Consider the following 57,671-nt stretch of genomic DNA (forward strand, 5'->3'; position numbering starts at 1 on the left):
GCTCGGGGCGATGTTCGGCAAAATCCTGCATGAAACCGGCGCACTCGACCAGATAGCTGTCAAACTACTGAATTCCTTCGGTGAAAAACGGGCGCATTACGCGCTGGGGATCGCCGGGCTTATCTGCGCTCTGCCGCTGTTCTTTGATGTGGCGATTGTCCTGCTGATCGGTGTGGTCTTCGCTGTTGCCCGTCGTACCGGCGGTAACGTGGTGCGCCTGGCTATCCCGCTGTTTGCCGGTGTGGCGGCGGCTGCCTGCTTCCTGCTGCCGGGACCGACCCCGATGCTGCTGGCAGACCAGATGAATGCAGATTTCGGCTGGATGATCCTGATCGGCCTGTGTGCGGCGATCCCGGGTATGATCCTGGCAGGACCCCTGTTCGGTAACTTTATCAGTAAGTTTGTCACCCTGGAGCTGCCGGAAGACCTGACTGAACCGGCTCTCGGACAACACAAGATGCCATCGTTTGGCCTGAGCCTGGCGCTGGTACTGTTCCCGCTGGTGCTGGTCGGTCTGAAAACCATTGCTGCGCCGATGGTGGATCCGGATTCAAAACTGCACGCCTGGCTGGTGTTTATCGGACACCCGTTCCTGGCGATCCTGATTGCCTGTCTGGTGGCGATTTACGGCCTGGCAATCCGCCGTGGCATGAGCCGCAATAAAGTCATGGAAATCTGTTCTGCTGCTATTCAGCCAGCCGGGATTATCCTGCTGGTGACCGGTGCCGGCGGTGTGTTCAAACAGGTGCTGGTGGATTCCGGCGTAGGTCCGGCACTGGGTGAATCACTGATTGGTGCGGGGCTGCCGATTGCTGCTGCCTGTTTTGTTCTCTCTGCCGCCGTCCGTGTGATCCAGGGCTCTGCAACCGTTGCCTGTCTGACCACCGTCGGTCTGGTACTGCCGGTTATCGGTGAACTGGGCTATTCCGGCGCACAGCTGGCGGCTCTGTCTGTTTGTATCGCGGGCGGCTCTATTGTGCTGAGCCACGTGAACGACTCCGGTTTCTGGCTGTTCGGTAAATTTACCGGTGCCACCGAAGCACAGACCCTGAAGACCTGGACACTGATGGAAACCATCCTGGGAACCACCGGGGCGCTTGTCGGTATGCTGTTCTTCGCCTTCCTGTAACACTTCTGTTTTCACTCTCCGGCAGCGGGTTATTAAAATCCGCTGCCGTTTTTATCACTCCCCGCCGTCTGCATAAAGCCTCCGTTTTCTCCGCCGATAGTTAATGTGTCCCCGGCGGCAATCTGCGCTATTTCCCTGAGTTGTGTTATCTGTCTTAACCGGAATTAACATGCTGAATATAATGAAAAAATGGTTTTTTCTGCAAAAGAAACAGTCCGCAATCCCCGGGGAAGTGCCGGCGGTTTTTCCGGACCCGGCAACGCGAGCGGTGATGGCAGACAGTGATGAACAGCAGTGCGTTCACGGTGAAATTTTGTGCCGGCATTTGCTGGAGGGTATGGCGGTGATAGAAATTATCCGCAATTCTCTGCTGGATTCCGGCACCCGGCTTGCCGGGGAGCAGGGCACTCTGGATGAAATCGCGCTGCATAACAGTGAAACACGCCGCTACATGCAGGAGTTGTGCAGTGTGCTGGATGATATCAGTGAGCACGCGGATAAAGGGCTTGATTACACACAAAAGCTGATCTCAGTGCTGGGGCAGATTAATCAGAACATTAATAATATCGAACGACTGGCCAACCAGACGAACCTGCTGGCGGTTAACTCAGCGATTGAAGCTTCCCATGTCGGCAGCCGGGGGGCCGGGTTTTCGGTCATCGCCCGGGAAATAAAACAATTATCCGGCGAAATTCAGAACGAAGCCATCAATATCACCGCTTTTACCGGCAAAATAAAGTCACATGCCAACTCGATTTATACGGATGCGGAAGATAACCAGAAGCTGGTGAGCTGTATCCGTAATATTGCGGTTCAGACGGACGAACGCTTACAGAGTATGATCACCATTTCTTCGCGGATGGAGGCGATCATCCGGTTTGTGGCGGTGCAGCAATTTCTCAATACCGTCAAACTGGATCATGTTATCTGGAAAGGGGATATCTACCGCCGCCTGTTGGACGGAAACGCTGATTTATCGGTTAATGACCACACACAGTGCCGTCTCGGCAAATGGTATTACGCGGACGAAGGACAGCGGTTTACCGGCCATGATGCCTACCGGAAACTGGAAAGGCCGCACCGGCTGGTACATCTTTCCGGGCGCCTGGCGCTGGAAGCCCGGGCGAAGGGCTCACTTCATGATGAAGAACTGCATTTGTCGGCAATGGAAGATGCCAGCCGCGAAGTGATTGAAAACATCGATGATCTGCTGGTATCGATCAGTTACTGAAAGAAAAACCCCCGGAATCCGGGGGCTGAGTGAACATCGCTGTCGGGTAAACGGGCGGTGTTTCAGAGGTGGTGATGTAAAAACTCACTCAGTTCAGAGCGGGTGGGTGCGCCGTCAGAGCCCGGGCGACTGACCACAATGGCCGCCACCGCATTACCGGTCCGTACGGCATCCGTGAGCGGTTGTCCGCAGGCCAGTCCGGCGAGAACACCGGCACAGTGGCTGTCTCCGGCGGCAATGGTATCGGCTACCGGCACTTTGTACGCCGGGATTCTGACCGGCTGTTGTCCCGGCTGGCACACCACAGCGCCTTCTTTATCAAAGCGGGCGATCAGCGGCAGGCCGTAGCTGTCGGCAAACGCCTGTGCATCGTCTGTCTGTATCTCAGACTGTTTTCCGCCCTGCGGATTGAGCTGTGCCAGCTCATCACGGTTGACGGTCAGCAGCGGTTTTTTCGCCAGCAGCTTTTCAATAAAGTCCGGATCAATGTCCCGCAGACGCGGACCGAAATCCGCAAACAGGGTTTTATCCGCACTCTGTGCCAGCAGCCAGTTGCGCAGCGGCGCGCTTTCCGGACTGACCAGTTCGTAACCGGAGACATAAATCAGGGCATTGTCCGGTACCGGAATTTGTGCGAGCAGCGCGTCACTCCAGTGCTGCTCACAGCCTTCGATGGTGATGAATGTGCGTTCTTTGCTTTCCTCCACCAGCGCCAGACACCAGCCGTTATCGTGCGTCGGATGGCGCAGCAGAACCGGCAGATTTTCCTTTTCCATCGCGGCAGTGACCTGCTTTCCCCAGCTGCCGTTTCCGGCGGGAATGCCGTTGACCGGCGCGATGCCGAGACGGCTCAGCGCACGGGCAACATTAAAGGCGCAGCCACCGATCTGCTGCCCGAGCGGCAGGGCGCTGATATCATCCCCGCTGCGCGGCAGTGCATTCACTTCCAGCATCACATCGCCGAAAGCCGCGCCGATAACCACGACCGGGCGCTGTGGTGTCAGTAATGTTACATCCATCAGTTCCGTTTAACTCCGTACCGGTTTTATCATCAGTGTCAGGCGGTACGCCGCCATGCTCACCAAGAAGGAGACAAACAGCCCCAGACTGGAATTCTCAAACACACCGGTGGCAAACGGTCCGTTAATAAAGCCGGTGTTGGTGACCAGCAGCCCGGCAACCGAGCCGCCGAGCCAGCACAGGAAGGTCGGCCAGATAACCCCGGTGTCGCCGTAGAGCGAAACTTCGTCGTAACCGGCGGTTTTGTGTTTGCAGTAGTAATCGGTGATAAAAATCGCCGCCCAGGATGCGAGGAACAATCCGCAGAACACCAGGAATGAAATAAACGGCCCGAGGAAATCACCGGAAACAAACAGAACATAAATCGCGATCGCCAGCACAATCACGCCATCAAGAGCAACGGCGGTGCGCTGTTTGAGTTTGATGCCCATGCTCAGCAGGTTGAGACTGGCGGAATAGAGGCTGAGGACGGCGATAGTGACAATCCCTGCCACCGCAGCGGCCAGATACGGCACCGCCATCCAGGACGGCAGCAGACCGCCGATTGCGGCAATCGGGTTCTCTTCCGCTGCCAGATCAGGCAGTTGCGCGGTCAGCAGAATACCGGTCAGGATCAGAAGTAACAGCGGCAGTGCGGCCCCGCCGACCACTGAGCCGAAAATACGGCTGTGGGATGAGGACGGGCTCTGGTCACGGCTGTAATCTGCCCCGGCAATCGCCCAGCTGATCCCGGTTCCGGCGGCGATAATGGACACCGCAGGCAGGAAACCGGTGATCCAGTTACCGGAAGGACGGCTGATCAGCGCCTGCCAGTCTGCGGTCGCAAGCAGCCAGAGGACGACAAACAGGGTCATCGCCCCGAAAATACGCGTGATCCATTTCTGCATCAGCAAAACGGTGTTCTGCCCGAGAATACTGACCAGCACCGTCAGTCCGCCGAACAGTATCAGCGCGATAGCGGTCATCAGGTGTCCGCTGCCCAGCCCGATGGCGGTGAACAGCGCCGCCAGGGTCAGGGTGCCGGTGATGATATTCACCGCTTCCCAGCCCATCAGGTTAAACCAGCAGAAAGCCGTCGGCGCGATATTACCGCTTTTGCCGAAGCTGGCGCGGGAAAGGGTGAGGGTGGTGGTCCGGCCGATTTTACCGGCGATACTGGTGATCCCCACTAAAATAAAGGAGGCGACACCAACCACTGCCGCTAAAACCGACTGAAAGAAGGACAGCCCGAACGACACAATAATCGCGCCGTAGACCACGCCGAGAATGCCGATATTAGCGGCACACCAGACAAAGAACAGTTCGGCGGGTTTTTTGGTCTGCCGGGAAGGCGGGATCAGGCCGATCCCCAGTTCTTCGATGGTCGGATCGGTTTTGTTCAACGCTGAAGGTACAGATTGCTGACTCATGACATCATCCTGTTCGTCGCGGCATACTCCTGTCTGAACTGTGCCAGACGGCGGGCATACGGCGTAAAATCGATATTATTTGTATGATTTATCAATGCGATACTGTCAGCATCAAAACTGTCAATGCCGTGAATTGCGCCGCAGATGGCCGTCGCCATGGCACCGATGGTGTCCGTGTCGCCGCCGAGATTTGCAGCCAGTACCGCACAGCGTACGGGATTGGTGTTGGCTAAATCCGCGAGTGCAATTGCACACGGGATAGACTCAATATTATCCATACCGGCGCCGACTATCTCATAGAGATCGGTCAGTGCCTGCTCTTCGTCCGTGCGCCCGCGGACCACATTGAGGGCGTACATAATCCTCCGTCCCAGCAATGGGCTGAAGGTGGACTCAAACCGGCGCTGAACAGTGTCAGCCAGCGGTATGACAGCCTGTTTTATCGCAGACCAGTCAGTGCCCTCAACAGCCAGACTAACGGCCCGCGCAATCACAACAGCACCGGCAATGGCGATATCGGATTTGTGGGTCGGCAGACAGGAGAGCCTGACCTGCTCAATAAAACGATCTGTATTATATGATGGCATCAGGCAACCGACGGGCGCGACACGCATCGCGGAACCGTTGGTCACACCATTTGCCTCTATTTTATCTAAAGGTATTCCCTGGTGTATGGCATTCAGCGCAGCTTTTGATGTCGGCCCCAGAATATTTTTTTCAAACGCGTTTATCCGGGTGGCCCACGCCATTATGTGACGGGCGATCGTCTGCGGGACGACAGCACCGTGCTCCTCAATAATGGCATCCATCAGGGCAACACACTGACTGGTGTCATCGGTAAATTCCCCGGCAACAAACTCGTTGGCGGCAATATTCTCCTCAGGCCCCGGCAGGAAAGTATCAATCCAGCCGAAGTGCTGACGGACCCGGCTCTTCGGCCAGAGTTCCGACGGCATGCCCATGGCGTCCCCGGTTGCCTGCCCGTAAAGACAACCGAGAATACGTTTTTCTGTCACATTTAACGGGACTGCTGCTGATTGTGTCATTTATTATTATCTGAACTGGTGTTGAATGAATTAAGAACAACAAATCATATTATTGGTATAAAACTGCTGTGGAGCCTTTGTCTTTATAGAGTATATAATAGACGACAAATAAGTCCAGTTGTAGTCCAGTTGGATTGATTTTAATCAGTATGTGATAGCGGACACAAAAGTTGCTACACTGTTTTCAGCCGTTATCCGCAGCATGACAGGAACCTATTTGTGGAACATGATTTTCTCACTTTTTTACAGCACAGGCTTGATCAGCAATCAACTGTTCCGTTATATCTTCAGCTAAAACAAGGGATTGAAGAAGCCATCACACAAAAGCAGCTGACGCACGGTTGTGTTCTGCCGTCTGAACGCCGTTTGTCGCAGTCGCTGGGGGTATCCCGCGTTACGGTGGTGAAGGCACTGGACTTACTGCTGAAACAGGGCCTGGTGGTGAAACATCACGGCAAAGGCACGCAGATTAATCTGCCGGTGCAGTACAACCTGTCCGGCGGCGGTTTTTCCGCGCAGGCCGCCGGCAGCGGCAAGGTGTCCAACCGCTGGCTTATTCGTCAGCTGGACTCTGTGCCGGACTCACTGGCCCCGGAACTGGAATTATCCGCAGGTGATACGATGGCGGTGATCAAACGTGTCCGGCTGGTGGATGATATTCCGGTCTCGCTGGAAACCATGTTTATCCCGGAGGCGTTTCTGCCGCGTCCTGATCTGCTGGACGGTTCTCTGTATGCGCACTGGCTGGCGCAGGGAATTGAGCCGGATGTGCAGGAATATGCTCTCTCTATCTGTCACCCGACCGCGGAGGAGGCAAAACTGCTTTCTATTCCGCCGACAGCCTCACTGATGAAAATTATCCTCAGAAGCCGCGACAAGCTGGGCAGGGTGCTGGAGTACGGTACGGCTATCTGCCGCAGTGATTTTTATCATTTCCACTTTACGGTAAAAGCCTGAAAGCAAAAAAGCACTGTAAAAACAGTGCTTTTGTTTATATTACGTTGCTGTTTATCAGGCCATCGCAGTGATGGTTTTATTCAGAAACGCATTGGCGAGGGTGTCTGCGGTGAGGGTTTCATTGGTGTTCGCCGCCAGATCCCACAGGCCGACCTGGCCGTCACGGTTGAGCGTCACGATGTAACGGCAGCCGGATTTCAGCGCATTGCTGTGCTGACGCTTCAGTTTGGCACTGGTGAAATCATTGAGGATTTTATATTGCGGCAACTGATGGCGCAGTGTGTTAGCCAGTAACAGCGCTTCCACATTCTGTGCCGGATCTTCATAAGTCACCACAATATCCGGCTGATTCACAATATCTTTATCCAGGCCGAGAGTCTGGATCAGCAGTAACAGCCGTTCGATCCCGATAGCAAACCCGGAAGCCGGTAACTGTTTGCCGCTGAACAATTCAACCAGACCATCGTAACGGCCACCGCCGCAGACTGTCCCCTGTGAACCCAGCTCTTCCGTGATCCACTCAAATACGGTACGGGTGTAGTAATCCAGTCCGCGGACCAGACGCGGGTTGACCACATAAGCAATATTTTCACTGTCCAGCAGACGGCGCAGATCATCAAAGTGCTGCTGTGATTCCTCACCGAGGAAGTCCAGCAGGCGCGGTGCTGCTTCAATCATCTCCTGCATATCCGGGTTTTTGCTGTCCAGGATACGCAGCGGGTTGGTTTCCAGACGGCGCAGGCTGTCCTCATCCAGCAGCGCTTTGTGCTGCATAAAGTAATTCACCAGCTGCTGACGGTGCTCTGAGCGCTCTTCCGGTGTCCCGAGGGAGTTAATCTCAAGGCGGACGTGTTTATCCACGCCGAGCGCCTTAAAGATATCTTTCACCATAAAGATAAGCTCTGCATCCACATCCGCCCCCGGCATGCCGAAGGTTTCCACCCCGAACTGAGTGAACTGACGCAGACGGCCTTTCTGCGGACGCTCATAACGGAACATCGGGCCCTGATACCACAGGCGCTGCGTGGTGTTGTAGCACATGTTGTTCTCAATCACGGTCCGGACGCAACCACTGGTACCTTCCGGGCGCAGGGTGATGTGCTCGCCACTTTTATCGAGGAAGTTATACATCTCTTTTGAGACGATATCGGTGGATTCACCGACCGCGCGCTCAAACAGGGCAACCGGTTCCAGAATCGGCAGCCTGACCTCCTGATAGCCGTAGCGGGAAGTGATATTCCGGATCCGGTTTTCCAGCCACTGCCAGACCGGTGTTTCTTCCGGAAGCACACTTCTCATCCCTCTGATTGACTGAATCTTTTCCATTTTTAGTCCTCTATATACAGTTTCTCTGTGAGAAATTCCGGCTGTCATCATTGTCAGCCGATAACGCCATCTCAGCGGTCTGCTCAGCGCAGATCCCCGGGATGTACGACAGGGCGAGCCCGGGACGGGGATCAGTAGTGTTTTTTTCGCGGCGCATAATAAAAAACAGATACAGCGGAATGGTAAACATCTGCAGCACCATGCCCCAGAACAGCGGTTTGGTGCCGGCGCCTGTCAGCGCGACCATAATGAATCCCAGACCAATCAGGCTCAGAGTGGCGTAAATAATAAAGGTGCGCCCGTACTGCATTTTTTTGGCGATCATGGCGATCGGCAGGGAAATCACAGCAAATGCATACGGGATCAGACTGGCGGAGACCGCAAGAATAATGATATTGCGGAACTGCTGTTCCAGGCTTGGTGAGATGGTGAGCAGCAGCACGGCGCTCATCATCCCGGCGGTACAAATCAGCCCTTTATACGGCACGCCGTGGCGGTTCACATCAGCAAAAAAACGCGGGAATGTGCCTTCTTCCGCCGCAGAGCGGGGAACTTCAGTCTGTAAAATCTGCCAGCCCGGTAATGCACCGAAGCAGGCAATAATCGCGAGCGCAGAGATAATCTGTCCCGCATGTTCGCCCCACAGATAACGGGCGGTATCAGCAAACGGTGCGGTGGAGTTAACAAGCTGTTCGTGGGGCAGGATCCCCATCATGACATTGGTGGAACTGAGATAGCAGGCGGCAGCAATAACCAGCCCGATAATGGTTGCCAGCGGAATATTGCGGTGCGGATTAGTCACCTGGGCGGATGAAACCGACGCGGATTCAATTCCCAGATAGCCCCACAGCGAAATCGCGGCGGCGGCAAAAATAGCATCTGTGTTACTGGTCTGAGTAACATTAAAACTGGTGATATAACGTGTGTAATCAAAACTGGTCCAGCCGAAAATACTGATGCTCAGAATAACGGTGAGCATACAAAGGCCGGTAAAAATCTGCGCATAGCCGACGACTTTTGCGCCCTGCAAACCCAGCAGAACGAAAGCCCAGAGAATAATAATTGCGGTAATAGCGGCGTAAAGCGGAGTGTGAAGCTGCGGAAAGAAATAAGAGAGATAACCGACACCGGAGATCAGTAAGGCACAGTTGCCTATCCAGGTCGAAAGCCAGTAAAAAAGTGATGTCTGTAACCCGATATACTGCCCGAATGTCCGTCCGATATTGGCAATCACACCGCCTTTACAGGGGGAGATTTCACCGGTCTTGGCGAACACCAGCGCCAGTGCCAGTACGCCGCAGAAGGTCAGCAGTCCGCCCCACAGCGCGATGGAACCGATATGCGCGAGGGAGGAGGGTAACATAAACACGCCGCTTCCCATCATATTGGAAGCCGTCATAATGATCAGGGCTGTCAGGCCCATGCGGTGGGTGGATTTACCATTGGGAACCATACCATTTTGTCCTCACAGAAATACTCCAGCTGCGGATGAGGGAGCAAAAAATCTCACGATCAGAGAACTGAGCCGTGTTTTTTGGTCTTTTTTCTTGCATCATCCTGTGTCGCTGTATAGGTTAGAGAGCGTTGCCGGCAGGATTGGCGTCTGCGCCGGCAACGAACCGTAAGGGGGCAGTGGATAATTACCACTGCCTTTTTTTATGCCGCGTGTAAGTTAAAATCTGCGATAACGTCGTCGATCAGTTTGTCGATCTGCGCGGTATCCAGATGGTGCGCGGTGGTGATCAGGTGAGCCACGTCGCCGGACGTTGCCAGGCAATGTTCTCTCCAGACGCGTTCTGACGGGCAAGGGAACACAACAGTAATGGAGTTTTTGTTGCGCCATGCATTGATACCGGCTTTCTGCATACGGTCAACAGCGTACTGAGCCATATCCAGACTGCGGGTGATGCGGCGTTTCCATTCCTCAGTTGAATGTGAACGGATAGCTTCCCACAGCATCAGTGGTGTGTGACCGTTACGTGAACCGGTGATGGTTTTGTCGTGTGCGGAGATGTAGTCGATTTCAACAGAAATACGATCCACGTTTTCTTTCTTCGCAACAACGATACCGCAAGGGATTGGCGAACCAATCATTTTGTGGCCGGAAACACCGATTGAGTCGATACCGTCAGCAAAAGTGAATGGCTGTGCATCATCAACGAATGGCAGGATCATGCCGCTCAGTGCCGCATCAGCGTGCAGGTAGTAATCTTCACGTTTGATACCGGCTGCTTTCAGGCGTTTCTGGATTTCAGCGATATCATCAATAGCACCGCGGACAGTGGTACCGATGTTAGCGAAAATGATCGGATGCGCTTCTTTATCGTCAGCGATTTTTTTCATCAGATCGTCATAGTCGATTTCGCCGTTTGGCAGAGATTCAACAACCTGAGATTTGATACGCAGTAATTTAACGATTTTCGCAACGGAATAGTGAGTATCTTTTGAATAGTACAGGGTACCGTCAGGGAAGATTTCACGGCCCAGGTAGCAACCGAACATGTTACCTTCGGTACCGCCGTTGGTCACATAACCCCAGCTTTGTTCAAACGGAATTTTGAACAGGTCTGCGAAATACTCCATCACTTCTTTCTCGAAATCGAAAGAGTTCAGCAGGTAGTTGCAATATTCGCCCCAGTCACCGCAGTTGTTGATGGAGAAACGTAAGAAACGTTCCAGGTTGGTGTAATCGAAATCTGCTGATTCAGGATAGCCGATGTTGAAATACTGGTTTTTTACGCAATAAGCCCAGAATGCATCAAGTTTGTTTTGATCATTGATAGACAGAGTCATACTTAATTACCTCTTGTTTTTCAAAAGTTAAGACTGTGAAGCGGAGCAAATCACGCTTTGTTTTGTTCGTCGTTGATGTACAGAATCTCGTTGCCTTTTTTCGCACGGCCTGCGGCCACGAAGCTGAACAGCGGGATAGTGATTGACATCATGACCAGACCCCAGAACATAGAATCAGAACCGGAACCTAACAGGGCAAAGACACAGTAGATAATGCCGATAACCACCAGGACGTTATAGAAAATGAAGGTGCTGCCGCGGTTCATTTTTTTGGAAACCATGATGATTGGCAGAGAAATCAGTGCGTACATGTATGGCAGCAGGGATGCGAAGACAGACATCAGAATGACGATTTCGAACTGTTTGGCCAGGTTTGGTGACGCGGTCATTAACAGCACCAGGCTCATCAGCACACCGGTGAAAATCAGGCTTTTCATCGGAACGTCATTTTTGTTCACATCGGAGAAGAATTTAGGGAACAGACCCTGGTTTGCACCGGCACGCGGACCTTCAGACTGCAGGATTAACCAGCCGGAGATAGAACCGAAGCAGGCGATGATACTCAGGATAGAGGCAACAGTACCGGCAGTTTCACCGAACATGTAACGGGCAGCATCCGCAAACGGCGCAGCAGAGTTAACCAGTTCTTCGTGCGGAACCAGACCCATGATAACGGTGCAGCTGCCGACGTAGCAGACTGACGCAATCAGCAGACCATAAACGGTTGCACGCGGTACAGTGTATTCCGGTTTGTCCACCTGGCCGCTGGAAACCACAGCAGATTCAACACCCAGGAAGCCCCACAGCGCGATAGATGCCGCAGTGATAATGGCAGTGGTATCGCTTTTACCGGTACCGTTATAAACCTGAGTAAACATCTGCGGATCGAACCAGAACCAGCCGATGACACCGACACCCAGAACAACAACCAGCATGCAGCTTGCAGTGAATGACTGCGCACGACCAGCGACACGGGCACCGAAACTGGCTAATACCACGAAGCCCCACAGAATCGCGATAGCAACGACGCTGCCGATAGCAGGGTTTTTCAGTTCAGGGAAGAAGTAGCTGAGGTAACCGACACCGGCAACCAGCAGCGCGACGTTACCGACCCAGGCACTGATCCAGTAACAGACAGTGGTCTGGAAACCGATAAACGGACCGAAAGCATCGCTGGCGTAAGCCACGATACCGCCGTTACGCGGTGTGATAAGACTGGTTTTGGCGAAAACTAAGGCTAATGCGATAACACCAATGATTGTAAATAACCATCCCCATAAGGAGATGTAACCGACGCCCGCGAGGTTAGTCGGCAGCATGAACACACCGGAACCCATCATATTTGATGCGGTTACCAGGGTCAGCGCGACCACCCCCATTTTATGGGCGGAACTGGCACTCATGTTTCCCATAATGCTTTTCCTGTAATGATTGTTTAATTGGAAAGGTGCACCCGATGACAATTACCGAGATACGGGAAACTTAATTTTTAAATGTCGTTCTAAATTTGATATCGATCAAAAAAAACAGCGCTTCTATAACAGTTTCAGCTGAAAATGAATATTTTATGTGCCGTTTTGCAGTAAGTGACTCTGTCCCCCTTTTTTGACGTGAATAATCGGACTTCTGGTGTGGTTATTATTTTACTTTTGTCATGTGTTAATTAACAAAGCAGGTAAGTAAAAAATAAATATACTTTTTTCAATACGATAAAAAAGAATGGCATTCAAAAATAAAAACGGGTTTTATGATATGAGTTAAAATAATAAAACCGGTTTTATATTATATTACTCATTAGATAAATTTATTATTTTTAGCGATTGGAGCGCTGACCTATGCCAAGAAGAGAGCGCCTTTATTTCCCGGGATTACCACAGCTGATTAAACTTAACGGACACAATCATGAAAAACTCTTTCAGGAAGAGAATGATTACGCCCGCTTCCTGACCTGTGTGGACAGGTCTTTAGAATCATACAATTGCGAGCTTCATGCCTATTCACTTCAGGCAGATACGGTATTGTTGCTGCTGACACCAAAATCAAAAGAAGATTTAAGCCGCTTTATACAGCACATCGGACGCCAGTATGTTCCTTACTACAATAATAAATATCAGCGTACCGGGGCATTATGGGACCGGCGTTATAACAGCTGCCTTATTGAAGCAAACTCCTATTTTCTTTTAGTCTCTCAATATGTTGATACATTCACATCCGACCAGTCGGAATATAATGATAAACATAACTTAAATTATTCAAGTTACGGTCATAACACCGGGGAATGCACTATTCCGAGAATGACTGAACATCAGTGTTATTTGCAATTAGGTAAAACACCGGAAGAGCGCGGGATCCATTATCAGCATTTTTTATATACCACTATCAGCCAGTCTGTTATTGAGCGTATTCAAATCTGTCTGAATCAGAATTGCGTGCTGGGCACCAATCAGTATTGCCAGAAACTGGAATTTGAAGTGAACCGGACAGTACGCCCGCATCAGAGCGGACGGCCGCGCAAACATTACAGTAATGATGTGGCGGACTGGATCTGGCTGGAAAACCGCGCCTCTAAGCTGCTGGCACGCTACTGTTATCAGGAGATCCGCTTTCCGGTGCTGGAATACTGGGATGACCATATGAAGAATGCCGCGGCATTCGCGGATGATAACCATAACGGCCCCAAACTCAACTGCAGCCATCCGGCACTGCTGCGCGGTGAGGGTACGATGGGCTGTCTGCGGGTGATCGCACAGCATCAGCGTTTACAGTCAAAAAGCAAATTATGGTATATCGGTGCGATGTTCCGGAATGTGGCCGGGCAGAAACAGGATTTTGAACAATATCACCAGATCGGTGTGGAAGCATTCGGCTACGATAATATTGATATCGAGCTGGAACATATTTTAATGCAGTATGATTTTTTCAGTTCATTACACCTTACGCCGTACATTGAATTAAAAATAAATACCGCCGGCAGCGAAGAAGAATTCAGCCGGTTTCGTCGGGCACTGAGAGAGTATTATCAGCCGTTTCTGCCATTCTTTGAGGAGCCGTGGCTGGTTAAACTGAAAGAGAAACCGGAGCAGTTATTATCCACACCGCACAAGCTGCTGGATATCGTTAATAAAAAAGCGCCCCGGCTCAGTGAGTTTCTCTCTGAGGCTTCCGCCGCCCGCTTCCGTCAGTTGCTCGAATCCCTCAACCGCCTGAAAATTCCGTACAGTGTGACGCCGGGACTGTATCCGGTGAATAATTACTGTCACACCCTGTTTGAATGGCGCACCACGCATCCTGACAGCCACGATGAGCTGTTATGCCGCGGCGGCCGTTATGATGCCAGTGCGTCGCATCTGCTGGATAAACAGGTGGCGGTCAGCGGTTTTGCGTTTATGCTCGACCCGATTATTTTCCTGATCCGCAAATGTCACAAGCAACTGCTGCGTCAGAATGCGACCGATGTGGTGCTGATCCCGGAAAACACCCGTGCCGCCGGGCATGCGCTGATGGTCGGCCGCCGTCTGCGGATACTGTTCCCGCATTTCACCATTAAAAATGACTGCTCGGGGATGCGGATCAGTACCTGCCGCAAGAATGCGGAGCGCAACGGCAGCCGTTTTATCATTGTGGTGCCGTCAGAGGATGACAAAGCGCTGGAGCTGACTGATAAAGACAACGGAATGATTCAGTTTGTGAATGAGAATGCCATGATCGGTGTGCTGGGACACAGCGTAAACTGCTGAGGGGAGAGGATCCGCAGATAATCAGCTTATCTGCGGATAACCTGTTACTGCTGGCTGAGGAGAGATTCCAGCGCGTTATAGAGTGCTGTTGCGCTCTTTTCATAACCCGGACCGGAGAGATGGACTTTGTCCGGCCGTGCCAGGTCACGCAGTACCCAGCTGTTGATTGCACAGTCGCCGCCCATGAACTGCTGCCAGTCCCAGTAGAGCAGACCTTCACTTTTCGCCACAGACTGCTGAATCCGCATGACATTGTGCAGATTGGCAGGCTGCTGTGAGCGGCAGTCAGGCGCGGTTTTGTTCTTGATACTGTCGCCCGGGCCGACCAGCAGGATCACCGCATCCGGCATGTTGCTGCGGATACTGCGCACCACATTGGTCAGTTGCTGACGGTAGAGATCCAAATCCAGCGTGTCATTAAAGGCTTCATTGGTACCGTAAGCCAGGATCACCATTTCCGGATCGGTCTGTGCCAGGGTATTCACCCACTGCGGCTGCCATTTTCCCGTCATGGCAATTGTCGCGCCGTTGATACCGACAGACGAGAGCATCACGCCCGGATGGTTGCGGGTGATAAACCAGCCGCCGATATTCAGCGGGCTCTGCTCATTCGCGGTGATTTCTGCCGGGAAGGTTACCGGTACACTGTCAGAAAAACGCCATTCTGAGGACGGTGCCAGGTTCAGCGTGCCGCCTTTGCCGCCGCGTACCGTAACGGAGGCCGGGTAGCCGGTCTGGTACAGCACCTGCATATCATACTGATAAGAGGACGGATTGCGCTCTTTCATGGTCAGGGTGCTGTGTGAGGTCAGCGGCGAAATAACAAAACCGCCTAACGGGAAGTTTGGTGCATCATCTTTCCGGCTGGTCAGGAATGACCACTGATTTTTCGGCTCGGTGAAGACAAAGTTTGCCGTGCGCTGTCCGGCGATAATGCTCGGCGGCACAAAGCCGATCCCCGCGTTGCCGTAACGCGCCTGGAATTTGTCACGCAGCGTGCCGGAGAAAAAATCCGCTGCTGTATGAGAATCGCCAATCTGGACAATATGGACACGCGCGGACGGATCCCGCAGGCGGTGTGCCAGGCGGCTGAGGTTCGGATCGCCGTAGTTGGTCAGATCATTACGCGACACCGGCGGTGGTGTCTGCGGCTGTATCCACGGCTTATCCGTATCGTTCTGGCAGGAGAGCAGGGAGAGCGCTGCGGCAAACAGAGCTCCCGCACCGGCCAGTTTAAGGTGCCACGACGGGCGTTTTTGTTGTTTCATCATGTGTTTCTGTTTTTTCCTGCTGCGCCGGGGTTTCCTCCGGCGCAGCATTAAATTTAATCAGATCAAATACCGTGTCAGCGATGGCTTTCTGACCTTTGTAGGTAAAGTGAATACCGTCGCCGCTGCGCAGCTTGATAGTGCTGCTGCCGTCACCGGGGTAATCTGAATAGATCTTATCCTGATATTTGAAAATGGTATTCGCGGACAGCCAGATTTCACCGGCATTGTTAATTTCCGACTGATAGACTCCGCTCAGATAGTGTACACCATCTGACAGCTTGTCTTTGCGCATATTCGGCGGTCCTATCCATATGACGTCCACATCCTGTATCCGGGCCGTTAACAGAATATCCTGAATCCGTTTACGGTACTGCGCCTCCCACTCCGGAGACATAAAGCGCAGGTAGCGCCCGCCGCCTTCCGGCGGCATGTCCCACGGGTCATTCGGGCCGAGGAAAACCACCATCAGGCGGATATCCGGGTTGGCTGCCAGCGTGGTTTTGATAGTTTCCGGCCAGTTGAAAAACTTCGGATACGTCAGGCCAGTACTCTGTTTGCTGAGGTTGATACTTTCAATGCCGTAGGTTTTGGCCAGACGGGATTGTAACACAGGTGCAACACCCTGCATGAGGGAATCGCCCACGAAGAAGACTTTATCACCGGCTTCCAGATCAATAATTGATTTTGGTGTTTTTTTCGTCAGAATGTGTTCCGCAACCTGCTCCGGGTTCAGTTTCAGCACAGAATTGCCGATCGCCGGACGCTCCCGGTTCAGCAGCTCAGGGAAGGTCACAGACAGTGCAGCGGCCGGATAACGGTAGCCGTTGATAAAATGCAGCCCGACCTGAAACTCCTCCGGAAACGCGGTATTGCCGGGAACAGCCTCTTCCGCTTCCTCAACGATATGATTGCCCTGTGCATAGGTCCACAGGGTCTCTCCGGCCGCCACAACGCCTTCCTGAAGGTAACCCCCCAGATCCCACGCGTAATGCCCCTCCAGCTTCGCCCACGGCGCAGGCTGGTGGTAGGTTTGTTCCCAGTAACGGGCCAGCGGGTTCTGGTTCAGCCAGACCAGTGCCACGGTTGCGGTCAGCACAATAAAGACGACCTTCAGTGCCCGCTCGAGATTTTCTGTAAAATCAAAAATTCGCATAGATAAAACCCGGCATTCCTGAAGGAGAGAAAATAAAGACCAGCGTCATAAAGAGCGCGAGCGGTAAAGGATACCAGATCCATGAGATCCGCTGGTAATAGTGTCCGGCGCGGTGATACAGGCTGACACACAGCGGATAGATAAACAGCAGCAGCCAGAAGGCGATAATCAGCGGCGCACTGGCTATCACTGAGGCAATAAAGCCGTCGGCGGTCAGTTGCGTCAGCATGGTGACAGCATCACTGAGCGTGGCGCTGCGGAAGAAAATCCAGGTCAGGCAGAGCACATGGAAGGTGAAAATCCGGGCGGTCCAGACCCCGGTTTTCTGCCACAGGGTTTCCGCAGGTTCTGTACGCGGCGGCAGCAGTTTGTGTTTGATATTCATCAGCACAATACCCAGGCCGTGCAGTGCACCCCAGATGATAAACGGCAGCCCGACACCGTGCCAGATCCCTGAAATCACCATCGCGATAAAGGCATTGAGGTTCATCCGCAGCCAGCCCTTGCGGTTACCGCCGAGCGGGATGTAAATATAATCGCGGATAAAGGTCGACAGACTGATGTGCCAGCGCGCCCAGAACTCTTTGAGGTTGGTGGCAAGATACGGCGCACTGAAGTTCAGCGGTACCCTGAAACCAAGCAGCATGGCAATCCCGGTCACCAGGTTGGTATAGCCGGAGAAGTTAAAATAGATATTCCAGGCATAGGCGTACACCGCCACCAGAATCTCACCGGCGCTGTAGTTGACCGGCGAACTGAAGACCGGGTTGGCAAAGTTTTCTGACAGATAAGCACTGAATAAAAACAGTTTCACCATCGCCAGGGTGATCAGCAGCAGGGCTTTTTTGTAATCAATAATTTCCCGCGAGGCCGCCTGTACCTGCGGCATAAAGGCTTTGGCGCGGTTTATCGGGCCGGCGACAATGCTCGGGAAGAAGCAGAGATAGAGCACCACATCCAAAAAGGGGGCTTTTTCAATCTCTTTGCGGCAGACCGACACCACATAGCTGACAGAATGGAACGCGTAGAAGGATAACCCCAGCGGCGCCAGCACGGAAAGCACCGGCAGTTCAACCTCCACACCGGCCTGCAGCAGCGCGCTCTGCAGAGATTCCTGCATAAATCCGTAGTATTTGAATACCGTAAAACAGCCGATGATTCCCGCCGCCAGCAGGCTGTAAACTGCCCGTGCGGACAGACGGCTGCTCAGGACATTCGTCAGCAGATAAATAAACAGGGTATATCCGGCCAGCACATAGGCGAAGCTTGCCTGAAATGAGAAAACAAACAGGTAACTTGCTGCAATTAAAAGAATATTCTGTAAACGGGTCTTTTTTTGACAGAGCCAGTAAATCAGAAAAAAGGCAGTAAAGGAGGCAAGAAATTCAAATGAAAAGAAATTCATATCAGGCTCTGTGCAGGCTTGTTGAAAATGTCATAATTAGCGTGCTGAGTATAATATAAGTTATCAACCACGATTCAATAAGAATGATGAGAAGCCATAAAAAAACCCGCGTAATACTCAGATTAACGCGGGTTTTCGGGTGTCTGTTGCAGTGAACAGAACGATTATGAGTTTTGGGCGACCTTCTGTGCCGATGTGATCAGTGTTTTGTTACTGTCATACATCTGGCGGAGGTAACGGTTATAGGCATCTCCCTTCTGCGAATAACCTTCCAGCTGACTGATAAGTTCCGGTGTGCTCAGTGAGTCATCATCACCCAGACGCTGTTTTGCCCTTTCTGAACGCAGTGAGTTATAAGCACGATGCGTATTCAGATTCTTCATGTAAGCAGTGACACTATCCTCAATAGTGCTGTACGCGTAGTAGCCCTGAACCTGTCCGGCTTTGGCACTACAGCCCCGTCCGCAACGCATACCAAAAAGGTTATTGTTGGACTGGGCCAGTTTTGATGTTCCCCAGCCTGACTCGGTTGCCGCCTGTGTGGCAACGAAGTGGGTGGGCAGGATATCGACACGGCTCAGCAGCGCGTTCCAGTTGGTGCGCTTAGGCGAGCTGCATGTCATATCATAGCTCCGGCAAAGCTTTCCGAGCTTTGCAATATCACTCTGTGACCAGTGTTTGGCATTCCGGCGTTCCAGTAACCAGGTGCGGTCATTCATGATTTCGCGATTCACTTTGTCAATCGCAGGGACAATGGCATTTAAAAACGCTTTCTTACGGGGTGTACCTGACGCGTATTTTTTCAAATCAGGCAGCGTCTTCTGTAACTGCTGCGTGTTTTGATGTGAATACGCCAAGCTTGTCGTGGTACTGGTTGAGGCAAAGCCCGAACCGGTAAAGAATAGTAAAATCAAGAAAGCGAAGACTGCATTTGTCCTCATCGAAAGAGAGGGCATTGCTTTTTCCTCGTTTTATTGTCTGAACAAAAATCGAACGAATACTAGCAAAATAGAAAAACCAAGGCCAGCCTTATTATCCATCGTTTAATATTAATCGGGTATGCTTTGGCAGGATAAAATTCTGTTTTCTGATTTTATGTATGTCTATTAGTAAGTTAAAACGGACATCAAACGGCTGCGGATTTTGGCAAAAATGGCGGAATTATCCGGAAAATTAATGTTTTTTACGCAGTGTCCTGCCCCGTTTTCACTTTTTTCTGCGGTTTTTACCGGCCATTTTTATCAGAATTTATGATTAGTAGTACTCGAAATTGAGGATTGCCGTGGTATTGATGCGGCCTGCACTGAGCCGGGCAGCATCATAGACATAGTAATACGCCCAGAGATTAAAGCCGTTATTTACTTCAATAAATTTGTCCTTTCCCCATTCAAACAGATAGGAATCCGCACGTGGCTGCCGTCCCGGCGGGTTGATCACCAGTGCACTGTTGTCATTGGTATCCGCATAACGGCCGATGCGGATCCCCACCCCCTGTGCCGCACCCGGGGAGGTATCAATGAGGGTTTTCATATCCCGCAGCCAGACCTGGTTGCTGGCCAGATAGGCTTTTACCGGACGGCTGGTGCGGCCGTTCAGGCGATCCCGGCAGGAGATATCCAGATGGAAACGTGTCATCCCGGCGGTTGTGTTACGCAGCAGCTGTGCTCTGTCCACCTGCGGCAGTTCGACTAATAAATCCGCATTATCAAAGGTACAGGTGGTTTCACGGGGCTGATAAATGACATCCAGCGGCTGCAGGAACAGATCCTCATTATGTTCCGGCCAGTGTCCGGTCAGCAGATAAGTGAGGATATCCAGCCCGAGGCGGACAAAGAACTGAAGGATGCCGACCCGGGTGGTATCCGCAGCGATCACCGCGCCGTCAAAGCGGTACTGGCTGCCGGGCACCGTCACATCACTGCGTGAGTTCTGCGGCATCACCCGTGCGCTGAGGGTGAAACGTGCCTGAAGGCGGTCCGCCGGGTACGGGTTTCTGCTGTAAGCGAATTTTTGGGTACTGCCGGGCTGGAGATCGATCACCCGGAACTCCACCGGATAGCGGCCGTTCTGAAAACCGACCACAATGGAACGTTTTTGCAGGTAAGAGGCGTTGGAGACGCTGCTGCTGTAGCCGTTACAGCTGAATTCCCCGCTGTAGCGGGTATTAAAATAGAGGGTGGTTTCTGTCTGACGGTAAAAGGTTTCCGACAGATCAGCTGTCAGCGGCGGCGCCTGTTTGTTGCCGTCGTTGTAGCACTCTGCCTGCGCATAACCGGTGATCAGCATCAGCAGACCGGCAAAAAAATGGGTTTTTCTGAGCATCGGTGATGTCTCCTTTATTCTGCACAGGGCAGAGGCGCACTCTGCGGATCCGGCGTGAGTGTGATGCGGCAGTAGCCGCTGTCCGTATCTGTCAGGCGGACATTGATCTGCTCCGGCCGCGTTTCGCTTCTTATATAAAGGAGGCTGTTCTGCCCGACATAGCCGATGCTGTTATTATTTCCGTCAGTGACTTCTGTACCGAACGGCAGCGGTCTGCCGTTCTGACGCACGGCATGCAGATAAAATTCCTGCCGGGTATCCGTTCTGAAGTTCACGAGTGTCACCGCCCCGGCGTAAGGCACGATATCCTGCACATTGCCCAGCAGTTCCGCAGCATCTTCCGGTGCCTGTGAGGCATCCAGGATCAGCGAGTTTTTGCGGTAAGCGGACAGATACGGCACCAGCACCTGACCCTGCGTGTTGGTGGTGACATTACGGTCATTGTTTACGATGGCATTGGCGGTGCCCGGTACATTCACCACAGCAAAGGTTTCCCCCGGCTGATTTGCGGTGAGAATACCACCGGACCAGGCCACCACACTGCCGGTGGCTCCGGCTCCCATCTGGCGGTAACGGCCGGATTCACTGTAAGAGGCGTTCAGTGTCGCCGGGGCCGCCCGGTAGGCAGCACTGGTGCTGAAGGTTGTACCGCCGGATTGCTGATGAGCGGCATTCACGTTATAACTCAGCGCGTTGCTCTGTCCGGCGGTGCCGCTCAGGCCGATATTACTGCTCTGATAGCGGCCTTCTTCCGTCATGCTGTTTGCGGTCAGATACACCTTGTGCCCGGACAGGGTCAGCGGAACGGAGAGTGTCAGGTTTATCCGCGTTTCTTCATTATTACTGCCGGCCGGATTGTTACTGTCTTTGCTGTAACGGGTCCGGCCTGCGCTGAGGGTATAATTGATATCCTGCCAGTTATTGGCATAACCCAGCTGATATTCACGGGTGCTGCCCTGACCGCCCCAGTAATCACGCAGTGTACCGGCGAGATAAACCGAACCGTAATCCGCGCCGATCCGCTGGTTGATATTGATATTAAAGGTACTGCGCTGGCGGTAACTCTGTGACTGCGGGGAGAGATCGCCTGTAATGTCCTGCCGGTTAAGCAGTTCCTGATACTGCACCGCATCCGTCAGGCTGAAATAACCGCTGGTGGAATAACGGTAAGCCGCCAGTGAAAAATTGGTATTGGTCTGATGAATAAAGCGGCTGTAAGCCACTTTGTAGCTCTCACCCCGGTAACGCGGCATATCCTGACCGAAGCGGGCATCGGAGTGTGTGATATCCACGGATAATGCACCGATCGGCAGGTTAAACCCGCTGCCGAGCAGAAACGCCTGATAATTTTCCGCCGCAATCACGCCGCCGTAGCCGGTCAGCGTGTTATTAATGCCGTACTGAAGATTAAGCTGCGCAAAATCCGGATGATAAGCGGTATCTGTCAGACGGACTTCACCGGCATTCAGCTCATATTTAAAGAGTCCTTCCTTTAACATATTCGGCACAGCGGAGAAGGGCACCATAAAGCGGTTAATTTGCCCGTCCGCTTCATTCACTTCCACCTGCAGATCCCCGCCTGAGCCGGTCGGCAGCAGGGAATCGACCACAAACGGGCCGGGCGGCACGCTCTGCTGCCAGATAAGCTGTGAATCCTGATAGATTCTGACCAGTGCGTTGGTCTGTGCCACGCCGCGCACGACCGGGGAAAAGCCCTGCCAGGCATCGGGATACATGCGCATATCCGTTTTCAGGGTCGCGCCACGGAAACGGACAGAATCGAACAGTTCGTTGGAGGTGTAGCTGTCGCCGGCCCGGAAATCAGATTTGATTGCCGGAAAACCACGCTGCAGGTAACGGGTGTTGTTATTCCATTGTGTGCTCTGTCCGCTGCTGTAGGTCACTGAGGATTGATCCCGCAACTGCCAGCCTGCCAGATTCAGACCACTGCTCAGGGTCAGATAAGCATTGTCGTTATCACTGCCGTCACGTTTATTGGTGGCGTGATAATAGTTAGCGTTATAACTGACCATCGCGGCATTAATGCCCTGATCCCACCGCGACGGGTCGACATATCCTTTAAGTACGGTATTCAGCATTGCCTGCGGCACATTCAGTGCCAGCTGAAACTGTCCGGTGTTCAGGGTATAACTCTCCGGCGGCACCAGACTGCTCAGCACGACATAACCGTCTTCATCCGCCTGCGGCGGCGGTGTACTGTCACGAAGTCCCAGTTTCGGTACATCATCCTGCGGGATCAGAATCGTGTGTCCGCTCTGTTGCAGACGCAGCGGAAATCGTCCCTTCCATTCTCCGTTCACACTGATTTCAACGGTGTATTCACCGTCGGGCAGGGTATCGTCGCGATCAAAGCGGGACAAATCCGCTTTGGCGGAATCACCGTAAAGGAAGTTGGTATTAAACCCGGCCCCGGCTGCCGGTGTGCTGAGCAGCACCGGCAACAGTGAAACAAGGGCGGAAAAACGGCGGACAGGGCGCGGCATCAGGCGGCTGTTCAGTTCAGTGACAGCGGATAGGTATTGATGGCACCGAAATCGTCGATCAGTGTCAGCGAATAGTGATTTCCGGCCGGTAATCCGGCTGCGGCAGGCAGCGTAAACTGAGAATAAGGTGCAATCATCGTGCCTTCTTCCGCCAGATCACGGCTGTTCGCGGTCTCTTTCAGGCCGAGAATATTAATATGATACGGAGAATCATTTTTCAGAATATAGTGCTGGCCGTCACGGGTGAATGTCAGACGGGTGTGGGCTTTATCCGCGCTCAGCGTCAGGCCGGAAGGGCGGTAAAACAGTTTGATGCGGGAGCGGATAGCAATCTGCATCATGTTTTTATCGGCACTGTTTTCCGGCAGCGGCGGAATATCCAGTAAATTCAGATAAAACAGGGACTCTCTGTCAGCCGGAAGCTGTACCGGGGTCATTTTCACCCGCAGCTGCTGACCATTTTTACCGTCGATTTTTACCACCGGCGGTGTCAGGATAAACGGAACATTCGCCGTTTCCGGCGTGGAATCGGGGTTGCCGTCATCAATCCATGCCTGGACTAATGCCTGCTGTGCTCCGGTGTTAAATAATTGTACCGGAACCTCTTTACTTCCCTGCGGATAAATAACACGGGTGGAATTAATAATAACGTTTGCCGGACTGACAAATGTCACTGTTAATAACAACAATGTTAAGATGATTTTTTTCATGATGTGTATTTTCAAAAATCAGGCCCCTGAATTAAAGAGGCCTGAAAATATCAGAAGTAAGACAGATTATATGTCAGCATGGTATTGATTTTACCCGGCTGAGCAGGTTCGCTGCCGACTTTGTAATATTTTGCATAGAACTGCATAACACCATTATCAGCAATGATTTTTGTATCGTATGGCGTGTTTAAATTAATAACTTCATTACTTTTCTGTGATGTTAACGCAATACCGACATTTTTATGATTACCTTTCTCATCCGTTTCCTGGTTGATCAGGTAATTACCGTTATTGGCAATAAGGTTGGTGGAGGCGAAATTAATATGCAGTGATTTTTTATCTTTATCACTGGCGTTACAGTCTGATAACTCGAGAGAAAATGCTTTCTTTCCTTCCTCGATTGCGCCGGAATGTGTGATCTGATTGACAGTAATTGGATCTAATAATACCGACATGTTCGCATTACCGTTATTAATGGTGCAGGTAGCATCAGTAATAAAGCCGGTGAAATTGATTGAACCACCGGATGCGGTAGTTGCCGCAGACGCAGAGTTAGCAACAAAAATAAGGGAAAGAGACGCTGCAAGAGCGAATTTTTTATTCATTATCCTCTCCGGGATGGAATATATAATAAATACGGAAACGAAATTAATTACGCTTTCCGTAAATTTATTTTTAGTCATAGTGATTTTTAGCCGATTCTGAAAAAACAAATCAGCAGGGTTTATTTAGTTAGTAGCATCAATAAGAAATAATTTCCCCAGTAATTTTTTATTACCGTTAACGGGAAAGAAGATTCTTATACATCAGAATGGAAGGCATAACTAAAACGAAACAGAGTATATAACCATGAAATGATTAATTGAAGTATTTTTCTGATTTACGAATTAAAAGGTGAGTTTTCTCTGTAATATCCGGATACAGATAGTTACTTATGGTTTTATATACTGCATTTTTATGTTATTGCGATGTTATGCATTGATTGTTGTTAATATTTTTAAATATTCATTTAATATATGTTAAAAAATGAAGTATTTAATATTATTTTTTCTTTATGATTATTGATTGCAACAATTAAGAATAATTATCATTAGCGATATTAACAACGTAAAATCAAGCACTCAGAATGCTCCCGGTAATGATTATCGGCACATTCACAGGGAACTTTAATTATTTTCAACTTTATTTTAAGTGCAGCAGGATAACTATCGGAATAGACTGATAACGAATGTAATTATTTATATGGCGATTATTTCAGGCGGGAAAAAAGCAGCGGGCAGCGTTGCGGCTGCCCGGGCAGGATCAGTTTTTGTTCTGTTTATGGAAAGCCAGACGTTCTTCAAAATAGGCTTTCAGGTGAGATGCCAGCCCGTGGATTTTGTCATCCAGCTGACGAACCAGAAATTCATCGCTGTTCATATCATCAACCCGCTGCATCGCGAGGTCATCAACATATACTTTTTCTTCCTGGGTCAGTTGTGCCATTGTCTGTCTCTCTGAATATAGTGTGAATATGGTATGTTATCACGATTTTAACGGATAACACGCAGGTGTCACGATGGATGAAAAACAACTTTATCATTATGCCATATGGCTGCTGGGACGGCGGGAATATGCCGGCGCGGAACTGACCCGCAAACTGAAACGGAAAATTGCTGAAAAGCAGGAAACCTCCCCGACGGAAGAGCATGTTCTGCCACGGGTGATGGCGCGGCTGACAGACTCACAGTATCTGGATGATACCCGCAGTATCGCGCTGTTTTTTCAGGCCGGTGTGAGAAAACTGCACGGACCGGTGCGGATCCGTCAGGAATTACGTCAGAAAGGGTTTGACGGTGAATTGATTGATGCGGTTTTTTCCGCGCAGGAGACCGACTGGTTTGAGCAGGCCCGTGAGGCAAAAATGAAGAAATTCGGGGAAAGCAGCCCGGCAGACTATAAAGAGAAGCAAAAACAGATGCGTTACCTGATGTACCGGGGTTTCACATCTGATCAGATTTATGAACTGTACTGACGTGCAGGCATTATTTATTTTTATCCAGTGCCTGTTGTATGGCGTCATGGTAACGGTGATACAGAAAATCCGTATTGAGCCCCGCCTGCTGCATCTGTAATGCCAGCAACCGTAACCGCTTGTTTGTCTGCTCATATTCTGCGCTGTCCGGCGGCAGAGCGGACAATAAATCCGCCAGTGAAACCGCCTCCTGCCGGGCCAGTAATGCCGGGGGAAGATATCCTGCATTTTTCAGCAACCGGTAGCCCACCCGCAGTTCAGGGGGAACATGGCTGTCATCATCCAGTGTGAGCGGCTTACCTTCTCCTGCCAGTCCCTGTAATTCTCCGCTTTCAAGCGCCGCCTGAATATGGCGCTCAGCCAGTGTGTCAAAAATCGTCATGCTGCGTCCGTTTCCCCTGTTAGCTGTTGTCACTTCCTTATTATAACAGAGCCTGATTTTGCCGTATAAATAACCTGTTTTATGCATAAATGCACTATTTACCGCTGCATAATAACTGAATCAAATTCAGGTCTGTAATGCATGAAAATGCATTTTCTGATGAAGGGACATTTGTTTTGGGTACGATCTGAGTAGTACCTGCTGTTTGTATTGTTATACGTATTAAATGCGTATTTGATCGTGGGGAAGTGCTCTTCTGCGTTTCTCCTGCACTGCTATTTTTCACTGCTATTTTTGGTTATATGACGAAAATAGTGTGCTTAACCGCTTAAATAAGGCAAAGCTCTTACTTTAAACACTTCAAATAAGTAATTTAGCTTAATGATAACGGAGGTGCCTTCCCGCTGGCAGCGCTTTTTTGTTATTTTTTTGTTTTATTTGTGTTTGTTAATTGATCGGCATTTTACTGTGATTTGTATCACGAAAGCTGCTTGTGAGTTAAAGTCTGTACGCGTTTAATACGTAAAATGAGCTATTTGTGCTTTTTGTAAAAAATAATCCAAAAAAAGCTAAAGTTTTTTAAATTCATATTTCATGAATAAAAATTCACGTAATAATGTAACGGAAGTATGCATTACGTTATGTTTGGAAACAAATTGAATGAATTATACATTGCAAAATGATTAGTTAATAAATCCAAAAATAAATCTTATTATAAATTAAGTATTCGATTATTTTAGTTATTGACACATTAAATGTCAGTGAGTGGCTGTATTCGGGTGAGGGAAATCAAAAAAATAATCAGTACTACCTATAAGTAATTACGCGTCCAATTTGTAATTTTGTGGTTATTTATCTTTTTATGATCATTTTGTAGTGAATTTCGCTTAGGATGATTCCTAAAACCGCTATAGACATTCGAAATCCCCTCTCTATAATACGCCGCCGATTCAACCATAAGTAAAATTTTCTGAGTCCGGATACAGGGCAATTCAGGTGAACGTTAAATAAATTAATTAAATAACCCAATTACGCTGATAACCGTCAGCCGCTCAGGTGACGGCACATTTTTTTCTGTGATGCATTAAATGCGTCAGGGTTTTCTGCACCTGGAATTTCCTTATTCACGTCCTTCAATTTTGAGAAAAATAAACAATGAATAAAATATTCAAAGTCGTAAAAAATCAACGGACAGGGAATTCTGTTGTCGCATCTGAATTCGCAAAGGGTGCAAAGAAAGGAAAAAAACTGGCGCTGTTATCACTGGCAATGCTGATGGGCTGCGGGCTGAGCGTGTCTGCACCAGCAGCTGATCCTGCGGGCCAGTGGTTAGAAACTGAGTATCGCCCTGCGCAATATGACAGCACAACTAAAACGTGGGTAAATAATTCAAACGAAAAAGAACAATCCCGGGTTATTAATGACGGCAGCGTTAAAGATCTTAATTTAAATAATGAAAAGACGAAATTCACCAATAATCTTGATTATCATGAAACCTGGTTTTCATTGCAGGAATTATGGGCGAAAAATACGGATGCAAATAAGGTTATTTCGATTACCGAATACCGTGATGGTGTGGCAGTTCCGGGTGATGCATCCCTGAATGCGATCGAGGACTGGCAGGTCCCGGACAACCCGTCAGCGATGGAAGAGATTACCTGGAAGAAGGAAGACGGGGAAATCGCCGTCATGCAGGCCTACAACACCGATGCCTTCAAAAAAAACATCGATCCGCAGCTGGGTGTGTATCTGCTGGAAAAACAGCCGGAATTATCCCCGTTCTATCATCTGACACTGGCAGAAGTTAAAGACGGTACGCTGAATATGACAGCGGCTGACAATGTTGACTGGGATATCAATTACATCAAAGACAGCTCACTGTTTGTGGCTGCCGCAGACAGCGGAAAATCCGCGACTATTGATACCACCAGCAAACTTCACGTTACGTTCGGTGAAGCTTACGGCATGTATTTATCTTCCGGTGAATACAAATACACCTTCCAGCCGCAGAATGAACTGGTTGAGAGTGTCGCTATCCCAAAAGAGCTGAACGGGTTCACATCGAAAGGAAAAACGTATGCCCTTGGTGACACTTTTGCCATCGGCAATGCACAGGGACTGGCGGCGTATAACGCGTTACTGATTGACGCAGTAACACATAACGTATTACCCGGGGCGGAATACAAAGCGCTGATTGAAGCGACGGTTGTCCCGCGTCCGCAGGATAAAGATTATTTTGACGTTAATATCGACCTGAAAGGTCTGGAAGATAAAGATATCCGTCTGAATGACGCCATTACCGCCAATATCGGCAGACGCTCCATTTTTGAGGCCGCCGGTGAAGGCAGTGTGCTGAATATTAAGGACGGTGCGGATATCCGTGGTGAAACTTCATCAAATTCAGGTCGTTATCGTGCGTACCATATTTTTGCGCATGATGGCGCAAAAGTATTCCATGATGCCACAACCTCTGTGCCGAATTACAAAGGGCAGAATGCGTTAATCGATAATGCGGAATTTACCAACCGCGGTACGTTACTGCTGGGCGACGGTAAAACCCGCATCTACGGTGATCAGGTTACCGGTGAAAATGCACACTATACCAACCTTGGTACCATTGCCGTTGAAGCCTTCAACCTCGTCAATAATGATCCGACAGATAAAGATGTAATTGCCAACACCGGTGTGACTGCATCCGGCGGTTCTCTGGTCACCAACGAAAAGGGCGGCAAACTGCTGCTGGGGCAGAAAGGGATCGGCAAAAATGAAGGAACCGTGACCGGCGTGCAGGTCAAGGGCGCTTCATTTATCAATAACGGCGATATTCTGATGGGTAAAGACGATGTCAGCCTGTCCGGCGGCCGTGAAGACGATACCTGGGATATGCGGATTATGTCGAACGCCGTGGCTGCACTGCTGGATGAAACCGCAAAAGCCGGTGAAAAATATGCGATTGAAAACAAAGGAAAAATCGATATTAACAAAGGTGTCAGTAATGCGGTCGGCATTAACGTGGCATCAACGCCGAACCGTAATGCGGATTCACAGCTGACTGTCGTTAACAACGGTGAAATTGATGTGGCGGGTACCAATACTGTTGGTATGCGGGTGTCAGGCACGAACCGTGTTAAGGATGTTATTGAAAACAACGGCACGATTAATGTTTCCGGGGCAGGCTCGATTGGCCTGCTGGCGCTGGGCGACAGCACGATTACTCACCACGGGCAGGTGATTGCCACCAACAACGGAACCACCACCGGCGGCACCAAACCGGCACGCACTACCGGGGTACGCGCGGATGATGCGAAAGTGATTATCGACGGCGGAACCGTTGAGCTGAAAGGCAATAACACCGTCGGGGTCTTTGCCCGTGTGGGCGGTGAAATCGACCTTAACAGCGGTCACGTTATTTTTGATAAAAACTCCATTAACCAGACCGGTTACTGGATCGCCGGGCGTAAAGGGGCAGATGAAACCTTCAGTTCGCGGATCAATTTCGGCGCAAGTGATGTAGCTCTGACACTGGATAATAACGATTCCACGTTATTCCGTGTTGACCAGAAAGCGCAGTTCCTGGGTGACAGCAGCAAAGGCACAACTTATACCTTTGATATCAACGGCGAAAAAAGCCGTGGTTTCTATATTGCGGATAACGGTACTGAAGTAAAAACCGGCAATATGCAACTGAATGTCAACGGGAACGACGCGACCGGGCTGTATCTGGCTAATGGTGCCGGGGCGGACGGTAAGGTTGTTCTGGATAAAGAGACTACCATCAGTGTTACCGGCGAAGGCGGAACCATCGCGGTGATTGACGGTAACTATTACGATATTAATGGTAATGCGACCGGGAAAAAATCAGATAAAACCACACTGACTTCAAAAGCACACCTGAAATCAGGCGGAACCGATGACAATATCGCGAAAAACGCGATCGGTTATAAGCTGATCAACGGCGGTGTGCTCAATCACGACGGTAATATTGATTTCAGCAAAGCGGATAACGCCACCGGCATCCGTGTGGAAACCGGGACGGTTAATAACACCACCGATATTACCGTGAATGGTGTGGGTGTTGATATTTACGGCCGGAATTCCGTGGTAAATAACACCGGTAATATTACCGCCAATAACGGTACCGCCGCAGTCCGTCTGAATAAAGATGCCTCAATGACCATCGGCGGCAAAGGTAAGATCCTCGGTGAAAACTCGGCGGATGCGGTACGGGCCCATTCCGGCTCAAACGTGAAACTGGATAACGCCAATATTGAAGTCACCGGCAGTGGCAGCGGTCTGCATCTGCTGAATACAGATGATGACAGCGGCGCGTTTAAACTGTCCGGCACCGGCACCATCAATGTCAGCGGTGAGAATGCCTCCGGTCTGAAGCTGGAAGCGGATGACGGCAAAGGCGGGGTGATGATGGCGAAAAGCAAGCTCGACACCTCCGGCGCCGGCGGCACCACTATCAATGTAAAAGATAAGGGCGGCAACGGTATTGTGACCAATACTTCCGGTGATGTTATCAGCGGAATGAATGTGAATATCGAATCAGCAGAAGGGGAATCCGCACTGGTGGTGCTTGGTGGGACTAAAAACATCACACAGAGCGGCAAACTGACGTCAGCATCTGACCACAGCGTGGTGGATCTGACTGCGCTGAGAAACGATTTCAGCTTCACCAACAGCGGCACTGTGACTGCCGGTGCCAGCGGTATGGCGGTGGATGCACATCAGAACAGCAATATCCGCTTCACCAACGGCGGCACGATCAGCGGAAAATCGGTGCTGGGCGGCGGTAATAACACCATCGCGCTGAGCGGTAACACCAGTGATATCGCGACAGGCCACGGTGATAACACCATTGAAATGCTCGAAAAAGCGGTAACCGGCATTCTGACAGCCGGTAACGGCAACAATACCGTGACACTGAACGGCGGTACCAAATTACAGACCGGTACTGTCGGTAATGGTCAGAACAATGTGATTCTGAAAAATGTTTCTGAAGCACAAAGTGATGCCCTGTTCGGCAATCTGAAGGCGGGCAGCGGCGGACAGGATGCACTGACGCTGCAGGGCAAAGCAAGCCACTATGTATTACAGGACAGCAGCAAAATCAGCGGCTTTGAAAAACTGAATATTGAGGAAGGCCGTTTTGAACTGCGCAATACCGATATCACGCTGAATGAACTGACAGCAGATGACGGTATCACCGTAAAACAGGGCGGTGAGCTGTTTATCAATCAGAATAAAGCCGATACCTTTGCCCATCAGTTGCAGGGGGATGGTCTGGTCACCACCTCAACAGCGGGTCAGGCGTTTGACTTTAATAATAAGAGCGCGGCTTTTGCGGGGGATAACTTCACCGGCACGCTGCGTCTGACAAACGGCACATTTGATATCGCCGGTGATAACACCCGCGCGCTGCAAAAATCCCGTCTGGATATCGGTGATAAATCTGTTGCAACCGTCCGCGCAGGCGTCGGCACACAGTCATTTGATCGCCTGGCAATGAGCGGCGGGACACTGGCCTTTAACGACAATATCACCGGCAGCAGCAAGGCGGATGGTCATCTCAGCGTGAACTCCCTCGAACTGGACAACGCGAAAGGCACTGTTCAGGTGAAAGCGGACGGTTTTGATAATCTGCCAACGCCGTCAGCGGATAACAAAGTGCCGCTGCTGGAGCAGGATGAAGGGGATTCCGTGGTTCAGCTGGTCAATGCCGGTAAAGCCTCGGATTACACCGGCGGGCTGAATCTGCAGCTGACGGATAAAGACGGTAATGTGATCCCGTCAAATACGAAGACAGAACAGGATCTGCGCCAGGACGGCAAAGTGGTGGCGAAAGGCACCTATGATTACGACTTACAGACCAGTGCAAACGCCGGCGGTAAAGCGGACGGGTTGTATGTGGCTTATCAGCTGACCGAAGTGGATCTGCAGGGCAAAGGCAGTGATGCACTGGTGCTGGCAGCACAGTCCGGAAAATCCGGATCGGCGGCTAACCTCGGGGCGAAAATCACCGGACAGGGCGACCTGGCAATTGATACCGCGAGTGAATACGTCACGCTGTCTAATAATAACAATGATTACACCGGCAGCACGTTTGTCCGTCACGGCAAATTACGGGCAGAAGCGGATAATGTGTTAGGGAATACGCAGTTACTGGATCTGGCATCCGGTACCGCAGTTGAACTGACCAGCACAGCCGGTGCCGGTACAGAGCAGACCGCCGGGAAACTCACGTCTGCGGTAAACAGCCTGGTGGCATTGGGTAACGGCAAACTGACGGTGAAAAACGGCGGTGAGGTAAACGGTTCTCTGAGCGGTACTCAGGCGGGTCAGCTGGTGGTGAATAATGACACACTGACTGTCACTGGGGCAAATAGCGGGATGCATTCCGCAGTGACTATCGATCAGCCTGCACAGGTCACTATCCGTAATATCGCGGGTCTGGGAGACAGCCTGGTCGCCGTGGCGGGTACACTGCGCACGGAAGGCGCGCAGGGTCTGCTGCGTAATCAGCTGACCGGCAGCGGCACCACCGAAATCGCACAGAAATCGGATGCTCAGCTGACGGCAGATAACAGCGGGTTCAGCGGACGTTTCACCACGGATGCAGACAGTACACTGCGTGCCTCACAGGCAGAGCATATCGGCAGCGCGGCAATTGAAAACGCCGGTACGCTGGTGCTGACGCACAATGACGGCAAACAGCCGTGGGATCTGACCAACAGCGTCACCGGGGCAGGGACACTGGTGAAACAGGGCGCGGGCCGTATCACGCTGACAGATAAATCGGCGCAGTACACCGGTGCAACGGAGATTGAGAACGGCACATTACAGGCGGGGAGCTATGATTCCGCGCTGGTGATGAACAGCCGTCAGGTGAATATCGGTACTCAGGGAACATTTGCCGGACAGGGTACACTGAAAGGCAGCGTGAATAACGCCGGTCAGTTCTATGTCGGTGAATTGGATAAGAAAGATCTGGGACAGGCAACGGATTACCGCGTTGACGGCAACTTTGTCAACAACGGCGGCAGCATCTGGCTTGCGAGTCAGAAAGAAACTGAAAGCCGTCTGAATGTCGGCGGGGATTTCACTGCGAACGGCGGTTCGATCACACTGAATACCGTGCTGAACAGAGGTCATGAAGACACAATGACTGACCAGCTGGTGGTTGACGGTAATGTGTACACCGGGAAAAACGGCGCGACCACGCTGAACATTAATAATGTTGGTGGCGAAGGTGCAGATACCCTGAAACAGCCGGATGCGATTAAAGTGGTTCATGTCGGCGGAAAATCCGATAAAAATGCCTTTAAACTGGGCGGGCCGGTTGCTATCGGGGTATACGAATACCTGTTACACAAAGGGTATAAAGATGACAGCTGGTATCTCGACTCTTTCGATACCAATGTTTATCCGCCGGATGAAAACAAGGAAGATCCGAACCGTAACGTGAACCCGGAAATCGGCGGACACATGGCTAACCGCACGGCGGCACTGGGCATGTTCTCCATGACCCTGCATGATCGCCTGGGCGAGCCACACTATGCCGACAGCTTTAAAGGGGATGAAAACGCCTCTTCTGTCTGGCTGCGTATCACCGGGGATCGTCAGCGTCAGGATGCGGTCAGCCGTTCACTGCGTCTGAAAGGGGATACCTACACCACCCAGCTGGGCGGCGATATTATCAACTGGAACAATGATGCACAGGACACTACGATCCGCGGCGGTATCATGGGCGCAATCGGTAAGTCTGATTACACCAGCAGCGCTAAACGGACCGGTACGAAAGCCGATGCAAAAATTGATCGTGCTTACAGCGTCGGTTTATACGGCACCTGGTATCAGAACCGCGAAGATGAAAACAATGCCTATGCGGATGTCTGGGCACAGTATTCCTGGTTTGATAATAAAGTCTCCATGGCCGGCAGTTCATCGGATTATAAGAGCCGCTTAGTCAGTGCTTCTGTTGAAACCGGCTACAGCATGGCGGTGTACAAACCGGATGCGGATAAACAGTGGCTGTTAACACCGCAGGCGCAGGTTATCTTTAATTCGTATGATTCTGATGACAGCAGCAGCGGCACCGGTCTGGTGATGAAAGGCGGGCGCAGTAACAGTGTGGATACCCGTCTGGGGGCCCGTCTGACCTACGCAAACCAGAAGCAGTCAGATAAATCCGCGCAGCCGTTTGTTGAGGTAAACTGGCTGCACAGTACGGCGAAGAGTGATATGACCTTTAATAAACACTACACCTTCAGTGATGATCGTCCGGCGAACCGGTTTGAGATCAAAGCCGGTGTGGAAGGGCAGATTTCACCAAACTGGACAGTTTGGGGTAACGTTTCTCATCAGATGGGCGCGGATGATTACTCCGGTGACCGTGCGATGATCGGCGTGAAATACCAGTGGAAATAAGCTGAACCGCTGAGATAAAAATCCCCCTGTGTTGCCACAGGGGGATTTTTTTTTATCAATAACGTTCCTGATGTCAGCGCCGCGGCGCGAAAGGGTAACGAACAGTGTGAAATCAGTTTGCAGAAGCAGGTTCTAATTTGATTTTTGTTTCTTTTTCTTCTGACAGTGCCTGCTGGCGGTTACGTTCCAGTTCCAGCGCACCGAAGTGAGACAGAATACAGAAGATGATACAGCAGACGATACCGCCTAACAGCAGATAGAAACCGCCGTGCCAGCCCATACGGTCAACAATGAAACCGAACAGGGTGGTGCCCAGGGTTGCACCCAGGATGTAGCTCATGAAACCGCGTAAACCTACCGCAGAACCGACCGCGAAGCTCGGGACGATTTCCATGGTCTGCACGGATGCCAGGAACTGAGGCACATAAATCAGGCAACCGACAACCGCAGCGAAGAAGGTGACGACGGCCAGGGACTGGCTCTGCCAGTAACCGATCAGGCAGAAGAAAATCAGGGTCATACAGACGATCGCCAGCGGCATTCTGCGGCCTTTGAACAGTTTGTCTGTCAGCCAGCCTGCCAGCAGGGTGGACGGAATCGCAGCCCATTCGAAGAACAGGAAGGCCACACTCATCTGATCTTTGCTGAAGTTTTTCTCGGTCAGCAGGTAAATCGGCAGCCAGCTGATGATCCCGAAACGAACCATGTACACGAACACGTCAACAAAAGAGACATACCAGGCGTTTTTGTTTTTCAGTACATAGGTGCAGAAAATCTGAAATGCAGACATATTTTCCGGAGACTGCTCTTTCTGCGCATCAGATAACACCACTTTTTCTTCCGGCATCATTTCTGCCAGTGCAGGTAAGCCTTCCTGTTCCGGAGAACCTTTACCCAGCAGCAGGACGATCACAGCGAAGACTACGGCGATAACTGCCGGAACCGCGTAGCTTGCCGCCTGCCAGTGCTCGGTACCGAGAACCGCGAAAGCCGCACCCACGATTGGCGCAACGATACCGCCGCCGACGTTGTGGGAGATATTCCAGAAAGCCCCGATACGGCCGCGTTCACGGCGCGGGAACCATTTGGCGATAGTAATAAAAGAAGGACCGACGCCCATGCCCTGGAACAGACCGTTGAGGGCAACGAAACCGACGAACAGCCAGAACGCGCTGCTGAAGCCCATACCGAGGTTAACAACGGCACAGAGGATCAGACCAAAGGCCATAAAGGCTTTCGGGCTGGCTTTATCCGCCAGGCTGCTCATAATTCCTTTACTGATCCCGTAAGTGATCAGCATGCAGCTGGTTAACATACCGATCTGCGTTGTGGTCAGATCGAGGTTTTCTTTCAGATACGGTGTGGAGAGCGTAAAGTTATTGCGGACAATATAATACGCTAAGTAACCGAGGAACACGCTGAGCAATGCCTGAACACGATAACGTTTGTAAGTGGCGGGCACTTTTCCGGGTGCTACTTTATTTTTTGCCATAGCCGGCTTTAAAAATGACAGCATAATTTCACCTGCAGAAATGTATTTTAAAATAGGATTACTGTGTGTATGGTCGTTTTTTTTCTGACAGGGTTATCATGTTCCGGCTGAATAAATATCTCAATATCATGATTTTGAGTCACTTTTGACTCAATATTAAATATAAAAGGCATAAACTGACACAAATAAGTTTATTTATATGTTTATTTTGTATTAGCATGAAATAAAAGAAAAAATTAATAAAACAAATGATAAGTGAAAATGAATTAACAGCTTTTATATTGAACTGTAAGGCTTTTATTCTTGTTTTGTTGTTATGGTGATTTATTGCTATTATTATTTCCTGCATTGTTATTATCTGTTTATGGCGATGATTTAAAATATCAGGCCGGTTACCGTTCCTGTTAGTTATTTTATTTAATATCTGCGGCGCAGATGCCGGTAAACAAACGGGTAATATTTGTCTCAAACGGACTTTTGCGACAAACTGAAAAAGATGTCATTTTTATGATGTGAATCACACCCCGCAAACGAATACAGAACCCAGCTTATGCCACAACGCCGAATCCGCCGCTTTGCGGCCAGTATGATAACCGCCGCCGTACTGATGTTCAGTCTGTCAGCCACGGCGAAACCGGATGAACTGGTGATCGCCACCACGTTTTCACCGGAAGCAACAGCCCATATTATCAGCAGCTGGCAGCAGCAGCCCGGTGCTGTCCGTATCCGTACCATTAACCGCACCAGTGCGGCACTGGAGCGTCTGCTGGATACCCCGGCACTGGAAGATGTGGATCTGGTGGTGACATCCTCGCCGATGTTATTACAACATCTGCAGGAACATGACCGGCTGGCGGAACTCACAGATCTGCCGGAGGTCTCCCGGCGTCTGGTACCGCTGCGGCTGCGCGATAATGCGGCAGCGGTGGCATTTTCCGGTTACGGCATTCTGGTGAATAAACGGCGGATGGCGGAAAATAATCTGCCGGTTCCGGCATCGTGGGATTCCCTGACCGACAGCCGCTATCAGGGGTTGCTGCTGATGAGCAGCCCGTCACGTTCGGATACCTATCATCTGATGGTCGAATCGCTGTTACAGCAGCGCGGCTGGGATGAGGGCTGGGCATTGCTGCTCAATGTTTCCGGGAATCTGGCGACTATCTCATCACGCAGTTTCGGTGTGGCGGACAAAATCAAAGCAGGGCTGGGCGGTGCCGCGCCGGTGATTGATAACTACGCCTGGCTGCTGCTGGGCGATCCGGAGCTGGCCTTTAATTATCTGCCGGATTCCGCGACATCCCCGACCTTCGTCGCGATAAGCCGTCACAGTCTGAATAAAGACAAGGCCCGCGCCTTTATCCGTTTTTTGCTCAGTGAACAGGGGCAGAACGTGCTGGCGGACAGCAGCACCGGTAAATATCCTGTCACACCGCTGCCGCAGGGAAATCCGCGTGAGCCGGTGCAGCGCCGCCTGCTGAATTCCCCGCATCAGATGGATGAGAATCTGGTGCTCAAACGCCAGCGTATGGTACAGCAGCTGTTTGATACCGCGATCACCTTCCGTCTGACGGAATCCATCGACGCCTGGCGTGCCCTGTATACCGCCGAAGCCCGCGTGAAACGCCCGCTGCCGCATATCCGTGCTCTGCTGACCGCCATGCCGGTCTCTGCACAGGAGAGTGCCGACCCGGCCTATTACTCACGTTTTGACGATAACCGCAAAGCGGAGGAAGAGTATATCCGCTGGCAGCAGTTCTTCCGCGAGCAACAGCGCAAAGCGATTGCGGAACTGGAGAAAGTCCGGTGAAACAGCGTATTGCCCGTTATATCGGCCGTTTCAGTATCAGCGCGATCCTGCGCGGCGCGTTTGTTATCGGCACGCTGATGACACTGATTGTCAGTTGTGTGAGCCTGTACGCCTGGCAGGCGCAGAACCGGCAGATCCGCTACGCGCTGGGGGATTATTTTCCGCGTATTCAGGCGTCGTTTCTGATCGAGGGACAACTGAATACGCTGGTGGATGAGCTGAATGAGTTCCTGAAAGCGCCGGATACTGCAGCACGTCTGCAGCTGCGTAATCAGATCACGCTTCATTTATCACAGATCGAAGCGATCAACCGGAAACTGAGCGGCGAGGATCAGGTACAGATCGCCGCGATTGTGCAGCAGGGACAGGCGCTTTTGCAGCGTCTCGATAATGCCCTGTATACCCTGTTTCTGGCGCGGGAGAATGTGAATACGCTGTCCGCGCGGATTGCCTGGCTGCATGACGATTTCAGTACCGAACTCAGTTCACTGTCACAGGATATCAGCTGGCAGCAGGGCTCTCTGCTGGATCAGACAGAGCAGGATCCGTCCCGGGCTATCGCCCTGCAGGGCAGTCTGCGCAAGGTACAGGGGGAGTTACAGCTGATTTATACCCTTGCACGGCTGGAAGGGCAGATTATGGACGATCTGACCGGGCGTCTGCGGGATGAACAGAATGAAAGTACGGAAAGCAGCGCGGATTCGCACAGTTATGTCCGCTATCTCTCTTATCTGAAGTCCGGAGCGGAATCAAACGAAACGGCGTCGGATATGTATCCGAGCACCGTGACACTGCGCCAGACTATTGATGAACTGCTGGATATCGGTCTGTCTGACAGCAAAATGCCCGGCGTGCTGAAAGATTACCGCGCGGCGAAAGCGGAACTGGCGGCCGCCACGGCAGAAAAAGATCGCATTCTGGAGCGGTTCCGCACTCAGCTCGATGTGCAGCTTGATAACAGCCACAGCCAGTTACAGTCTCTGAATCACCATCTGTCCGGCATTATGAGTTACAGCGGCATTATCATTATTATTACTGCGCTGCTGGCGTTATTACTGGCCGTGATCTTTAACCACTATTTTATCCGCACCCGGCTGGTCAGGCGTTTTACAGTGCTGAATCAGGCAGTTGCACGGATAGGACACGGTGATCTGACCGCGGAAATCCCGGTTGAGGGGCGCGATGAAATCGGCCGTGTGGCCATGCTGCTGCGCCAGACACTCGGCCAGATCAACCGGCAGAAAGCGCAGCTGGAACAGGAAATCACCGACAGAAAAGCCATTGAGGCCAATCTGCGGGCTACACAAAATGAGCTGATTCAGACGGCGAAACTGGCCGTGGTCGGGCAGACCATGACCACCCTGGCGCATGAAATCAATCAGCCGCTGAATGCATTATCCATGCACGTTTATATGGCGAAGCGGGCACTGGCGGCGGAAGGAAATACCAATGCCGTGAATGCCCTGAATAAATCCGCGCAGCTTATTACCCGGATGGACGGCATTATCCGCTCTCTGCGCCAGTTTGCCCGGCGGCGGGATGACGGCGCGACACTGCAGCCGATTGATTTGCATCAGAGCATTCAGGATGCGTGGGATATCCTCGCATTACAGAACAAAATGCGCGATGTCACCCTGCACCAGCCGGACTTTCTGCCGCAGGTGCAGGGGGATGCTATCGGCATACAGCAGGTGCTGGTCAATATGCTCTCCAATGCACTGGATGCCTCACCGGCAGCAGCTGAAATTGTGATTGATTTTACAGAGTCCGCCGATGAGATTTCTCTCTTTATCAGTGATAACGGCTGCGGCTGGCCGATGGCGCTGGCGGACTCACTGATGAAACCCTTCACCACCAGTAAAGAAATCGGCCTCGGGATCGGCCTGTCTGTCAGCAGCTCCATTATGCAGCAGCTGGGCGGCAGCCTGCGGATCGCATCCACGCTGACCCGCCACGGATGTGTGATCCTGTGTTTTAAAAAGGTAACTGAATATGCTTGATGATAACTACGATATCTTATTAATAGATGATGATACGGATGTCCTGGAAGCTTACTGTATGCTGCTGGAGCAGGCCGGATATCGTGTTTATGCCTGTCATGACCCGCTGGCGGCAAAAGAGCTGGTTCACCGCGACTGGTGCGGTATTGTGCTCAGTGATGTCTGTATGCCGGGGTGCTCAGGTATCGATCTGATGGCATTGTTCCTGGAAAAAGACAAATATCTGCCGGTGCTGCTGATCACCGGCCACGGTGATGTGCCGATGGCGGTGGAAGCCGTCAAACAGGGGGCGTGGGATTTTCTGCAGAAACCGGTGGATCCGGAGCATCTGCTGACCCTGACAGAAAAAGCTCTGGCAGCCCGCAAACAGCGGGTAACCCAGCGCCGCTGGAGCTCAGAGCAGCTGACACTGAATCTTGCTGGTGAGAGTGAATGGACAGAGCACGTCCGCCAGCAGTTGCGCGGACTGGCGGAAACCCGTGCTGCGGTCTTTCTGCATGGTGAGCCGGGGAGCGGCCGCACCTATCTGGCGCGCTACCTGCATCAGATAAGCAGCAATAAATGCGGGCCGCTGGTCATCAAAACCCTGCTCAGTGATGAGGAGATCCCGCTGGATGCCTGGCTGGATGAAGTGACGGACGGCACACTGGTGATCAAAAATATCGATCTGATGCCGCTCAGCCAGCAGCGCTGGCTGGTACAGCATATCCGTCAGGAGCAGCGGATATTCCGTCTGATCGGGATTGCCGACACGCCGCTGATTATGCTGACCAAACAGCAGAAGATTATCGCTGAGCTCTATTACTGTTTCTCCATGACACAGATTGCCTGCCTGCCGTTGTCCCAGCGCAAAGCCGATATTGCACCGATATTCCGTTACTATCTGGAACAGGCCTGTTCCCGTCTGAATCATCCGCTGCCGAACCTTGCGGAGCCGCTGGTGAAAAAACTGACCCGCCGGCACTGGCCGGGCAATGTCAGTGAACTGGCGAATGCGGCGGAGCTGTATGCGGTCGGGATTATGCCGATGGGCGATACCGCGAACCCGCTGCTGCCGTCCGTGGCACCGACTGCGCTGGACCAGCGGGTGGAGAGCTATGAGCGGCAGATTATCACCGAAGCCCTGAATATCCACCAGGGGCGAATTAACGATGTCTCAGAGTATCTGCAAATCCCGCGTAAAAAACTCTATCTGCGGATGAAAAAGTACGGGCTGGACAAGCATCACTACCGTATATGACATAAATTAATCTGATGGTTTTTACCCGTAAGCCGGTTTGTATAAAATAAACCGGCTTTTTTATTTGTTTTCATCCGGGTTTAATTTAAAATTTTTGAATGATTTATTCGTATTATTTTAACGATGACGTTAATAATCAAATATAACGACTATCACCAATGTTAATATCAAAATTAGCGATTCGTGCGCTTTACCTTATTGCTGTTTAACAATAAATGCTTTGGTTTTGAAACTATTTGTCACATTATCCATGCAATAAGTGCTTTTTTTGACATATCTTGCTATTTAGCGTCAATCGGGGCTGAGATCGTGTTGTAATATGAACTTTCAGGGGGAATAATCTACAAGGCTCTGTGTAAATAGGGTCAGAGAGTAGTGGTTAATATAATAGGAATATAAAATGAAAAAGACATTATTAGCTGTATTAGTCCCGCTCGTTGCATTAAGCGGCGCTGCAAACGCGGCAGAGATTTATAACAAAGACGGTAATAAACTGGATCTGTACGGTAAAGTCGATGTTCGTCATTTATTCAGCGACAATGACCACTATGGTGACAGCCAGAACGGTGATGACTCCCGTTTCCGTATCGGTATCAAAGGTGAAACCCAGATCACTGATCAATTAACCGGCTTTGGTCGTTTCGAAAACGAAATCAAAACCAACGGTACTGAAGGCGACAACAAAAACAAAGTTCGTTTAGCCTACGCTGGTCTGAAATTTGCTGAGTTCGGTTCACTGGACTACGGCCGTAACTACGGTGTTATCTATGACACCAACGCATGGACCGATGTGCTGCCAATCTTCGGTAACGACACCATGACTCAGACCGACGTCTACATGACCGGTCGTGCTGCAAACCTGCTGACTTACCGTAACTCTGATTTCTTCGGTTACGTTGACGGCCTGAGCTTCGCATTACAGTATCAGGGCGCGAACGACGATAACTCTATCTCAAGCCGTGGTACCAGCGATTTCCGTGACCCGACCAGCTATGATAACACTGCTAACGGCGACGGTTTCGGTTTCTCCACCGCGTATGACATCGGCTGGGGTGTGAGTGTTGGTGGTGCGTACTCAAGCTCCGCACGTCCAGACGGTCAGAAATACAACCAGGCAAGCGGCGCTCTGGGTGACCGTGCAGAAGCATGGAACTTCGGTGCTAAATACGACGCTAACAACCTGTACCTGGCAGCAGTTTACGGCGAAACCCGTAACATGACTCACTACGGTACTAACGACGACAACCGTGGCTTAACTGCTAACAAAACTCAGAACATCGAGTTAGTGGCTCAGTATCAGTTCGATTTCGGTCTGCGTCCGTCCATCGCTTACCTGCAGTCTAAAGGTAAGAGCCTGAGCGGCGGTTACGGCGACGACCAGGACCTGGTTAAATATGTTGATTTAGGTGCGTACTACTACTTCAACAAAAACATGTCTGCTCTGATCGACTACAAAATTAACCTGTTAGACGAAAACGACTTCACCCGTGGTTCCGGTATCAATACCGACAACGTACTGGGCTTAGGTTTAGTTTACCAGTTCTGATTTAATTCAGAGAACGTATAATGAAAAAGGAGGCGAAAGCCTCCTTTTTTTATATCTGAAAATCAGTGAAATAATCACTTTTGAAAACTTTTTAATCGTGTGAGTTATTATTCCACTTTTTTTCAGGCAGTAAAAAAGGAGGCGGTTGCCTCCTTTTTTGGCTTATTGCTTGTAATTTGAATCGACACAGACAAATCACCAATAAGAATTTGTTCGAACGTTGTAATAATAGTTCATTTCAGAATAAAACATTTAACTATTGATGTGATTTTAGGGTTTCATTTATTAATTTTTTGCTTATGATTAATTGATACATAATGTAAGTAAATATGAATAATATTTTTGATGATTTGCTCTGTAATGTCAGGCTGGTTACCGATCAGATTACTTTATGTATTGTGCCGGTGAACCGGCACATCAGAAGGGTTATGCAACCCGGACATCCCCGATCCGGCGCAGGGCATCCGTGACCAGATCCCAGAAGCGGGAGTGATCCAGTTTTACCGCCACCTGTGTCGGACAATCCGCCGGAGCCGGCGAACGGAAATCCGCAACGGTCATACCGAGAGTCAGTGTGCCGGTCAGCTCCACGTCCAGCGGTACTTTGCGGGTGGTCATCACGGACGGATCGATCACATACGCGACCGCGCAGGGGTCATGTACCGGCGGGTAATCAAATCCCTGGGCGCTTTTGTACATGGTGCCGAAAAATTCCAGCAGTTCGAGCACAAACTGTGCCGGTGCTGTGCCGACTGCCGCAATTTTGCTGACAACCTCCGGGGTTGCCAGCGCCTGGTGTGTCAGATCCAGCCCCACCATGGTGAGCGGCCAGCCCGCATTAAACACAATATGTGCCGCTTCGGGATCAATTTTGATATTGAATTCCGCAACCGCACTCCAGTTGCCGGTGTGATAGCCGCCGCCCATCAGCACCACCTCTTTGACCCGGTCAATAATACGCGGCTCCAGCCGGGCGGCCAGCGCGATATTGGTCAGTCCGGCTGTCGGTACCAGGGTAATGGTTTTCGGCGGATGTGCCATGATGGTATCAATGATCAGCTGCACTGCATGGCGCGAATCTAATGTCAGCACCGGCTCCGGCAATACCGGTCCGTCGAGGCCGGAATCGCCGTGAATATCCGGCGCGGTTTCAATCTCGCGGATCAGCGGGCGCGGGCAGCCCGCCGCAAAAGGAATACCGGTAATACCGGCAATACGGGCAATCGCCAGCGCATTGCGTGTCACTTTCTCCAGTGTCTGGTTACCGACCACTGTGGTGACCGCCAGCAGATCAATCTGCGGATTACCGTAAGCAAGTAATAGTGCGATGGCATCATCATGGCCGGGATCGCAGTCAAGAATGATTTTTTTCTTCACATATTCCTCTTTATCTGTCCGTTTACATTCACCGCTATGTTACATACTCTGCGCCCGGAAAAATAATAAGCCGCCCGAAAATCTGAGCGGTGCCCGGGTAATCACAGGAATAACACAATAACGGCGGAGAATAATGCCTGTTTACGGGAACAGAGAAAGTTCAGAGACAGGTGGCCGGATTATCCGCGGAGAGGATCCCAGATTTGCTGAAAACGTTTGGAATTACTGGCGGTATAAATAACGGTATGGGAAATATTCCGGTGTCCCAGATAATCCTGAATCAGACGGGTATCACGGCCGAGATCCGCAAGGGAATAGCCGCAGGCATGGCGCAGCATATGCGGATGTGGTGCCACGGATATATTGGCAGCCCTGCCGTACTGTTTTAATAAGGTATGAACCTGCTGACGGGAAATAGCCCCGCTTTTCTGCGATAAAAATACCCATTCCAAATCCCGGTTACGCCAGGTATTTCTTATATTCAGCCACGACACCAGCGCATTATATTCAATATCAATAAGCGGTTGTGTGGTGGAAAGCCCGCCTTTCAGACGCCGGACATAAATAAGGCGGCTGTCCAGATCAATATCAGAAAGTGACAGATGACATAATTCACTGACGCGGAAACCGTGCAGATAGCACATTAAAATCATGCAGTAATTCCGTTCGGCATACCGGCTTTTCCGGGCTTCTTTCAGGATGGCGTCAACTTCATAACGGGTCAGAAACTTACGTTTGTCCATGATTTATTCCTGTTTATTGTCCGATAAGTTCATAAAAACCAGAGATATCACTATAGCAAGTAATAAAAATGAATAAAGACAACGGACAGGAAAGAAAGTACTACAAAGTGTTTACGTATTGACAATATATTCATAAAAACCAATCAGCAATTGGCTTTTTTTAATCTGAGACAGATCAATTTAAGGCCATTGTACAGAGGTAAATATTCTTAATTTTAAAAAAGACAAAATACATCAAATTGTTTGTAATTATCACTAAAGGTTTTCCCTTAGTCAAATATTGATGTGTCAGCCAAATTAGCAACACATAACTCATTAATTTTTAAAAGGTTAATATTTTCTTCTGCCGGGCAGAGGCTGCCTGCTTCACCGCTGTCATTATTTTTGACAGTGCTTAAAAACAGAGAGGGGTAGAAACGCGATATTAACCTGTTTTGCGTGATAAAAAAGAACAGCTTTCTTAATTTTTATTCGATAACAGCCATTCATTCTTAACGGGACATTTTGATGTATTTTGTCCCGTTTTTTCATATATCCGGATAACGGAACAGACATATTCATCAAATAACGATAACGCCGCGCGGTTTCATATTTCCGCGTGTGACCGCGTTATTTTTAATATCAAAAAAGCAGAACGTAATATAGGAAATAACATGACTTTGAATAAATTAGCATTAGTGCTGGGCTTTGGTATGTCTGTGGTTGCAGGTGCGGCATCTGCTGCTGATCAGGGACACGGTACTGTTAAATTCACCGGTTCAATTATTGACGCGCCTTGCTCTATTACGCCTGATACCGAAAACCAGACTGTTCCGTTAGGCCAGATCTCCACTGCCGCACTGAAAGACGGCGGCCGCAGTAATTCCCGTGATTTTAAAATCGCATTAGAGAATTGCACCACAGAAACCTACAAAACGGTACAGACCACTTTCACCGGTTCTGAGGCGGCTGATATTCTGGCCGGTTCCCTGGGTATTGAGGGGATTGCCAAAAACGCGGCGGTTGTTATTACTGATGCGGGCGGCAAACAGATCAAATTAGGCACACCAAGCGCGGCGCAGGCTCTGCGTGACGGTAATAACGACCTGAACTTCGCAGCGTATTTACAGGGTTCTGCTGCTGAAGCCGCTGTTCCGGGTGACTTCACCGCTATCGCAACATTCGCACTGACTTATCAGTAATTAATGCCGGTACGGCTCAGGGATGAACCGTGCCGCTTTTCAGTTGCGTGCGTTCAGCGGAGGCAGGAAATGGTGAGCAGAATCATCCCTCAGGGAGTGCTGATAACAATAGTGTGTTTTTCCTCTTATACAGCGGCAGGTGAAACGAAACAGGATGCAAAAACCAGTCTGCGTTTCGGTGCGGTACAGATGCAGGGCACGATCCTCGAGCCGGTCTGCACTATTTCCACCGCCAGCCGTGAGCAGGCCGTGGCGCTGACCGATGTTTCTGTTCCGCAGTTGCGTGATGAAGGGCAGGGACCCGCAGACTACTTCTGGATCAGGCTGGCGGAATGCACCGTGCAGCCGGTGAAAGGCGGTGCGGCGGATAATCTCCGTTTCCGGGTCACGTTTGAGGGGGCTGAACAGGACGGACGTTTTCAGCTGACCGGCTCCGGCAAAGGGGCTTCCTTATCGATTTCAGACCGCAACGGGAATGAGGCGGTTCCCGGCAAACCCTTACCGCCCGCAGATATTGATCTCAATAATATGGCGCTGCGATATCAGGCGCGTCTCGTGAAAAACAGTGATGAACTTCAGTCCGGTTATTACCGGGCAACAGTGGGTTTCAAGCTGGAATATTATTAAACCGAGCTGACTGGATCCATTATGGTAATTCCGCTGAGTACCGTCTCCCGCCGGAGACTGACAGTGCTGATTTCATTAATTCTGACCGGTATCCCGCAGGCAGCTTATCCGGATAATCAGGATGTTGAATTTAATACTGATATTCTTGATGTAAACGATAAACAGAATATTGATCTGTCCGATTTTTCCCGTGCCGGCTATATCATGCCCGGCACCTACGACTTTTTTATCCGGGTAAATAACAGTGAGTTACCTGACAGTTATCCGGTCTCTTATATTGTGCCGCCGGATGATCCGAAAGGCAGTGCCGCCTGTTTATCCCCGGAGCTGATAGCGCAGGCCGGACTGAAACCGGAATGGGCAGAGCGCCTGCGCTGGTGGAATAACGGCAAATGTCTGGATACGGCGTCACTGCCGGGTATGTCGGTGTCACCGAAACTGGCGGACAGCGAGCTTATCCTGACACTGCCGCAGGCTTATCTGGAATACACCGCCGCTAACTGGGATCCGCCTTCCCGCTGGGATGAGGGAATTTCCGGCGTGCTGTTTGATTACAACGTGAATGCCGGTATTAATGACCCGGCACACGGCAAACAGACACAGCAGGTCACCGGGAACGGGACCGCCGGGGCAAACCTCGGGGTCTGGCGTGTCCGTGCCGACTGGCAGGCGAATCTCCGTCACACCACCGGTTCCGGGGATCGCTCCGAACATAACTGGACATGGAGTCAGACCTATCTCTACCGGGCGATTGCCTCATTACAGGCAAAACTGACGATGGGGGAAACCTTCTCGCGCTCGGATATTTTCGACAACTTCCGCTATATCGGGGTCAATCTGGCCACTGATGACAATATGCTGCCGCCGAATCTGCGCGGCTATGCACCGGAAGTGACCGGCGTGGCGAAAACCAATGCCAAAATTACCGTCAGCCAGCAGGGGCGGGTGATTTATGAAACTCTGGTCGCGCCGGGGCCGTTCCGTATTCAGGATATTAATGATGCGGTCAGCGGCAAACTGGATGTCCGGGTGGAGGAGCAGGATGGCTCTGTACAGTCATTTCAGATGGATACCGCCAGCATTCCTTACCTGACCCGTCCGGGCCGGGTGCAGTACAAACTCGCCGCCGGGCAGCCGTCCGAAATCGGCCGTCACGGGAAAGGCCCTGTCTTTGGTATGGGGGAATTCTCATGGGGGATCAGTAACGGCTGGTCATTATACGGCGGCTCCCTCGTTGCCGGGGACTATAACGCCGTTTCTCTTGGTGTTGGTCGTGATTTGATGGCCTTCGGGGCCATCTCTTTTGATGCCACCCAGTCTTTTGCCCGTCTGCCGCAGGAAGACAAACAGTATCGCGGCGGCTCATACCGCCTGAGTTATTCCAAACGGTTTGAGGAGCTGGACAGCCAGGTCACGTTCGCCGGATACCGTTTCTCCGAGCGCGACTTTATGAGCATGAATCAGTATCTGGATCGCCGCTACAGCGATAACCGCGCGGATAACAATAAAGAGCTGTACACCATCATGTTCAGCAAGCAGTTCCCGGATATCGGGCTGAGCACCTATCTGAACTACAGCCACCAGACTTACTGGAACCGGCCGGATAACGACAACTATAACCTGTCGCTGGCGAAGTATATGGATATCGGCAGTTATAAGAACATCAATATCAGCTTATCCGCTTACCGCAATAAATATCAGGATAAGAATGATGACGGGGTATATCTCAATATCAGCATGCCGCTGGGGGATCGCGCCACGGTCAGCTACAACAGCATGATCAACCGTCATGGTAATTCTCATAACGTCAGTTATTACGACCGTCCGGATGATAACAACAGTTACCGCCTCGGTACTGGTCTGAGCAGCAACGGCAAAGCCTCCGTTGACGGCTATTACATGCACTATGCTGACAGCGCGCTGGTCACCGCCAGTGCCGGACATATTGACGGGGAATATACCTCCGCATCGCTCTCGCTTCAGGGCGGGGTGACAATGACACCGCAGGGCGGGGCATTCCACCGCATCAATATGCCGGGCAGCGCCCGTCTGCTGGTGGATACCGGCGGTGTGGCGGATGTGCCGGTCAGAAGTACCGGGGCACTCAGCTATACCAACCGCTTCGGGAAAGCCGTTCTGCCGGATATGAATAATTACTTCCGCAACAGTGCCGCCATCGATATCAACAAACTGCCGGAAAATGCGGAAGCACGTCGTTCTGTTCAGCAACTGACGCTGACAGAAGGCGCCATCGGCTACCGTCAGTTTGATGTGCTGTCAGGACAAAAAGCCATGGCCGCTATCCGTCTGGCAGATGGCAGCGAGCCGCCGTTCGGCGCGGTGGTGACTTCGGCGGATAACCGCGAACTGGGGATCGTCAATGACGGCGGGCAGGTGTATCTCAGTGGCATTAACAGCGGGGATATTCTGACGCTGCGGCGCGGCAGTGAGGCTGCGTGCCGGATGACGGTGCCGGAGCTTGCGCCGGGACACGCGCTGTACACCCTGTTGCTGACCTGCGGCGCAGAGCCGCAATCCGTTCCGGAAAAACCGCAGCCGGTTGCGCTGCCGTCTTCCCCGCCGCCGGCTGACCGCCCGCAGCAGGGGAAATGGCTGAATATCACAGGCCGGGCAGACCCGGCACCTTCCACACGTAACGAAATGAGTGATTCATTATGATGTCAGTTAAACAAACCCGTCTCTCTGTTCTGGCCGTTGCCGCTGTATTGCTGGCCTCAGCACAGTCGCACGCGGCTATCGCGCTGGACAGAACCCGTGTCATTTTCAACGGGGCAGAGAAATCTGTCAGCCTGAATGTCAGCAATCTGAATAAAGAGCTGCCGTACCTGGCGCAGGGATGGATTGAGGATCAGAACGGAGAAAAAATTTCGTCACCGCTGGTGGTTTTGCCGCCGGTGCAGCGTATTGAGCCGGGTGATAAAAGTCAGGTAAAAATTCAGGCATTACCGGCGATCGCCGCACTGCCGCAGGACAGGGAAAGTGTCTTCTATTTCAATCTGCGGGAAATTCCGCCGCGCAGCAACCGGCAGAATGTCCTGCAAATCGCCCTGCAGACCCGCATCAAACTGTTTTACCGCCCGGAAGCTATCTATGCCTCACAAACGGATCTGACTAATCCGTGGCAGGAAAAAATCACCCTGACGCGCCGTGGTGATCACTATGAAGTCCATAACCCGACTGCGTATTACGTGACGATTGTGGATGCGCTCAGCGGGCTGGGCGGCAAAAGCCTGAACGGGTTCTCCCCGCTGATGGTGGCACCGAAAAGTCAGGGCACACTCGGCCTGAGTGCAGCCGCTCTCGGCAGTGCGCCGGTGCTGAGTTATATCAACGACTACGGCGGCCGCCCGCAGTTGCAGTTCAGTTGCAGCGGCGCAGAGTGCCGTGTGACAAAAACGGCTGCCGGTAACTGAACAGACAGGGGATAAACCATGGATGAGCGGATCAGAAAACAGCGTTTCCTCCGGCGGATACTGGCGGTTGTGCTCTGTATCTCAGCGGGAAGTGCTGCGGCACTGCCGGAGCGGGTGGCCGGTATCCGGGGCGTGCCCGGGATCACCTATGTCACTATCCGCGGCAATGTGATTGCGCCGCCGCCGTGTGTCATCAACAACGGCAATACCATTCTGGTGGATTTCGGGGAGGTGATGAGCACCCGCATTGACGGCCAGCGCTACAAACAGCCGGTTAATTACACGGCGGAGTGCACAAAGATGCCGACCAATGCCATGACGCTGGCTATCACCGGCAATACCGCCGGGTTTGATGCCGGGTTATTACAGACTGAAATTGCCGGGCTGGGGGTGCGCATGCTTTATCAGGGACGGCAACTCAATCCCGGTGAAAAAGTGAAATTTACTTATCCGGTCTTCCCGGCGCTGGAAGCGGTGCCTGTCCGCGATATGACGGCGGTGCTGACCGGCGGGGATTTCTCGGCGGTGGCAACACTGGAACTGGATTATCAGTAAGGAGCCAGACCATGGCAATACATTACCGGCGGTTACTGATGCTGCTGCTGTGTGCCGCAGCGGGCAGCGCAGCCGCCCCGAACATGAAGCTGTTTGGCACGCTGCTGGTGCCGCCTGCCTGCACAATCAGTGATAACGGCGTGATCGATGTGTTTTTCGGTGACAACGTCGGCGTGCATAAAGTGGATGGTGTCAATTACACCCGGGCGGTCAATTACACCCTGGTGTGTGAGGACAATATTAAAGGCTGGGATCTGGGATTGTCGGTTACCGGTCCGGTCAGCGGGTTTGATGATGCGGCCTTACAGACCAATATTCCCGACCTGGCGATTCACCTGACACAAAACGGAAAGCCCTTCACGCTCAACAAACGCATTGCGGTATCACCGGATAACCCGCCGGTGATTCAGGCGGTGCCGGTAAAACGGCCGGGCAGCACACTGCCGGAAGGTGCATTTGATGTGACCGCTACACTGCTGGCGGAATATCAGTAGGAGCAATGCAATGAATGAAACAATAAGGCGCTTTTTTATCAGTACCTGCGGTGTATTTCTGTTATCACTGCCGGGGGCGGATGCCGGGGCGGTTCCTGACAACCTGTATTTTCACGGCACGCTGGTGGATGAACCCTGCACGATACATCCGGGGGATGAAACCGTGGAACTGCCGTTCGGCAATATTCCTGATAAAAACCTGTACGCCTATCAGCGGACACCCTCAAAGGATTTCCGGATCCGGCTCTCGGAGTGTGACACCTCTATCGGCAGGCGGGTGACAGTGATGTTTGCCGGGGATGAGAATCCGTTTATCAGCGGTGCGCTGGCGATAAGTCCGGGCAGTCAGGCAGAAGGCATTGCAGTCGGGCTGGAAAATGCGGACGGCACGGCGCTGGCAGTCAATGAAGTGTCACCGCAGATCACGCTGAATGACGGACTGACGCTGCTGAACTTTCGCGCCTATGTACAGGGAGAGCCGGATGCGCTGGCAAATAAAACCATTAAACGCGGGCCGTTCAGTGCCATTGCGACATTTCATCTCAATTATGACTGACGGGTAACTGAGGCTCGCTATGAACAGATTTATGAAAATAATGGCGGCGGTCGCGCTGCTCTGGTCCGCTTCGGCGGGGGCATCGATTTTCTCATATATCACCGAATCCTCGGGGACACCATCGAATGCCATTTACACCTATATTATCGAGCGCTGGGATCCGGAAGACCCTTCGGCTCCCAATCCCTGCTACGGCTGGTCTGTCTGCTGGATCAATATCAACCACAAACACGATGTTGACGGCTCACCGGGCTCTTCCACCAAATCGATTGTCCGTGTGGAAAAGCTGAGAACACTGGCGGAAGTGCGGGATGCGGTTCTGAACAATATCTCGCTGCCGTATAACGGCACAGCGAAGCATGTCGGCCCGGCGCTGAATTCCAATCAGGAATGTGTGGGGCTGTTTTATGAATCTGAATCAGGCGGCTGGTCGAAAAACGGACGTCTGCTGCCCGGTTCACTCTGTGGTATCGCCCCGCCGCCGGTGGGCGCCTGTGAGGTCACCAGCGGCTCTGTGATCCTGGATTACGGGGATATTGATGAAGTCAGTCTGCCGGATGCGGCGCGTAATAAAAGCATCACTGTCACCTGTAATCTGGATATGAATATCCTTGTGATCGCCTCAGGCTCAGACAGCGGCCGTGTCCCGCTGCGGCCGGATAACAGCCTGTACGCGGATCTTTATCTCAACGGCAATCCGGGAGAGCAGGGGGCACCCATTCATGTCCCGGCCGGTGGTGCGACTCAGGTGGATGTGAAATCGGTGCTGAAAGTGAACGGGCGGGTTGCGCCGGGCGCTTTCGAAGGTTCCGGCTCCATCATTCTTGTTATGCCGTAATTTCTTATTTTCTCTCACAGTGCTGCGGAAACCTGCAGCACTGTGAGCCCGGAGTGAGACTGAAATATGATTACAGAAGATACTGATTTAACCGTTAATAAATCTGTCGGCTACCGGATCTTCCGCAAGCGGAAAGAGCTGGGCTGGTCCGGCAGCCGCCTGGCCGATCATCTCGGGATCAGCCAGCAGCAGTTCTCGCGCTATGAGCGCGGATGCAGTCAGATTAATGTCAGCCTGCTGGTCAGGGCGGCAGAAGTGTTACAGACACCGGTCAGCTGGTTTTTCGCTGACTGTCCGGAAGCGCGTTCATACCGGGAGTGCTTCCGGGGAAAAGCGGATATTTATACGGCGGAATCTGTTCCGGAGTATGGATTATCCGCACCCTCCCGGTACAAAAGGAAACCGGATGAAGGAAAACAGACGTAAACACCTGATGCAGTCTGAGGTGGAAAAAATGATGACAGCGGCGGAAAACGGCCGTGATCCGGAGCGGAATACCTGCCTGCTGTGGATGTGTTTTATCCACGGCTTCCGCGTCAGTGAACTGGGACAACTGAGCTTATCGGACATGGATGTTGCTGCCGATAACCTTTATATAAAGCGGCTGAAAAACGGCCTTTCCACCACCCACCCTCTGAGCGGCACAGAAAAAGCCTTACTCACCCGCTGGCTTAACTGCCGCACCCGTTATCCCCGCGCTGCTGAAAATCACTGGTTGTTTTTATCTCATAAAGGCGGACATCTTTCCCGCTCCCGTATTTACCGGATATTAAAAGAGCTGGGGGAAATGGCCGGGCTGCCGGTGGCGGTTCATCCGCATATGCTGCGTCATGCCTGCGGTTATGCACTGGCAGATAAAGGGGCAGACACCAGGCTGATTCAGGATTATCTCGGACACCGCAACATTCAGCATACTGTGCTGTACACCGCAGCAAATTCGGGGCGCTTTCGCGGGCTATGGGACTAGAATAATGTAACATAATAAACCAAAGTGTCGCTATATTATTTGTTGTCTGTTTAATGGGCAATATTTAAATTTAAAATACATCAAAATAAGTTCATAGTTCCGTCAAAACCTCTGCCAGTCTGTTTTTTAATCAAAAATAGTTTGTTTTTTAAGTAAAAAATGCCCGTTTTTTATCCTGTGCGGAATTTTCTTAACGATTCGTGCTGGCCGGTTCTGATATAAAATCGCAATATCCCGTCTTTTTTCCGGCTCGTTTCACCTTCCTTTCTTTTTGGTCTCTGCCAAATCAATTTTTGCCATCCGGTAAATTTATACATTTCAGCGTGATACGTAAAACGCAACATTTTGGTTTATTTCGTTGCGTCACGGGGATGAAAAGTAGCCGTCCGGAACGGGCGCTGATGACGAAATAAACCGGATAACCGGCCGGATCATAAATCCGCTGACGGTGAAACGGTACAGGCAGTTCCGGAACTGCATCAAAAACGCACAAAAGCAAAACATTGCTTATGTATGCCTTATGTCGGCATTTTTATCTAAAAACGAGCAGATCAGGAATTTTGATATGAGTATGAAAAAAGTGGTTCTCGCACTGGCAGTTTCTTCCGCAATGGCAATGACTGCACAGGCAGCAAATCAGGGCGGCGGCAAAATCAACTTCAACGGCGAAGTGATTGATGCGGCATGCTCTATCGATGCAAACAGCCTGAAACAGACTGTTGAGCTGGGCAGCGTGGCAAAAGTTCAGTTAGCGAAAGGTGGTAAATCAACACCTGTTGATTTCACTATTCAGTTGCATAACTGCGATATCACCGGCAAAACCACCACGACAGTCACCTTTAAAGGTGTTGCAGGCGGCGCTGCGGCAGACGGTCTGGATAAAGCCTTTGGGGTCAGCGGCCCGGCGACCGGTGCAATGGGTGTGGTCGTGACGGATGCGGGCGGTAATGTGATCGCCCCGGGGGCAGCATCATCCGCATTTACCTTAAACGAAGGTGATAACACGCTGAAATTTAAAGCGTATATGCAGGGTGCCACAACGGCTGTCACCGTTGCGCCGGGTGCTTTCACTGCAACAGCCGACTTCCTGATGGACTATCAGTAATCGGGGTCAGTGTACTTTACCCGTACCGGATATCCGGTACGGGGATCCGGCGGAGAGCAAGCGTGAAGTTAAACATACTCAGTACCGGACTGCTGGCAGTCTGCCTGACTGCTTATGCGGCAGAGGGTGAACGGCAGACCGGGCAGGTCTGGTTACAGGGATTTGTTCTGGACTCCTCCTGCACTATCAATATGCAGGATAAATATCAACGGATTGAAATACCGCAGGTTGCCGCCACCGCATTATATCAGCGCGGATACAGTCCGGCCTTTGCCTTTGCTGTCCGGCTGGAAAACTGTCTGTTGTCAGCGGATGACAAAAATCTGCGGATAACCTTTACCGGACCTTCGGACAGCAACGGATTGTTTGCAGTCAGCGGGGAGGCAGAAGGTGTCGGGATTCAGCTCAGCCGGGAAGAGGGTTCGGTGATCATACCGGGAAAAGCAGTGGCACTCCCGGATATACCACAGACAAAAAATATCACACTGAACTACCGGTTACGGCTGATTGCTGATCGCAACTCACTGAAAACAGGGGCATACCGGTCGACTGTTAATTTCAACCTGGATTATTTGTGATGAAAGCCAATGCACTTCCGTCAGGCCGCAGAACACTGTGCCCGGCGGTGCGGTTAAAACCGCTGACATTTATGATCCTGCTCTCTCTGTTTTCTGCAGCGGCACAGGCGGAGAAGATTACAGAATTCAATACTGAGGTATTGGATCTGAATGAGCGCGGACAGATTGATTTATCACAATTTTCTCAGGCTGGTTATGTGATGCCCGGAATCTATTCCCTGGCACTTAAGGTCAATAACAGCATGCTGGCAGAGCGGCAAATCCGTTTTCTGGCCCCGGATAATGACCCGCAGGGCAGCATGGCCTGTATTACGCCTGATATGAGCGAAGAGCTGGGACTGACCTCATCTGCAAAAGGGGATTTGACCTGGTGGCATAACGGAGAGTGCGCGGATCCGGCATCACTGCCGGGGATGACTCTGCGGGCAGATTTTGCTGCCGGGGCACTGCATGTCAGTCTGCCGCAGGCCTATCTGGAATATACCACAGATAACTGGGATCCGCCGTCACGCTGGGATGAGGGAATTGCCGGTTTTATCCTTGATTACAACCTCAATACACAACTGACAAAACAGCGCGAGGCCGGACACAGTGACCGGCAGGACATCAGCGGTAACGGCACCACCGGGCTGAATGCCGGTGCCTGGCGTCTGCGTGCGGACTGGCAGGGGCGCTATTCGCGTACTAATCATGAATCGGACCAACGCTGGGACTGGAACCGGTTTTATGCTTACCGCGCGATTGCACCGCTGCGGGCAAAATTAACACTGGGGGAAAATTATCTCACCTCCGGCATGTTCGACAGCTTTCGCTATACCGGTGTGGCACTGGATACGGATGACATGATGCTGCCGCCGAATCTGCGCGGCTATGCCCCGGAAGTGTCCGGAGTGGCGAAAACCAACGCCAGGGTCACCGTGAAACAGCAGGGACGGGTGATTTATGAAACCACGGTTGCCGCCGGACCGTTTCAGATCAGGGATTTAAGCAATGCGCTGTCCGGCAAACTGGATGTGGAAGTGGCGGAGCAGGATGGTTCAGTACAGACCTTTCAGGTGGATGCGGCAAGTGTACCGTATCTGACCCGTCCGGGACTGGTGCGTTACAAAGTGGCGCTCGGTAAACCCTCGGAATATGACCACCGTGTCAAAGGACCGGAGTTTATCAGCAGTGAGTTTTCATGGGGTATCAGTAACGGCTGGTCTGTTTACGGCGGCGGGTTATTTGCCGGTAAATATAATGCTGTCTCGGCGGGTATCGGCCGTGACCTGCTGATGCTGGGGGCATTATCCGCCGATATCACCCAATCCCGCGCGTCACTGCCGGACGGTGAAACCAAAAAAGGCGGCTCTTACCGGCTGAGTTATTCCAAACGGTTCGATGCCACCAACAGCCGGGTCACCTTTGCCGGATACCGGTTTTCAGAGCGGGATTTTATGACCATGTCGCAATATCTGAAAGCCCGTTATCACAATTCAGCGGTAACGGGTAACGGCAAAGAGATGTACACCATGACATTCAGTCAATCGTTCAGTTCGCTGAATACCAATGTGTACCTGAATTTTAACCACCAGACCTACTGGGATCGCCCGGCAAGTGATAACTGGAATATTTCCACCTCTCATTATTTTGATATCGTGCAGGTGAAAAATATCAGTCTGAATTTATCGGCTTACCGCAACCGCCACGAAAACGGACGCGATGACGGGATGTATGCCGGGCTGTCTGTGCCGTGGGGGGAGAGTGGTAGTTTTGGTTACAGCGGACAATTCAGTAAAGGGCAGAACAGTCACTCGGCGGATTATAGTGACCGGATTAATGAGCGGACAAATTACCGTCTCAGCACAGGAGTGACCGGCGATCACCGGGTCACCGGTAACGGTTATATGAATTATCGCGGCGATAAAGCGGAAGTAACCGCAATTGCCGGATTTTCCGGTGAACGCTACAGTGCGGCCGGGCTGTCTGTACGCGGCGGGTTTACCGCCACCGCAGAAGGTGCGGCACTGCACCGCAGTGGTGTGATGGGCGGAACACGGATGCTGGTGGATACCGGCGGAGTAGCTGATGTTCCTGTCCGGGGCGGAGGTGCTGAAACCACAACCAACTACTTTGGTAAAGCGGTCGTCAGTGACGTCAGTAACTATTACCGCAGCAGCGTTAATGTGGATCTGAACCGGCTGGGGGAAAACGCCGAAGCCACCCGCTCTGTAGTACAGGGCACGCTGACGGAAGGTGCTGTCGGTTTCCGCCGCTTCGGTATTGTCTCAGGACAGAAAGCGATGGCGG

At 51.4% G+C, this 57,671-nt stretch carries 43 protein-coding genes (2 of these 43 running past the window's edge); 23 read left to right on the forward strand and 20 right to left on the reverse strand.

Going from position 1 to position 57,671, the window contains the following annotated elements:
* Positions 1–1,129: the 3' portion of a gluconate transporter gene (gene gntU / locus X965_RS11240; protein ID WP_004234850.1), read on the forward strand. It extends 209 nt beyond the left edge of the window; 1,129 of the gene's 1,338 nt are visible here — the last part of the coding sequence; the start codon falls outside the window, past its left edge; it ends in the stop codon at positions 1,127–1,129.
* Positions 1,130–1,298: 169 nt separating this feature from the next.
* Positions 1,299–2,360: a methyl-accepting chemotaxis protein gene (locus X965_RS11245; protein WP_036418114.1), complete on the forward strand. Its 1,062-nt coding sequence runs from the start codon at positions 1,299–1,301 to the stop codon at positions 2,358–2,360.
* A gap of 62 nt (positions 2,361–2,422) precedes the next feature.
* Here X965_RS11245 and X965_RS11250 read toward each other — a convergent pair whose 3' ends face one another.
* From X965_RS11250 to X965_RS11260, 3 genes are read right to left on the reverse strand one after another with little or no spacing between them, the layout of a single operon-like run.
* Positions 2,423–3,379, reverse strand: a complete 957-nt coding sequence (locus X965_RS11250; protein WP_036418116.1) for a PfkB family carbohydrate kinase — start codon at positions 3,377–3,379, stop codon at positions 2,423–2,425.
* 9 nt (positions 3,380–3,388) lie between these two features.
* Positions 3,389–4,789 carry a cytosine permease gene (locus tag X965_RS11255; RefSeq protein ID WP_004234853.1) on the reverse strand — a complete coding sequence of 467 codons (1,401 nt, stop codon included), beginning with the start codon at positions 4,787–4,789 and terminating at the stop codon, positions 3,389–3,391.
* Entirely contained in the window at positions 4,786–5,805 is a 1,020-nt protein-coding gene (locus X965_RS11260) for an ADP-ribosylglycohydrolase family protein (RefSeq protein ID WP_112548151.1), read from the reverse strand. Before X965_RS11260 ends, X965_RS11255 begins: the two co-directional genes overlap by 4 nt.
* A gap of 249 nt (positions 5,806–6,054) precedes the next feature.
* On the opposite strand from X965_RS11260, the gene X965_RS11265 reads away from it, so the two are divergent.
* Positions 6,055–6,792: a GntR family transcriptional regulator gene (locus X965_RS11265; RefSeq protein WP_004241238.1), complete on the forward strand. Its 738-nt coding sequence runs from the start codon at positions 6,055–6,057 to the stop codon at positions 6,790–6,792.
* A gap of 54 nt (positions 6,793–6,846) precedes the next feature.
* On the opposite strand, the gene hisS is transcribed toward X965_RS11265, so the two are convergent.
* The 4 genes from hisS to hdcC form a co-directional block, all read right to left on the reverse strand.
* On the reverse strand, positions 6,847–8,118 hold the full coding sequence (gene hisS, locus X965_RS11270) for a histidine--tRNA ligase (RefSeq protein ID WP_004241239.1): 1,272 nt from the start codon (positions 8,116–8,118) through the stop codon (positions 6,847–6,849).
* Positions 8,119–8,128: 10 nt separating this feature from the next.
* The gene (locus X965_RS11275; RefSeq protein ID WP_004241240.1) at positions 8,129–9,571 is read right to left on the reverse strand and encodes an amino acid permease; all 1,443 of its coding nucleotides are present in this window, start codon (positions 9,569–9,571) and stop codon (positions 8,129–8,131) included.
* Positions 9,572–9,774: 203 nt separating this feature from the next.
* Positions 9,775–10,911, reverse strand: coding sequence for a histidine decarboxylase (locus X965_RS11280; RefSeq protein WP_004234859.1), 1,137 nt, complete (start codon positions 10,909–10,911; stop codon positions 9,775–9,777).
* A 50-nt stretch (positions 10,912–10,961) separates the two neighbouring features.
* Entirely contained in the window at positions 10,962–12,323 is a 1,362-nt protein-coding gene (hdcC, locus tag X965_RS11285; RefSeq protein ID WP_004241242.1) for a histidine-histamine antiporter, read from the reverse strand.
* A 423-nt stretch (positions 12,324–12,746) separates the two neighbouring features.
* On the opposite strand from hdcC, the gene X965_RS11290 reads away from it, so the two are divergent.
* A complete protein-coding gene (locus X965_RS11290) occupies positions 12,747–14,648 on the forward strand; it encodes an ATP phosphoribosyltransferase regulatory subunit (protein WP_036418118.1) in 1,902 nt (633 codons plus the stop codon).
* A 44-nt stretch (positions 14,649–14,692) separates the two neighbouring features.
* Here the strand turns inward: X965_RS11290 and X965_RS11295 are convergent, their stop codons facing one another.
* The 9 genes from X965_RS11295 to X965_RS11335 form a co-directional block, all read right to left on the reverse strand.
* Entirely contained in the window at positions 14,693–15,919 is a 1,227-nt protein-coding gene (locus X965_RS11295; RefSeq protein ID WP_253280773.1) for an SGNH/GDSL hydrolase family protein, read from the reverse strand.
* Positions 15,882–17,072: an SGNH family hydrolase gene (locus X965_RS11300; protein WP_004234863.1), complete on the reverse strand. Its 1,191-nt coding sequence runs from the start codon at positions 17,070–17,072 to the stop codon at positions 15,882–15,884. The genes X965_RS11295 and X965_RS11300 overlap by 38 nt, the downstream gene beginning before the upstream one ends.
* Positions 17,059–18,477, reverse strand: a complete 1,419-nt coding sequence (locus tag X965_RS11305) for an MBOAT family protein (protein ID WP_036413060.1) — start codon at positions 18,475–18,477, stop codon at positions 17,059–17,061. Before X965_RS11305 ends, X965_RS11300 begins: the two co-directional genes overlap by 14 nt.
* Positions 18,478–18,641: 164 nt before the next feature.
* The gene (locus tag X965_RS11310; RefSeq protein ID WP_015423011.1) at positions 18,642–19,433 is read right to left on the reverse strand and encodes a protein bax; all 792 of its coding nucleotides are present in this window, start codon (positions 19,431–19,433) and stop codon (positions 18,642–18,644) included.
* A 298-nt stretch (positions 19,434–19,731) separates the two neighbouring features.
* The gene (locus X965_RS11315; protein ID WP_004234867.1) at positions 19,732–20,799 is read right to left on the reverse strand and encodes a fimbrial protein; all 1,068 of its coding nucleotides are present in this window, start codon (positions 20,797–20,799) and stop codon (positions 19,732–19,734) included.
* A 14-nt stretch (positions 20,800–20,813) separates the two neighbouring features.
* The gene (locus X965_RS11320; RefSeq protein ID WP_036418120.1) at positions 20,814–23,303 is read right to left on the reverse strand and encodes a fimbria/pilus outer membrane usher protein; all 2,490 of its coding nucleotides are present in this window, start codon (positions 23,301–23,303) and stop codon (positions 20,814–20,816) included.
* An 11-nt stretch (positions 23,304–23,314) separates the two neighbouring features.
* A complete protein-coding gene (locus tag X965_RS11325; protein ID WP_225310124.1) occupies positions 23,315–24,028 on the reverse strand; it encodes a molecular chaperone in 714 nt (237 codons plus the stop codon).
* Between the two features lie 35 nt (positions 24,029–24,063).
* Positions 24,064–24,618, reverse strand: a complete 555-nt coding sequence (locus tag X965_RS11330; protein WP_036418122.1) for a fimbrial protein — start codon at positions 24,616–24,618, stop codon at positions 24,064–24,066.
* Positions 24,619–25,315: 697 nt separating this feature from the next.
* Positions 25,316–25,498, reverse strand: a complete 183-nt coding sequence (locus X965_RS11335; protein ID WP_004234871.1) for a hypothetical protein — start codon at positions 25,496–25,498, stop codon at positions 25,316–25,318.
* 73 nt (positions 25,499–25,571) lie between these two features.
* On the opposite strand from X965_RS11335, the gene X965_RS11340 reads away from it, so the two are divergent.
* Positions 25,572–26,027, forward strand: a complete 456-nt coding sequence (locus tag X965_RS11340; RefSeq protein ID WP_036418124.1) for a regulatory protein RecX — start codon at positions 25,572–25,574, stop codon at positions 26,025–26,027.
* A gap of 10 nt (positions 26,028–26,037) precedes the next feature.
* Here X965_RS11340 and X965_RS11345 read toward each other — a convergent pair whose 3' ends face one another.
* The gene (locus X965_RS11345; protein WP_036418126.1) at positions 26,038–26,409 is read right to left on the reverse strand and encodes a DnaJ family domain-containing protein; all 372 of its coding nucleotides are present in this window, start codon (positions 26,407–26,409) and stop codon (positions 26,038–26,040) included.
* 1,155 nt (positions 26,410–27,564) lie between these two features.
* On the opposite strand from X965_RS11345, the gene X965_RS11350 reads away from it, so the two are divergent.
* On the forward strand, positions 27,565–34,842 hold the full coding sequence (locus tag X965_RS11350; protein WP_036418128.1) for an autotransporter outer membrane beta-barrel domain-containing protein: 7,278 nt from the start codon (positions 27,565–27,567) through the stop codon (positions 34,840–34,842).
* Positions 34,843–34,954: 112 nt separating this feature from the next.
* Here X965_RS11350 and X965_RS11355 read toward each other — a convergent pair whose 3' ends face one another.
* Entirely contained in the window at positions 34,955–36,358 is a 1,404-nt protein-coding gene (locus X965_RS11355; protein ID WP_015423009.1) for an MFS transporter, read from the reverse strand.
* Positions 36,359–36,920: 562 nt separating this feature from the next.
* Between X965_RS11355 and X965_RS11360 the strand changes: the two genes are divergently transcribed.
* The 4 genes from X965_RS11360 (at position 36,921) to X965_RS11375 (ending at position 42,927) form a co-directional block, all read left to right on the forward strand.
* A complete protein-coding gene (locus X965_RS11360; protein ID WP_170927056.1) occupies positions 36,921–38,141 on the forward strand; it encodes an ABC transporter substrate-binding protein in 1,221 nt (406 codons plus the stop codon).
* Positions 38,142–38,218: 77 nt separating this feature from the next.
* Complete coding sequence (locus X965_RS11365; protein ID WP_247711757.1) at positions 38,219–40,141, forward strand: ATP-binding protein; 1,923 nt, start codon at positions 38,219–38,221, stop codon at positions 40,139–40,141.
* The gene (locus X965_RS11370) at positions 40,134–41,381 is read left to right on the forward strand and encodes a sigma-54 dependent transcriptional regulator (RefSeq protein WP_004234891.1); all 1,248 of its coding nucleotides are present in this window, start codon (positions 40,134–40,136) and stop codon (positions 41,379–41,381) included. Before X965_RS11365 ends, X965_RS11370 begins: the two co-directional genes overlap by 8 nt.
* A 400-nt stretch (positions 41,382–41,781) precedes the next feature.
* Entirely contained in the window at positions 41,782–42,927 is a 1,146-nt protein-coding gene (locus X965_RS11375; protein WP_004241268.1) for a porin, read from the forward strand.
* 426 nt (positions 42,928–43,353) lie between these two features.
* Here the strand turns inward: X965_RS11375 and X965_RS11380 are convergent, their stop codons facing one another.
* Together X965_RS11380 and X965_RS11385 are read right to left on the reverse strand one after the other, a co-directional pair.
* A complete protein-coding gene (locus tag X965_RS11380) occupies positions 43,354–44,304 on the reverse strand; it encodes a nucleoside hydrolase (RefSeq protein WP_036418132.1) in 951 nt (316 codons plus the stop codon).
* 179 nt (positions 44,305–44,483) lie between these two features.
* Positions 44,484–45,047, reverse strand: coding sequence for a tyrosine-type DNA invertase (locus tag X965_RS11385; protein WP_004234895.1), 564 nt, complete (start codon positions 45,045–45,047; stop codon positions 44,484–44,486).
* Between the two features lie 653 nt (positions 45,048–45,700).
* Here X965_RS11385 and X965_RS11390 point away from each other — a divergent pair.
* The 13 genes from X965_RS11390 to X965_RS11450 form a co-directional block, all read left to right on the forward strand.
* Positions 45,701–46,228: a fimbrial protein gene (locus X965_RS11390; protein WP_004234897.1), complete on the forward strand. Its 528-nt coding sequence runs from the start codon at positions 45,701–45,703 to the stop codon at positions 46,226–46,228.
* A 69-nt stretch (positions 46,229–46,297) separates the two neighbouring features.
* Positions 46,298–46,855, forward strand: coding sequence for a fimbrial protein (locus X965_RS11395; protein ID WP_015423006.1), 558 nt, complete (start codon positions 46,298–46,300; stop codon positions 46,853–46,855).
* 21 nt (positions 46,856–46,876) lie between these two features.
* Positions 46,877–49,534: an outer membrane usher protein gene (locus X965_RS11400; protein WP_004234900.1), complete on the forward strand. Its 2,658-nt coding sequence runs from the start codon at positions 46,877–46,879 to the stop codon at positions 49,532–49,534.
* A complete protein-coding gene (locus X965_RS11405) occupies positions 49,531–50,289 on the forward strand; it encodes a fimbria/pilus periplasmic chaperone (RefSeq protein WP_004234901.1) in 759 nt (252 codons plus the stop codon). Before X965_RS11400 ends, X965_RS11405 begins: the two co-directional genes overlap by 4 nt.
* An 18-nt stretch (positions 50,290–50,307) precedes the next feature.
* On the forward strand, positions 50,308–50,844 hold the full coding sequence (locus X965_RS11410; protein WP_004234902.1) for a fimbrial protein: 537 nt from the start codon (positions 50,308–50,310) through the stop codon (positions 50,842–50,844).
* Between the two features lie 11 nt (positions 50,845–50,855).
* Positions 50,856–51,338: a fimbrial protein gene (locus X965_RS11415; RefSeq protein ID WP_004234905.1), complete on the forward strand. Its 483-nt coding sequence runs from the start codon at positions 50,856–50,858 to the stop codon at positions 51,336–51,338.
* Positions 51,339–51,348: 10 nt separating this feature from the next.
* Positions 51,349–51,894, forward strand: coding sequence for a fimbrial protein (locus tag X965_RS11420; protein WP_004234907.1), 546 nt, complete (start codon positions 51,349–51,351; stop codon positions 51,892–51,894).
* A 19-nt stretch (positions 51,895–51,913) separates the two neighbouring features.
* Positions 51,914–52,732: a hypothetical protein gene (locus tag X965_RS11425; RefSeq protein ID WP_051997334.1), complete on the forward strand. Its 819-nt coding sequence runs from the start codon at positions 51,914–51,916 to the stop codon at positions 52,730–52,732.
* Positions 52,733–52,798: 66 nt separating this feature from the next.
* Complete coding sequence (locus X965_RS11430; protein ID WP_004234910.1) at positions 52,799–53,158, forward strand: helix-turn-helix domain-containing protein; 360 nt, start codon at positions 52,799–52,801, stop codon at positions 53,156–53,158.
* On the forward strand, positions 53,139–53,699 hold the full coding sequence (locus X965_RS11435; protein WP_015423005.1) for a tyrosine-type DNA invertase: 561 nt from the start codon (positions 53,139–53,141) through the stop codon (positions 53,697–53,699). Before X965_RS11430 ends, X965_RS11435 begins: the two co-directional genes overlap by 20 nt.
* Positions 53,700–54,264: 565 nt before the next feature.
* Complete coding sequence (locus X965_RS11440; RefSeq protein ID WP_015423004.1) at positions 54,265–54,804, forward strand: fimbrial protein; 540 nt, start codon at positions 54,265–54,267, stop codon at positions 54,802–54,804.
* A gap of 62 nt (positions 54,805–54,866) precedes the next feature.
* Positions 54,867–55,382, forward strand: coding sequence for a fimbrial protein (locus tag X965_RS11445; RefSeq protein WP_015423003.1), 516 nt, complete (start codon positions 54,867–54,869; stop codon positions 55,380–55,382).
* Positions 55,382–57,671, forward strand: partial view of an outer membrane usher protein gene (locus tag X965_RS11450; RefSeq protein ID WP_051997335.1) — the 5' portion only. 344 nt of this gene lie beyond the right edge of the window; only the first 2,290 of its 2,634 coding nucleotides appear in the window; its start codon is at positions 55,382–55,384; its stop codon lies beyond the right edge, outside the window. The genes X965_RS11445 and X965_RS11450 overlap by 1 nt, the downstream gene beginning before the upstream one ends.

This window comes from Morganella sp. EGD-HP17, from assembly GCF_000512315.2.
GTDB classification, from domain to species: Bacteria; Pseudomonadota; Gammaproteobacteria; order Enterobacterales; family Enterobacteriaceae; genus Morganella; species Morganella morganii.

Coding starts and splice junctions, on each gene's coding strand:
- X965_RS11340 (WP_036418124.1), top strand. CDS start 25,572: ATGGATGAAAAACAACTTTATCATTATGCCATATGGCTGCTGGGACGG.
- X965_RS11255 (WP_004234853.1), bottom strand. CDS start 4,789: ATGAGTCAGCAATCTGTACCTTCAGCGTTGAACAAAACCGATCCGACC.
- X965_RS11370 (WP_004234891.1), top strand. CDS start 40,134: ATGCTTGATGATAACTACGATATCTTATTAATAGATGATGATACGGAT.
- X965_RS11350 (WP_036418128.1), top strand. CDS start 27,565: ATGAATAAAATATTCAAAGTCGTAAAAAATCAACGGACAGGGAATTCT.
- hdcC (WP_004241242.1), bottom strand. CDS start 12,323: ATGGGAAACATGAGTGCCAGTTCCGCCCATAAAATGGGGGTGGTCGCG.
- X965_RS11385 (WP_004234895.1), bottom strand. CDS start 45,047: ATGGACAAACGTAAGTTTCTGACCCGTTATGAAGTTGACGCCATCCTG.
- X965_RS11310 (WP_015423011.1), bottom strand. CDS start 19,433: ATGCCCTCTCTTTCGATGAGGACAAATGCAGTCTTCGCTTTCTTGATT.
- X965_RS11360 (WP_170927056.1), top strand. CDS start 36,921: ATGATAACCGCCGCCGTACTGATGTTCAGTCTGTCAGCCACGGCGAAA.
- X965_RS11365 (WP_247711757.1), top strand. CDS start 38,219: ATGACACTGATTGTCAGTTGTGTGAGCCTGTACGCCTGGCAGGCGCAG.
- X965_RS11420 (WP_004234907.1), top strand. CDS start 51,349: ATGAATGAAACAATAAGGCGCTTTTTTATCAGTACCTGCGGTGTATTT.
- X965_RS11320 (WP_036418120.1), bottom strand. CDS start 23,303: ATGCCGCGCCCTGTCCGCCGTTTTTCCGCCCTTGTTTCACTGTTGCCG.
- X965_RS11410 (WP_004234902.1), top strand. CDS start 50,308: ATGGATGAGCGGATCAGAAAACAGCGTTTCCTCCGGCGGATACTGGCG.
- X965_RS11345 (WP_036418126.1), bottom strand. CDS start 26,409: ATGACGATTTTTGACACACTGGCTGAGCGCCATATTCAGGCGGCGCTT.
- X965_RS11245 (WP_036418114.1), top strand. CDS start 1,299: ATGCTGAATATAATGAAAAAATGGTTTTTTCTGCAAAAGAAACAGTCC.
- X965_RS11435 (WP_015423005.1), top strand. CDS start 53,139: ATGAAGGAAAACAGACGTAAACACCTGATGCAGTCTGAGGTGGAAAAA.
- X965_RS11395 (WP_015423006.1), top strand. CDS start 46,298: ATGGTGAGCAGAATCATCCCTCAGGGAGTGCTGATAACAATAGTGTGT.
- X965_RS11390 (WP_004234897.1), top strand. CDS start 45,701: ATGACTTTGAATAAATTAGCATTAGTGCTGGGCTTTGGTATGTCTGTG.
- X965_RS11335 (WP_004234871.1), bottom strand. CDS start 25,498: ATGGCACAACTGACCCAGGAAGAAAAAGTATATGTTGATGACCTCGCG.
- X965_RS11415 (WP_004234905.1), top strand. CDS start 50,856: ATGGCAATACATTACCGGCGGTTACTGATGCTGCTGCTGTGTGCCGCA.
- X965_RS11275 (WP_004241240.1), bottom strand. CDS start 9,571: ATGGTTCCCAATGGTAAATCCACCCACCGCATGGGCCTGACAGCCCTG.
- X965_RS11440 (WP_015423004.1), top strand. CDS start 54,265: ATGAGTATGAAAAAAGTGGTTCTCGCACTGGCAGTTTCTTCCGCAATG.
- X965_RS11375 (WP_004241268.1), top strand. CDS start 41,782: ATGAAAAAGACATTATTAGCTGTATTAGTCCCGCTCGTTGCATTAAGC.
- X965_RS11405 (WP_004234901.1), top strand. CDS start 49,531: ATGATGTCAGTTAAACAAACCCGTCTCTCTGTTCTGGCCGTTGCCGCT.
- X965_RS11430 (WP_004234910.1), top strand. CDS start 52,799: ATGATTACAGAAGATACTGATTTAACCGTTAATAAATCTGTCGGCTAC.
- X965_RS11280 (WP_004234859.1), bottom strand. CDS start 10,911: ATGACTCTGTCTATCAATGATCAAAACAAACTTGATGCATTCTGGGCT.
- X965_RS11400 (WP_004234900.1), top strand. CDS start 46,877: ATGGTAATTCCGCTGAGTACCGTCTCCCGCCGGAGACTGACAGTGCTG.
- X965_RS11425 (WP_051997334.1), top strand. CDS start 51,914: ATGAACAGATTTATGAAAATAATGGCGGCGGTCGCGCTGCTCTGGTCC.
- X965_RS11300 (WP_004234863.1), bottom strand. CDS start 17,072: ATGCGAATTTTTGATTTTACAGAAAATCTCGAGCGGGCACTGAAGGTC.
- X965_RS11295 (WP_253280773.1), bottom strand. CDS start 15,919: ATGATGAAACAACAAAAACGCCCGTCGTGGCACCTTAAACTGGCCGGT.
- X965_RS11290 (WP_036418118.1), top strand. CDS start 12,747: ATGCCAAGAAGAGAGCGCCTTTATTTCCCGGGATTACCACAGCTGATT.
- X965_RS11250 (WP_036418116.1), bottom strand. CDS start 3,379: ATGGATGTAACATTACTGACACCACAGCGCCCGGTCGTGGTTATCGGC.
- X965_RS11355 (WP_015423009.1), bottom strand. CDS start 36,358: ATGCTGTCATTTTTAAAGCCGGCTATGGCAAAAAATAAAGTAGCACCC.
- X965_RS11305 (WP_036413060.1), bottom strand. CDS start 18,477: ATGAATTTCTTTTCATTTGAATTTCTTGCCTCCTTTACTGCCTTTTTT.
- X965_RS11315 (WP_004234867.1), bottom strand. CDS start 20,799: ATGCTCAGAAAAACCCATTTTTTTGCCGGTCTGCTGATGCTGATCACC.
- X965_RS11330 (WP_036418122.1), bottom strand. CDS start 24,618: ATGAATAAAAAATTCGCTCTTGCAGCGTCTCTTTCCCTTATTTTTGTT.
- hisS (WP_004241239.1), bottom strand. CDS start 8,118: ATGGAAAAGATTCAGTCAATCAGAGGGATGAGAAGTGTGCTTCCGGAA.